The 53699-nt window shown below is 68.1% G+C and carries 62 protein-coding genes and 1 tRNA gene (2 of these 63 cut by a window edge); 27 read left to right on the top strand and 36 right to left on the bottom strand.

The features are described from left to right. From C447_RS04115 to C447_RS04105, 3 genes are all read left to right on the top strand, one after another. A protein-coding gene (locus C447_RS04115) for a hypothetical protein (RefSeq protein WP_007691207.1) crosses the window boundary here: on the top strand, window positions 1-197 show its end. Its footprint begins 1201 nt before the window's first position; 197 of the gene's 1398 nt are visible here — the last part of the coding sequence; its start codon lies beyond the left edge, outside the window; its stop codon occupies window positions 195-197. 73 nt (window positions 198-270) lie between these two features. Further along, window positions 271-1134, top strand: a complete 864-nt coding sequence (gene secF / locus C447_RS04110) for a protein translocase subunit SecF (RefSeq protein WP_007691205.1) — start codon at window positions 271-273, stop codon at window positions 1132-1134. Next, window positions 1131-2768 carry a preprotein translocase subunit SecD family protein gene (locus tag C447_RS04105; RefSeq protein WP_007691204.1) on the top strand — a complete coding sequence of 546 codons (1638 nt, stop codon included), beginning with the start codon at window positions 1131-1133 and terminating at the stop codon, window positions 2766-2768. The genes secF and C447_RS04105 overlap by 4 nt, the downstream gene beginning before the upstream one ends. 286 nt (window positions 2769-3054) lie before the next feature. Here C447_RS04105 and rnhB read toward each other — a convergent pair whose 3' ends face one another. Further along, on the bottom strand, window positions 3055-3693 hold the full coding sequence (rnhB, locus tag C447_RS04100) for a ribonuclease HII (protein ID WP_007691202.1): 639 nt from the start codon (window positions 3691-3693) through the stop codon (window positions 3055-3057). Window positions 3694-3830: 137 nt separating this feature from the next. Between rnhB and C447_RS04095 the strand changes: the two genes are divergently transcribed. Then, window positions 3831-4070 carry an antitoxin VapB family protein gene (locus C447_RS04095; RefSeq protein WP_007691200.1) on the top strand — a complete coding sequence of 80 codons (240 nt, stop codon included), beginning with the start codon at window positions 3831-3833 and terminating at the stop codon, window positions 4068-4070. Then, window positions 4067-4456: a PIN domain-containing protein gene (locus C447_RS04090; RefSeq protein ID WP_007691198.1), complete on the top strand. Its 390-nt coding sequence runs from the start codon at window positions 4067-4069 to the stop codon at window positions 4454-4456. The genes C447_RS04095 and C447_RS04090 overlap by 4 nt, the downstream gene beginning before the upstream one ends. Window positions 4457-4619: 163 nt before the next feature. Here the strand turns inward: C447_RS04090 and C447_RS04085 are convergent, their stop codons facing one another. The 5 genes from C447_RS04085 to C447_RS04065 form a co-directional block, all read right to left on the bottom strand. Then, window positions 4620-5936 carry a tRNA pseudouridine(54/55) synthase Pus10 gene (locus tag C447_RS04085; RefSeq protein ID WP_007691196.1) on the bottom strand — a complete coding sequence of 439 codons (1317 nt, stop codon included), beginning with the start codon at window positions 5934-5936 and terminating at the stop codon, window positions 4620-4622. Between the two features lie 107 nt (window positions 5937-6043). Then, a complete protein-coding gene (locus C447_RS04080) occupies window positions 6044-7558 on the bottom strand; it encodes a lipopolysaccharide biosynthesis protein (protein ID WP_029601961.1) in 1515 nt (504 codons plus the stop codon). Between the two features lie 222 nt (window positions 7559-7780). Beyond that, complete coding sequence (gene purQ, locus C447_RS04075) at window positions 7781-8458, bottom strand: phosphoribosylformylglycinamidine synthase I (protein ID WP_007691192.1); 678 nt, start codon at window positions 8456-8458, stop codon at window positions 7781-7783. Between the two features lie 31 nt (window positions 8459-8489). Next, a complete protein-coding gene (purS, locus tag C447_RS04070; RefSeq protein WP_007691191.1) occupies window positions 8490-8741 on the bottom strand; it encodes a phosphoribosylformylglycinamidine synthase subunit PurS in 252 nt (83 codons plus the stop codon). Window positions 8742-8804: 63 nt separating this feature from the next. Then, window positions 8805-9830 carry a phosphoribosylaminoimidazolesuccinocarboxamide synthase gene (locus tag C447_RS04065; protein ID WP_007691190.1) on the bottom strand — a complete coding sequence of 342 codons (1026 nt, stop codon included), beginning with the start codon at window positions 9828-9830 and terminating at the stop codon, window positions 8805-8807. A 102-nt stretch (window positions 9831-9932) separates the two neighbouring features. Between C447_RS04065 and C447_RS17875 the strand changes: the two genes are divergently transcribed. Genes C447_RS17875 through cofH form a run of 3 tightly spaced genes read left to right on the top strand, consistent with a single transcriptional unit; the run spans window position 9933 to window position 11743 of the window. Further along, window positions 9933-10094 carry a hypothetical protein gene (locus C447_RS17875; RefSeq protein ID WP_153300711.1) on the top strand — a complete coding sequence of 54 codons (162 nt, stop codon included), beginning with the start codon at window positions 9933-9935 and terminating at the stop codon, window positions 10092-10094. After that, window positions 10091-10315, top strand: coding sequence for a hypothetical protein (locus tag C447_RS04060; protein ID WP_007691189.1), 225 nt, complete (start codon window positions 10091-10093; stop codon window positions 10313-10315). The genes C447_RS17875 and C447_RS04060 overlap by 4 nt, the downstream gene beginning before the upstream one ends. 57 nt (window positions 10316-10372) lie before the next feature. Then, a complete protein-coding gene (gene cofH / locus C447_RS04055) occupies window positions 10373-11743 on the top strand; it encodes a 7,8-didemethyl-8-hydroxy-5-deazariboflavin synthase subunit CofH (protein WP_007691187.1) in 1371 nt (456 codons plus the stop codon). Here the strand turns inward: cofH and cofG are convergent, their stop codons facing one another. The 4 genes from cofG to C447_RS04035 form a co-directional block, all read right to left on the bottom strand. Further along, window positions 11744-12841, bottom strand: a complete 1098-nt coding sequence (gene cofG, locus C447_RS04050) for a 7,8-didemethyl-8-hydroxy-5-deazariboflavin synthase subunit CofG (protein ID WP_007691186.1) — start codon at window positions 12839-12841, stop codon at window positions 11744-11746. Window positions 12842-13007: 166 nt separating this feature from the next. Further along, window positions 13008-13625, bottom strand: coding sequence for a 2-phospho-L-lactate guanylyltransferase (cofC, locus tag C447_RS04045; protein ID WP_007691185.1), 618 nt, complete (start codon window positions 13623-13625; stop codon window positions 13008-13010). A 30-nt stretch (window positions 13626-13655) separates the two neighbouring features. Beyond that, a complete protein-coding gene (locus tag C447_RS04040) occupies window positions 13656-14420 on the bottom strand; it encodes a hypothetical protein (RefSeq protein ID WP_007691184.1) in 765 nt (254 codons plus the stop codon). 196 nt (window positions 14421-14616) lie between these two features. Further along, entirely contained in the window at window positions 14617-15501 is an 885-nt protein-coding gene (locus tag C447_RS04035) for a complex I NDUFA9 subunit family protein (RefSeq protein ID WP_007691183.1), read from the bottom strand. Between the two features lie 181 nt (window positions 15502-15682). Between C447_RS04035 and C447_RS04030 the strand changes: the two genes are divergently transcribed. Next, the gene (locus C447_RS04030; protein WP_007691182.1) at window positions 15683-17065 is read left to right on the top strand and encodes an APC family permease; all 1383 of its coding nucleotides are present in this window, start codon (window positions 15683-15685) and stop codon (window positions 17063-17065) included. Between the two features lie 25 nt (window positions 17066-17090). Beyond that, window positions 17091-17681 carry a dTMP kinase gene (gene tmk / locus C447_RS04025; RefSeq protein ID WP_007691179.1) on the top strand — a complete coding sequence of 197 codons (591 nt, stop codon included), beginning with the start codon at window positions 17091-17093 and terminating at the stop codon, window positions 17679-17681. A gap of 24 nt (window positions 17682-17705) precedes the next feature. Here the strand turns inward: tmk and C447_RS04020 are convergent, their stop codons facing one another. From C447_RS04020 to C447_RS03995, 6 genes are all read right to left on the bottom strand, one after another. After that, window positions 17706-17963, bottom strand: coding sequence for a hypothetical protein (locus C447_RS04020; RefSeq protein WP_007691177.1), 258 nt, complete (start codon window positions 17961-17963; stop codon window positions 17706-17708). A 54-nt stretch (window positions 17964-18017) separates the two neighbouring features. Beyond that, window positions 18018-18221: a hypothetical protein gene (locus tag C447_RS04015; RefSeq protein ID WP_007691176.1), complete on the bottom strand. Its 204-nt coding sequence runs from the start codon at window positions 18219-18221 to the stop codon at window positions 18018-18020. A 411-nt stretch (window positions 18222-18632) separates the two neighbouring features. After that, entirely contained in the window at window positions 18633-18884 is a 252-nt protein-coding gene (locus C447_RS04010; RefSeq protein WP_007691175.1) for a hypothetical protein, read from the bottom strand. Window positions 18885-19805: 921 nt separating this feature from the next. Continuing rightward, window positions 19806-20051 (bottom strand): hypothetical protein, encoded by a 246-nt coding sequence (locus C447_RS04005; RefSeq protein ID WP_007691173.1) that lies wholly within the window; start codon window positions 20049-20051, stop codon window positions 19806-19808. A gap of 155 nt (window positions 20052-20206) precedes the next feature. Continuing rightward, window positions 20207-20280 (bottom strand) — tRNA-Ile (locus C447_RS04000). Window positions 20281-20337: 57 nt separating this feature from the next. Then, a complete protein-coding gene (locus C447_RS03995) occupies window positions 20338-20832 on the bottom strand; it encodes an FxsA family protein (RefSeq protein WP_007691172.1) in 495 nt (164 codons plus the stop codon). 126 nt (window positions 20833-20958) lie between these two features. Between C447_RS03995 and C447_RS03990 the strand changes: the two genes are divergently transcribed. Then, complete coding sequence (locus C447_RS03990) at window positions 20959-21765, top strand: TrmB family transcriptional regulator (RefSeq protein WP_007691171.1); 807 nt, start codon at window positions 20959-20961, stop codon at window positions 21763-21765. 40 nt (window positions 21766-21805) lie between these two features. Next, window positions 21806-23008 (top strand): SLC13 family permease, encoded by a 1203-nt coding sequence (locus C447_RS03985; RefSeq protein WP_007691170.1) that lies wholly within the window; start codon window positions 21806-21808, stop codon window positions 23006-23008. Window positions 23009-23022: 14 nt separating this feature from the next. Here C447_RS03985 and mptA read toward each other — a convergent pair whose 3' ends face one another. The 5 genes from mptA to htpX all read right to left on the bottom strand — a co-directional run bounded on the left by mptA (window position 23023) and on the right by htpX (window position 28585). Continuing rightward, a complete protein-coding gene (mptA, locus tag C447_RS03980) occupies window positions 23023-23970 on the bottom strand; it encodes a GTP cyclohydrolase MptA (protein WP_007691169.1) in 948 nt (315 codons plus the stop codon). A gap of 62 nt (window positions 23971-24032) precedes the next feature. Next, the gene (locus C447_RS03975) at window positions 24033-24854 is read right to left on the bottom strand and encodes an NAD(+)/NADH kinase (RefSeq protein WP_007691168.1); all 822 of its coding nucleotides are present in this window, start codon (window positions 24852-24854) and stop codon (window positions 24033-24035) included. Window positions 24855-25484: 630 nt separating this feature from the next. Beyond that, window positions 25485-26519, bottom strand: coding sequence for a DNA repair and recombination protein RadA (gene radA, locus C447_RS03970; protein WP_029601960.1), 1035 nt, complete (start codon window positions 26517-26519; stop codon window positions 25485-25487). Between the two features lie 91 nt (window positions 26520-26610). After that, window positions 26611-27210, bottom strand: a complete 600-nt coding sequence (gene pspAB, locus C447_RS03965; RefSeq protein ID WP_007691166.1) for a PspA-associated protein PspAB — start codon at window positions 27208-27210, stop codon at window positions 26611-26613. 496 nt (window positions 27211-27706) lie between these two features. Next, window positions 27707-28585 carry a zinc metalloprotease HtpX gene (htpX, locus tag C447_RS03960; RefSeq protein WP_007691165.1) on the bottom strand — a complete coding sequence of 293 codons (879 nt, stop codon included), beginning with the start codon at window positions 28583-28585 and terminating at the stop codon, window positions 27707-27709. A gap of 142 nt (window positions 28586-28727) precedes the next feature. Between htpX and C447_RS03955 the strand changes: the two genes are divergently transcribed. Together C447_RS03955 and C447_RS03950 are read left to right on the top strand one after the other, a co-directional pair. Then, on the top strand, window positions 28728-29825 hold the full coding sequence (locus tag C447_RS03955; protein ID WP_007691164.1) for a 60S ribosomal export protein NMD3: 1098 nt from the start codon (window positions 28728-28730) through the stop codon (window positions 29823-29825). Window positions 29826-30001: 176 nt separating this feature from the next. Further along, window positions 30002-31675 (top strand): Na+/H+ antiporter NhaC family protein, encoded by a 1674-nt coding sequence (locus C447_RS03950; RefSeq protein WP_007691161.1) that lies wholly within the window; start codon window positions 30002-30004, stop codon window positions 31673-31675. Window positions 31676-31702: 27 nt separating this feature from the next. Here the strand turns inward: C447_RS03950 and C447_RS03945 are convergent, their stop codons facing one another. After that, a complete protein-coding gene (locus C447_RS03945; protein ID WP_007691158.1) occupies window positions 31703-33427 on the bottom strand; it encodes an ATP-dependent DNA helicase in 1725 nt (574 codons plus the stop codon). A 36-nt stretch (window positions 33428-33463) separates the two neighbouring features. Beyond that, window positions 33464-33670 carry a DUF7561 family protein gene (locus C447_RS03940; RefSeq protein WP_007691156.1) on the bottom strand — a complete coding sequence of 69 codons (207 nt, stop codon included), beginning with the start codon at window positions 33668-33670 and terminating at the stop codon, window positions 33464-33466. Between the two features lie 90 nt (window positions 33671-33760). Here C447_RS03940 and C447_RS03935 point away from each other — a divergent pair, with 90 nt between their 5' ends. Further along, on the top strand, window positions 33761-34525 hold the full coding sequence (locus C447_RS03935; protein WP_007691154.1) for a DUF7530 family protein: 765 nt from the start codon (window positions 33761-33763) through the stop codon (window positions 34523-34525). Here C447_RS03935 and C447_RS18055 read toward each other — a convergent pair. Next, window positions 34512-34691, bottom strand: coding sequence for a DUF5786 family protein (locus C447_RS18055; protein ID WP_029601885.1), 180 nt, complete (start codon window positions 34689-34691; stop codon window positions 34512-34514). The two genes, C447_RS03935 and C447_RS18055, sit on opposite strands and share 14 nt — an antisense overlap. A 134-nt stretch (window positions 34692-34825) precedes the next feature. On the opposite strand from C447_RS18055, the gene C447_RS03925 reads away from it, so the two are divergent. Both C447_RS03925 and C447_RS03920 read left to right on the top strand, forming a co-directional pair. Then, window positions 34826-35827 (top strand): DUF5784 family protein, encoded by a 1002-nt coding sequence (locus C447_RS03925; RefSeq protein ID WP_049904355.1) that lies wholly within the window; start codon window positions 34826-34828, stop codon window positions 35825-35827. A gap of 43 nt (window positions 35828-35870) precedes the next feature. Then, on the top strand, window positions 35871-36410 hold the full coding sequence (locus C447_RS03920; RefSeq protein ID WP_007691144.1) for a GNAT family N-acetyltransferase: 540 nt from the start codon (window positions 35871-35873) through the stop codon (window positions 36408-36410). Window positions 36411-36415: 5 nt separating this feature from the next. Here the strand turns inward: C447_RS03920 and C447_RS03915 are convergent, their stop codons facing one another. Beyond that, a complete protein-coding gene (locus C447_RS03915; RefSeq protein WP_007691143.1) occupies window positions 36416-36703 on the bottom strand; it encodes a DUF5789 family protein in 288 nt (95 codons plus the stop codon). A 144-nt stretch (window positions 36704-36847) separates the two neighbouring features. On the opposite strand from C447_RS03915, the gene C447_RS03910 reads away from it, so the two are divergent. The 5 genes from C447_RS03910 to C447_RS03895 all read left to right on the top strand — a co-directional run bounded on the left by C447_RS03910 (window position 36848) and on the right by C447_RS03895 (window position 39558). Further along, window positions 36848-37627 carry a PHP domain-containing protein gene (locus tag C447_RS03910; protein WP_007691142.1) on the top strand — a complete coding sequence of 260 codons (780 nt, stop codon included), beginning with the start codon at window positions 36848-36850 and terminating at the stop codon, window positions 37625-37627. A 126-nt stretch (window positions 37628-37753) separates the two neighbouring features. Next, complete coding sequence (locus C447_RS18050) at window positions 37754-37915, top strand: DUF6757 family protein (protein WP_007691141.1); 162 nt, start codon at window positions 37754-37756, stop codon at window positions 37913-37915. Window positions 37916-38182: 267 nt separating this feature from the next. Further along, window positions 38183-38671, top strand: coding sequence for a cupin domain-containing protein (locus tag C447_RS03905; protein ID WP_007691139.1), 489 nt, complete (start codon window positions 38183-38185; stop codon window positions 38669-38671). 42 nt (window positions 38672-38713) lie between these two features. Next, window positions 38714-39088 (top strand): DCC1-like thiol-disulfide oxidoreductase family protein, encoded by a 375-nt coding sequence (locus tag C447_RS03900; RefSeq protein ID WP_007691138.1) that lies wholly within the window; start codon window positions 38714-38716, stop codon window positions 39086-39088. Window positions 39089-39138: 50 nt separating this feature from the next. After that, window positions 39139-39558 carry a GAF domain-containing protein gene (locus tag C447_RS03895; RefSeq protein ID WP_007691136.1) on the top strand — a complete coding sequence of 140 codons (420 nt, stop codon included), beginning with the start codon at window positions 39139-39141 and terminating at the stop codon, window positions 39556-39558. 1 nt (window position 39559) lies between these two features. Here C447_RS03895 and C447_RS03890 read toward each other — a convergent pair whose 3' ends face one another. Continuing rightward, window positions 39560-40723 carry an acyl-CoA dehydrogenase family protein gene (locus tag C447_RS03890; protein WP_007691134.1) on the bottom strand — a complete coding sequence of 388 codons (1164 nt, stop codon included), beginning with the start codon at window positions 40721-40723 and terminating at the stop codon, window positions 39560-39562. Between the two features lie 66 nt (window positions 40724-40789). Here C447_RS03890 and C447_RS18725 point away from each other — a divergent pair, with 66 nt between their 5' ends. Continuing rightward, complete coding sequence (locus C447_RS18725; RefSeq protein WP_272942143.1) at window positions 40790-40924, top strand: hypothetical protein; 135 nt, start codon at window positions 40790-40792, stop codon at window positions 40922-40924. 57 nt (window positions 40925-40981) lie between these two features. Here C447_RS18725 and C447_RS03885 read toward each other — a convergent pair whose 3' ends face one another. The 6 genes from C447_RS03885 to C447_RS03860 all read right to left on the bottom strand — a co-directional run bounded on the left by C447_RS03885 (window position 40982) and on the right by C447_RS03860 (window position 45942). Continuing rightward, a complete protein-coding gene (locus tag C447_RS03885; protein WP_007691133.1) occupies window positions 40982-41692 on the bottom strand; it encodes a type 1 glutamine amidotransferase in 711 nt (236 codons plus the stop codon). 64 nt (window positions 41693-41756) lie between these two features. Then, a complete protein-coding gene (locus tag C447_RS03880) occupies window positions 41757-42836 on the bottom strand; it encodes a glutamate--cysteine ligase (protein WP_029601713.1) in 1080 nt (359 codons plus the stop codon). Between the two features lie 147 nt (window positions 42837-42983). Next, complete coding sequence (phaC, locus tag C447_RS03875; protein ID WP_007691129.1) at window positions 42984-44384, bottom strand: class III poly(R)-hydroxyalkanoic acid synthase subunit PhaC; 1401 nt, start codon at window positions 44382-44384, stop codon at window positions 42984-42986. Window positions 44385-44389: 5 nt separating this feature from the next. Continuing rightward, on the bottom strand, window positions 44390-44932 hold the full coding sequence (locus tag C447_RS03870) for a poly(R)-hydroxyalkanoic acid synthase subunit PhaE (RefSeq protein ID WP_007691127.1): 543 nt from the start codon (window positions 44930-44932) through the stop codon (window positions 44390-44392). A gap of 42 nt (window positions 44933-44974) precedes the next feature. Next, window positions 44975-45640: a hypothetical protein gene (locus C447_RS03865; RefSeq protein ID WP_007691126.1), complete on the bottom strand. Its 666-nt coding sequence runs from the start codon at window positions 45638-45640 to the stop codon at window positions 44975-44977. Next, window positions 45637-45942, bottom strand: coding sequence for an AbrB/MazE/SpoVT family DNA-binding domain-containing protein (locus tag C447_RS03860; protein WP_007691124.1), 306 nt, complete (start codon window positions 45940-45942; stop codon window positions 45637-45639). Before C447_RS03860 ends, C447_RS03865 begins: the two co-directional genes overlap by 4 nt. Window positions 45943-46164: 222 nt before the next feature. Between C447_RS03860 and C447_RS03855 the strand changes: the two genes are divergently transcribed. After that, window positions 46165-46749, top strand: a complete 585-nt coding sequence (locus C447_RS03855) for a MaoC family dehydratase (RefSeq protein ID WP_007691122.1) — start codon at window positions 46165-46167, stop codon at window positions 46747-46749. On the opposite strand, the gene C447_RS03850 is transcribed toward C447_RS03855, so the two are convergent. The 3 genes from C447_RS03850 to C447_RS03840 are packed head-to-tail and all read right to left on the bottom strand — an operon-like array spanning window position 46746 to window position 50406. Beyond that, complete coding sequence (locus tag C447_RS03850) at window positions 46746-47612, bottom strand: alpha/beta fold hydrolase (RefSeq protein WP_007691121.1); 867 nt, start codon at window positions 47610-47612, stop codon at window positions 46746-46748. The genes C447_RS03855 and C447_RS03850 overlap by 4 nt on opposite strands. 39 nt (window positions 47613-47651) lie before the next feature. Next, complete coding sequence (gene cgi121 / locus C447_RS03845; protein WP_007691119.1) at window positions 47652-48161, bottom strand: KEOPS complex subunit Cgi121; 510 nt, start codon at window positions 48159-48161, stop codon at window positions 47652-47654. A 19-nt stretch (window positions 48162-48180) separates the two neighbouring features. Further along, entirely contained in the window at window positions 48181-50406 is a 2226-nt protein-coding gene (locus C447_RS03840; protein WP_007691118.1) for an ATP-dependent DNA helicase, read from the bottom strand. Window positions 50407-50830: 424 nt separating this feature from the next. Here C447_RS03840 and C447_RS03835 point away from each other — a divergent pair, with 424 nt between their 5' ends. Together C447_RS03835 and C447_RS03830 are read left to right on the top strand one after the other, a co-directional pair. Next, window positions 50831-51073 carry a ferredoxin gene (locus tag C447_RS03835; protein ID WP_007691116.1) on the top strand — a complete coding sequence of 81 codons (243 nt, stop codon included), beginning with the start codon at window positions 50831-50833 and terminating at the stop codon, window positions 51071-51073. A 130-nt stretch (window positions 51074-51203) separates the two neighbouring features. After that, a complete protein-coding gene (locus tag C447_RS03830) occupies window positions 51204-51533 on the top strand; it encodes a nuclear transport factor 2 family protein (protein ID WP_007691114.1) in 330 nt (109 codons plus the stop codon). 458 nt (window positions 51534-51991) lie between these two features. Here C447_RS03830 and serS read toward each other — a convergent pair whose 3' ends face one another. Next, entirely contained in the window at window positions 51992-53350 is a 1359-nt protein-coding gene (gene serS, locus C447_RS03825; RefSeq protein ID WP_007691110.1) for a serine--tRNA ligase, read from the bottom strand. Between the two features lie 80 nt (window positions 53351-53430). Here serS and C447_RS03820 point away from each other — a divergent pair, with 80 nt between their 5' ends. Beyond that, on the top strand, window positions 53431-53699 hold the start of the coding sequence (locus tag C447_RS03820; RefSeq protein ID WP_007691109.1) for an MBL fold metallo-hydrolase. The gene runs 634 nt beyond the window's last position; 269 of the gene's 903 nt are visible here — the first part of the coding sequence; the start codon lies at window positions 53431-53433; its stop codon lies beyond the right edge, outside the window.

Genomic DNA, 53699 nt, shown 5'->3' with positions numbered 1-53699 from the left:
CCGCAACCGCTACCCCGTCACCGACCGCTACCGAGACGACCACGTCGGCGACCGGCGCGTCGACGGCGACGAACGGGAGCGACGGGGCGGTCGTCGGCGGAACCGAAACCACGACGGAGGATGGACCCGGGTTCGGCGCGTTGCCGGCGGCGATCGCGGTCGTCGCGGCCGGACTGGTGGCGCTTCGACGCCGCTGAACCGATCGAAGGCGCGCTCCTCGGCGAGCGCGACATAAGAAAGTTTATTCGAAGCCGTCGCACACCGCACGGCATGGTCGCGTTCGACGTACCGGACCTCGATTACACCCGGTACACCGACCGCCAGCTCGCCGCGATTCCGCTGGCGGTGCTCGTTCTCGCGCTCTGTGTTCTCGGCGGCTGGTTCCTCGCCACCGGCGCGCCGGTGACCCCCGGCATCGACTTCACCGGCGGGACCGAGGTCCAGGTCTCGACCGGTGCCTCACAGACCCAGATCGAGGAGGCCTTCCCGACCCAGCCGACCTCCGTCACGCCGACCGCGGGCGGCAACACCTACATCGTCACCTTCCAGTCGACGAACACCGGTGCGCTCACCAACGCCGCCCAGTCCGCTGGCTACCAGGTGGACTCCGTCCAGGCCACCTCCGCGAACTTCGGTGCGGGAGCCCAGCAGACGGGCGTCATCGGGCTGATCGCGGCGTTCGCCGGGATGGCGCTCCTCGTGTTCGCGCTCTTTCGGACCTTCATCCCCTCGATCGCGGTGATCGCCTCGGCGTTCTCGGACATCGTGATCCCGCTCGCGCTGATGAACCTCTTCGGGATCAAGCTCTCGCTCGGGACCGTCGCCGCACTCCTGATGCTGATCGGCTACAGCGTCGACTCGGACATCCTGCTCAACAACCACGTCCTCCGGCGGCGGGGTGACTTCTACGAGAGCACGTATCGTGCGCGCCGCACGGGGGTGACGATGACACTGAGCTCGATCGCCGCGATGGCGGTGATGGCGGTCGTCGCCTCCGACTTCGTGCTCGGGATCCCGCTCCTGCCGGAGGTCGGCACGATCCTCGTGATGGGACTCATCACCGACCTGATGAACACCTATCTCCTCAACGTCAGCCTGCTTCGCTGGTACATGTACGAGGGGGTCGCACGATGATACGCGATAACTGGCGGATCGTCCTGCTCGTGGTGTTCGTCGTCGTCGCCGGGCTGGCGCTGTTCGTGCCGGGCTTCGGCGTCGACGACGGCGGCAACGCCACCGCGACGAACGCCACGAGCGGTCCCACCAACCTCCAGTTCGGCCTCGAACTCTCCGGTGGCACTCGAATCCGCGCGCCTCTGGTGGGTCTCACCGCCGAGAACGTGAACGTGCCCCCGAACCAGCAGGCCAACCTCACCGGGTCGGTGGCGGAGGACCTCGGTGTCTCGCCGACCGACGTCCAGGTGAGGGTGGGCAACGAGTCGGCGACCGTCGAGGTGTTCTCGGAGAACGTCTCACAGGGGCAGTTCGCGAGCGCGCTCCAGCGGGCCGGTTACAACACCACCCGGGACGACATCCGGACCGGCGTGACCGAGGAGACCGACGAGAGCGCCGTCGAGGTACTCGAGAACAAGATCAGCGAGTCGGGGCTCACCGGCGGCACCGTTCAAACTGTGTCCTCGGGCGATCAGAGTTACATCCAGATCGAGGTCCCGAACCAGAACCGCTCGGAAGTCAGGGACCTGGTGGCCGACCAGGGCCAGGTCCAGACGGTGGCGTACTTCACCGTCGAGGGGAACCGGACCCCCTCGTACTGTGAGGGCCCGGTCGGTGGCAACGGGAGCGGCGGTGGGGGAGGCGAAGGTGGAGCGAACACCTGTAACGTCACCGTCCTCCAGAGTCAGGACGGCTTCCAGTCGGTTGGGACCGTCCAGCGGGACCAGCAGGGCCAACCCATCGTGCCGGTGACGCTCACCGAGCAGGCCGCCCGGCCGTTCACCCAGGCGATGCAGCGCTACGGCTTCGCCGACGCCGCGAACGCCTCCAGTCGACAGGGCCAGGTCAGGACCTGTAACTTCGAGACGGGCGGGGGCGGGCACTGTCTGCTGACGGTGCGCGACGGCGAAGTGGTCTACGCCGCGAGCGTGACCCAGGGGCTCGCCCGGCAGTTCGCCACCGGAAGCTTCGTCAACGACCCTGGCTATCAGACGTCGGCAGGGAACGCCTCGGAGGCACAGAACCTCCAGGTCGACCTCCAGGCGGGGGCGCTGCCCGCGCCGCTGAACTTCGACCAGGGCACGAGCCAGTACATCCTGCCGAGCGTCGCCCAGCGGTTCAAGGGGCTCTCGCTCGTCACGGGGCTGGTCGCGGTGCTCGCGGTCGCGGGGGTCGTGTTCGTCCGCTATCGCGAACTCCGGGTGGCGATCCCGATGGTGATCACCGCGCTCGCGGAGGTGTTCATCCTCCTCGGGTTCTCCTCGGCGGTCGGGCTGGCGCTCGACCTCTCGCACATCGCGGGATTCATCGCGGTGATAGGGACGGGTGTGGACGACCTCGTGATCATCGCCGACGAGATCCTCCAGAGCGAGGTCAAGACCGGGAGGGTGTTCCAGAGCCGCTTCCGGCGGGCCTTCTGGGTCATCGGCGCGGCCGCCGCCACGACGATCATCGCGATGAGCCCGCTCGCGGTGCTTTCGTTGGGTGACCTCCGCGGCTTCGCCATCGTCACCATCGTCGGCGTGCTCATCGGGGTCCTGATCACCCGCCCGGCCTACGGGAACGTGCTCCGGCGACTGCTGACGGACACCTGAATCCGCACTCTCGATCCGTTCATCACCGATTTTTCGGACTTTGTAGCGGTGTGAAGGCGGTTGGCGCGTGTGGAGGGCGTCGGAGACACCCGACTCGCGCGAGGGATGAGGGAACGGAACGAGCGAAAGCGAGTGAAGTGAGCGAATCGGCTGGGGAGGCTCGTGGCTGACGCGGGGCGGTGGTGGTCGCGGTGCGGTTTCCCATTTGCATCGGGATTCGCGGTTATCGGTCAGTAAAGGCGTACCCTCAGAAACCGGGGCGCACGAGTGCTATTCGAACTCTTATTCAGAAATTCGAAAGCGTCGACTGGGCAGCTGCATCCAACACATCCCGACTGGTTTTCCACGAGGCACGCGCGAACGGCGGAAGCTCACCGTGTTCACGGACGTACTCCCGGAGGAACTCCCGAGTGTTCGGATCGCTTGGATAGCCGCTCCCGAGCGGGCCGTGCTCGTCCGCCAGCCGTTCGATGTGCGAATCACGGGCGACCTTCGCGACGATGCTCGCCGCGCCGACGAGGTCGTGATTCTCGTCGGCCCCGTGTTCGGCCGTGACCTCGACGTCGGTTTCCGTTGCTACCACGACCCGCCGACCGAACCGCGCCGCGTCGGTGTCGCAGGCGTCGACGATCCCAGTCAATCCGTCCTCGGCCACGTCGTCGATCGCTTCGGCCGCCGCCGTGATCGTGAGCGCGTTGATGTCGGTCTCGGGGTCGTCGATCTCGGAGGCTGTGACCTCGACCACGGCGGTCGAAACCCGGTCGTCACCGTGGAGGTCGTCAACGAGCGCCTCGCGGCGCGCGGGCGAGAGGCGTTTCGAGTCGTCGATGCCGGCGGGAAGGTCGGCGGGGTCGGCGCGGACGCACGCCACGAACAACGACCCCAGGACGGGACCGCGGCCAGCCTCGTCGACGCCGAATCGCATGTCCGGAACTCACGCGGCGGGACCAAATCGGTTCCGAGTCGGTGGTGCCGAAACAGCACCGGGGATCCCCGAAATCGATTCGTTCGGGGTGGCAGAACCACCGCCAGCGCTACATGTATGCACGTACACGTACTTGTATGGCGAGCAAGAACATCACCATCAAGGAGGCGTCGTACGACCGGCTCAAGGCCATGAAACGGCCGGACGAGAGCTTCAGCGACCTCATCGACCGACTCACCCGAAACGAGGGGGACGTCCGGGCCGGATTCGGGGTGTTCGCCGGGGAATCCGAGCCGGCGTTCAGCGACGTCGTCGACGAGGAGCGCACGCGGATGGAGCGGGAGTCGGCCGAGCGAGAGGAGCGGGTGTTCGAGTGATCCACTTCGATACCAGTTTTCTCGCGGACTACCTCCAGGGCGAGACGTACACCATCGATTTCCTGGAAGCGCACGAGGACGAGCCGTACTCCACCACGAGCGTCGTGCGGTTCGAGCTGTTCAACGGTGCGCTGAAGCATCCGTCCCCGAAGATGACCGTCGAGGGGGTTCGGCTCGGGCTCCAGTGGGTGTCGGTCGAACCGTTCGACGACGGAATGGCCGAGGAAGCCGCCGAGATACAGGAGGCGCTCCGAGAGCGGGGTGCGATTCTCTCCGCGTTCGACGCGCTGATCGCCGGAGCGGCGCGGGAGGTCGGGGCGACGCTCGTGACGAGGGACGACGACTTCGAGCGCGTCGACGGATTAACGGTCTCGGTACTCGGGTGACCATCGCTCCGTGAGAACAGGGGCGAGGTCGGTTCCACGTCGGCACCGGATTCGTCCGTGATCACGCATCCGAAAATCGCTGGTTGTCGTCTTCGGCCCTATCGACGCGGTCGTTGGACAGTGATGCACGCTCGATCCCCGTGTGAACACACCAGCGGCCCGCTCAATCGGCCGATTCCTCGATGAGATAGTCGGGGTCGTCGAAGGCCTCCTCCTCGCCCTCGACGGCGATAACGTCGAGCGCCGTGACCTCGCTCTCGATCCCGAGCAGGCCGGCGAGGCTCGGCTCCGTTCGGCCGTCGTCGCCGCTCATCAACTCCTTGACGTAGAGCCCGCCCGCGCCCTTGACCTCGACGGTGGCGTGGTACGGGTCGTCGAGCGCCCCCTCGGTCTCGTAGACCTCGCGTTCGCGGGTCAGCGCCGCGCGACGGTGGTCGACGCGCTGGGGGGTGTACTGCTCGACCGTCGCGCCGCGGAGGTCGTCGAGTGCGGCTTCGAGGTCGCTTTCCTCGACGGGGTCGGCGAACTCGACGGTCATGGAATAGGTCTTGTTCGCGTCGAGCTCCTTCACGCGCTCGACCATCTCGTGGGTCGCACGCCGGAGGCCCTCGACCTCGGCCTTCCCGTCGGCGAACTCGTTGATCTCGGTTTCGAGCGCCTCGGTGTCGACCGCGCGGTGCTGGGGGTGTTTGACCTCGATCACGAACGGCCGGCCGGTGCCGAGCATGACGGCGTCGACGTCCTCGCGACCCGCACCGTGGAAGAGGCTCTCGGAGCCGTCCATCGCCTCGCGAACCACGGGCGCGGTGAGTTGTTCGACGCTCTCGTCGTAGAGGTAGCCCGACCCGCCACAGTGCTCGCAGGGTTCGGTGCCGCCGTCGGCGGCCATCTGGGTGCCGCCACCACCGCACTCCCGGCAGGGCCACTCGGTCTGGGGAATGTCGCGTTCGAGCTTGCGGTACCGACCGTAGACGAACGCCGGGTTGACCTGGACGTCCACGCCGCCGGCGTCGAGCCCGCGTTCGAGGTTCACGAGCGCGAGCACGTCGGGGCGCTCGAAGTCGACCTCCGTGCCGGTGCGCGCGCCGACCCGCTTGCCGACCTCGCGGTTGAGCTCGGATTTGAAGCGTTCGCCGGCGTCCTCGGGGAGCCCGCTGTCCTCGCGGAGCAGGCGGTCGTTCTCTTCGAGCAGGGGCGGGACGCGGGTGCCGACCTGGTAGGTCGAAAATTCGACGCCGGAGAGCGCCTCGCAGACCTCGTCGGCCCACGCGTCGAAGCGCTCACACTCGCCCTCACAGACCCAGCACTCCTCGGCCGGCTCGAAGGGTTCGTCGTCGTCGAGACAGGCCGCGATCCGGAGGGCGCGACCGCGTTCGTCGTTGGTGAGTCCGAAGCTCCGGTCGGCGAAGACGCGGCCGAGACACGCGTCACAGACCGGGCCGTTCGCGATGACGGCCCGGGCGTCGTCGAGGGTGGACATGGTCCGAGAAGAGGGCGCGTGCGTGTTTCGCTTTCGGATCCCCCTTAGATCCCCGTCCGCCGCTCAGGACCTCCGCAATTCGGTCGAGCGGAAGTCCGGAAGTAGTCTCACGACACCATCGTCTCGGCCATCCGTCGGCAGAGCCGGATGCTGTCGTAGCCCGAGAACGCCTCGAAGGCGACCACACAGACGGTGTAGACGGCGGCACCGACGACCACCAGCAAACAGAACTCGACCACGCCCGTGGCGATGCCGGCAGTGTGGACCCCGAACACCGCGAGCCCCATCACGGCGCTCGCGACGGCGGGATAGGCGACGAGGCCGAGGAGTTCGGCGTAGCTTCCGTCGACGATGCGCACCGCGAGATACGTCGAGACGGGTTCGGAGAACACCAGGGAGTTACCGACGATCACGAGCGCCGTGCCGACCGCGCCGTACCGCGCGGTGGCGGGGTAGATCAGGAGCGCGATGATCACCAGTTTGCCGAACTGGATCTTGGTGGCGATCTCGGGCCGGCCGATCGCCTGGAACAGCGGTCCCGTGGTGGCCCCGAGCGAGCGCAGCAGTCCCCAGGCCGCGAGGAGCTGGATGAGCGGGACCATCGGGCCCCACTCCTCGGTGAGGAAGGTGTTCACGAAGGTGGGGGCGACCGCGGCGATGCCGACCGCGACCGGGAACGAGACGAAGGTGGTGAGCTGCACCGTCTTGAAGAAGCCGTCGCGGAGCTGGCGCTCGTCGTTTTGCATCTTCGCGTAGGTCGGAAAGACCACCGAGGAGATGGTCTGGGTCACCTCGGTCGCGGGCGCGTTCGAGATCTGGTAGCCGAGCTGGTAGAGCCCGATCACCGCCGCGCCGAGATACCACCCGACGAACGCGTCGTCGCCCTCCATGATGAGGAAGAGCACGACCCCCGAGGCGAAGATCCACTTCCCGTAGCCGAAGAGTTCGCGAGCGTGGCCCAGGTCGAACCGTGGCCACGGCCGGTAGTCGTCGACGATGTAGGAGGCGATCAGGCGAACGAAGTCGCTCGCGACGAGCCCGAACACCAGCGCCCAGACCGACTGGGTGACGAACGCGACGCCGAGCGCGACGAGGACGTAGAAGACGGTACCGGAGATGGTGTAGAAGAACTGCTTGTCGAAGCGGAGGTCCTTCTTGAGGTACAGGAGTCCGGGGTTCTGGAGCCCCGAGAGCAGCGGCGAGAGCGCGAGCACCCGGAGGACCGGCGTGAGCTCGGGCTGGTCGAAGACCGCAGGCGAGGCCATGAACGGGGCGACGAGGAACAGGATCGCGGCGACCAGCACCCCGCGAGCGTTCTGCATCATCCAGGCGGTGTCGAGGTAGGCGTCGACGTTCGCCTCCTCGCGCTGGATCAGCGCGGCGTCGATGCCGAGCCGCGAGAGCTGGGTCAGCCCGCTCATCACCACGAGCGCGAGCGCCATCACGCCGTAGTCGTCGGGACCGATGATCCGCGCGACGAACAGCACGATGACGAGCTGGAGGAAGCGGTCGAGGACGTTGGTGATCGTCACCCAGACGCCGCTGGTGACCGCCCGCTCGGAGAGGCTCTCGCCGGGGGCGAGAACGCGTCGCAGGACGTCCACGATGGTTCGGAGCGACACTCGCGGGTGGTTTTCGGGCCGAGGGTAAAAGCGCGCCGTCCCGCGGTCGACCGGGTCGGACGACCCTCGGATCGAGTTCGAAACCGACGGCGGGAGTTCGTACGCCGGCCTCGGAATCGTGGTGCTCTGCGGTTCGCTCCACGTCCGCAACGCGCTGGCTCGGCTCTCGGGCTGGTGGACACGATTGCTGCTCTGGACGCGCGAAACGGCCTAACTGGCCGTCTACGCACCGAACCCGCGAAGGATCATCCGGCCGTCGGTGCCGCCGAGTTCGGGGAGCGTCGCGCGCTCGGGGTGGGGCATCAACACCGCGACCGTCGAGGCGTCGCCGAGCACGCCCGCCACCGCCCCCTTCGAGCCGTTGGGGTTCGAGCCCGAACCGATCTCGCCGTCGGCGTCACAGTACCGGAAGAGAACGCGGTCCTCGGCGTCGAGCCGGTCGAGTCGGTCGTCGGCGATCTCGAAGCGCCCCTCGCCGTGGGCGATCGGGAGCGAGATCACCTCGCCCACCTCGAAGCCGCGCGTCCACGGCGTGTCGGCGTTCTCGACACGGAGGTGGACGTGTTCACACTGGAAGCGCGCGCTCGCGTTGGTGGTGAACGCACCGGGCGTGAGCCCCGCCTCGCAGCCGACCTGTGCGCCGTTGCAGACCCCGAGCACCGGGATCCCGCGCTCGGCGGCCGCCCTGACCTCCGCCATGACCGGGTCGCGGCTCGCCATCGCCCCGGCGCGGAGGTAGTCGCCGTACGAGAAGCCACCGGGGAGGACGATCCCCGTGGGCTCCTCGGGGAGACCGTCCTCGTGCCAGACGAGCTCGGCGTCGACGCCCACGTCGCGGAGCGCACGGACGGCGTCGCGGTCGCAGTTCGAGCCGCCGAACCGGAGCACGGTGACCGTCACGCCGACCACTCCCGGGGACCGGCGAACGGGCTCACCGGGACTCGACCTCCACGGTGTAGTCGTGGATGGTTGGATTGGCGAGCAGGCGCTCGGCCATCGCGTCGGCGCGTTCGGCGGCCGCGGCCTCGTCGGGGGCCGCGAGGTCGACCTCGAAGCGGTCGGCGGCCCGGAGGTCCTCGAGTTCGAACCCGAGGCGTTCGAGCGCCCGGGCGGTGGTCTCGGCCTCGGGGTCGAGCACCCCCCGCTTCAGCCGGACCGTGACGACGGCGGTGTAGGCGGTCATTGGCGGGCGAAGGGTGGGGCGAGCGAAAACCGTTCTGGATCCGCCGAGAGCCGACCCCTCGGGCTAGTCGTTGAGTTCGCGCGCCGCCGCGACCGCGTCGTCGAGCGCCGGTGCATCGAAGAACTCGCGACCGGTGTAGGCGTTCGCGCCCGCGGCGTAGAGGTGGCTCACGGTCGAGATGACGCCCGGATCGAGCGGTTCGGGGTCGCGCTCGCAGCGCCCGCGCCAGTCGGGGTCGCCGGCCTCGTCGGCCTCGCGTTTGGCGGCCTCGACCGCCGCCACCCACTCGGGCTGGGCGTGTTTGTGGTACTGGCGGACGACCTCCTTCGAGACCTGCTGGCCGTCGTAGGCGAACCGGTTCTCGTCGAAGGTCCCCGCCACGTCGGCGACCCGGACCTCGCCGTCGGCGTAGAGACACTCGATCTTGCCGTCCTCGTGGGTGAACCCGGCCGACTCCGCCCGCTCGGTGACGACCCGGTTGACCTCGCGGGCGACCGCCGCACAGTCGTCGAGGGCCGCCCGCCCCGCGACCCGCTGGGCCTCCTCGCGCGTGAGATAGCGGTCGGTCTCCTCGAACTTCGTCGAGAACTCGACGACGGGTTCGGGGAGCGAGACGGGTTCGTCGGGCCACTCGTGGGTGTCGAGACTCACGTCCTCGGGGTCGCGCCGGCCCCGGAGGCTCGACCCGACCGGGACGGCGTTCCGGAAGACGATCTCGAGCGGGATGAGGTAGTTCTCGCCCGCCGCGGCGTGGAAGGCCTCGTAGTCGTACTCGCCCGCCTCGACCGGGAGGTCGGGCACCGTCGCGAGGTCGATCGCCATCTCGCGTGGCGCGTCGTGGCAGTCGTCGAGCGCGACGACCTCGCCGTCCGCGACGACGCCGCGGTAGTGGGTCGGGATCCCCGCGGCTTCGAGACGCGCGAAGTTGTGCGCACCCATCGTACAGAGGCTCGCGCCCTTCTCGGGGATCGTATCGGGCATCCGCCCCCAGTCGAACACCGAGTAGGCGTCGGTGAAGACGAACCGTCCCCGGCCGAGGGCCGCGTCGGTGGCCGGCTCGGCCACCCGGAACTCCTTGACGCTGGTCATGGTCAGGGGTCGCCGGGGGCGAACTAATCGGTTGCCATCCCGGCGAGCAAACATATATCACGGCTGGCTCACGAACGTGACCGTGATACCTCCTCTCAAACCATGACCGACCCACTCTGTGCCAAGTGCGGGGAACGCGCCGAGTCCCACTGGCGTATCCGGCTCGAACACGACTCACGAGGGACCAGCGAAGCGACCGACTACCGGCTGTGTCGGGGCTGCTGGGAGGCGCTCGGGGCGCGGCACGGGGGGGCCCAGTCATGACCGGCACGTCGGACGGGACCGACACCATCGGGACGCACTGTGCGCTGTGCGGCCGGGAGCTGTCGCCGAGCGAGTATCCCCAGTGTCGAACGGTCCTGATCGACGAGACCCCGACGGGCGGCGAGGAGGAGTCGGTGCGGATGGTCTGCGACGGCTGTTTCGAGGACCTGGAGACGGAGCTCACGAAACACGCGAACTCGGGGTCTGAAGGCTCGGCCTGAACCCCGCCCGATACGCCCCACCGCTGGGTTTTAACGCGTCGCCGACGCGGCTTAGGCATGGCCGACGCATCACGCGGGGAGTTCGACTTCGAACACGTCCCCGAAACCGACCAGTCCTTCGAGAACGCCCTCCGAAACGCCCGCGACGGCGACCGACTCACGGTGGCCGACGGCATCGAACTCATCACTACCGGCACCGAGAGCGAGGGGATCGACCCCGAACGAAAGGAGGCGGTGCTCGAAGCCGCCGACCGCCGCCGCGAGGAGGTGGTCGGCGACCGAGTGACGTTCGTCGCCAACCTCAACAACAACGTCACCACCGCGTGTAACACCGGATGCCTGTTCTGCAACTTCAAGGACAGCTCCCACAAGTTCCGCGCCGACTCGACCGCCGAGCACGCGGGCTTCACGAAGACGCCCGCGGAATCGCGCGAGGTCGTTCGCGCCGCGGCGAAACGCGGGATCTACGAGGTCACCTCCGTCTCGGGGCTCCACCCCGCGTTCGCGCTCGACGACGAACACCACGAGATCCTCGCCGGGCACGCCAACGCCGCGCGAACCGTGAACTACCGCCCGCCCGACGAGTACGATACGGATCCGGGGACCTACCTCGAACAGATGCGCGCGATGAGCACGGACGGGATCCACCTCCACTCGATGACCCCCGAGGAGGCCTATCACGCCAGACGCGGCACCGACTGGAGCTACGAGGAGGTCTACCGCCGGCTGAAGAACGCAGGGCTCTCCTCGGCCCCCGGTACCGCCGCCGAGATCCTCGTCGACGAGGTCCGCGACGTGATCTGCCCCGGGAAGATCGACACCCAGGGCTGGCTCGACGCGATGGAGGCGGCCGCCACCGTCGGCCTCGACATGACCGCGACGATCATGTACGGCCACGTCGAGAACGAAGCCCACCGGATCCTTCACCTCGAAAAGGTTCGCGACCTCCAGGACAGAACGGGAGCCATCACGGAGTTCGTGCCGCTGTCCTTCATCCACCCGAACACGCCGCTCCACGACCGCGGGATCGTCGAATCGGGTGCCACGGACGACGAGGACGAACTCCTGATCGCCGTTTCCAGATTGTTCCTCGACAACATCGAGAACATCCAGTCGAGCTGGGTGAAGTACGGCGACCAGCAGGGGCTCAAGATGCTCTCGTGCGGCGCGAACGACTTCATGGGGACCATCCTCTCGGAGGAGATCACCAAACGCGCGGGCGGGGAGTTCGGCGAGTACCGAAGTTTCGCCGAGTACGTCGAGATGATCACCGCCATCGGCCGCACGCCCGCCGAGCGCTCGACCGACTACCGCCGGATCCGCGACATCGATCCGGAGAGCGAATCGTTCGGCCCGCGACTCGGGCCGCAGAGCGACGGCACGCCGCTGTTCGATGCGGGAACGACGCCCGCGACCGCCGACGACTGATCAGTCCGCGTCGACGGCGGTGGCTCCGTTCAGGACCGCCCGATACCGCTCGCCGGCGGCGTCGTCGGCCTCGATCGCGCGCTGAACCGCGGGCGGGAGCCAGCCGTCCTCGACGTAGCGCGCGTGGGTCGGCAGGCGCTCCCCCAGGGGCACGCCGCCGAACTCGGCGATGTCCTCCAGTTCGCGGAGCGCGGGCCAGGCGTAGTCGGGATTGATGTGGTCGGCGGTGATGGGCGAGACACCCCCCAGGTCGTCGACCCCGCAGTCGAGCACCTCCCGAACCGGCGCGAGGTTCGGCGGAACCTGGACCGATATCTCCGCGGGGAGCGCGGCGCGCGCCATCGCCACCGCGCGCCGGAGGTCCTCGACGTCGGGCGTCGGCCCGCGCCAGCGCTCGTTCTCCGCCACCGGCTGGACGATGACCTCCTGGATGTGACCGTACTCCTCGTGGAGACCCCGGATCGCGAGCAGGGATTCGGCCCGGTCCGACCAGTCCTCGCCGATCCCGACGAGGATCCCGGTCGTAAACGGGATCCCCACTTCCCCCGCCGCCCGGATGGTGGCGAGGCGCTGTTCGGGGGTCTTCTTTCGAGGCCCGGCGTGGGCGTCGACGTCGGCAGTGGTTTCGAGCATCACGCCCATCGAGGCGTTGACGTCGGCGAGGGGGCGCAGCTGTTCGCACGTGAGGTCGCCGGGGTTGCTGTGCGGGAGGATCCCGACGTCGAGCGCGAGTTCGCACATCTCGTGGAGGTAGTCGTGGATCGAGTCGTGGCCCCAGTCGTCGAGTTGGTCGTGGATCTCGGTATAGCGGTCGTCGGGCGTGTCGCCGAAGGTGAACAGCGCCTCGGTACAGCCCGCGTCCACACCGGTTTCGAGCACGTCGCGGACGGCCTCGCGGGACATGAGGGAGGCCTCCCCGGGTGGGTCGAAGTAGGTGCAGTAGGTGCAGGTGTAGCGACAGGCGGTGGTCAGCGGGACGAAGACGTTGCGCGCGAAGGTGAGCGCCGGTGCGGGGTCGACGTCGGCGGGACCAGTGGTCAGGAGCCGGTCGCGCTCGTGCGCCGAGAACCCGAACTCGCTCGCGAGGGTCCCGGACATGGAGTCGGCTTCCGGCCGGACGAGCAAAAGCGCTGTCTTCGGCGCGACCCCGGTGTCGAGTGGAGGGCGATGACACCGGGCGGGCGTCAGGTGTCGCCGGGCGCGAACCATGGCGTTCGCGCGTCCACGAGTCGGGGAGCCAACGGAAAAACGATTGTCCCAAATCTCACCGGATTCGGTCGCGACGAACCGTGACGCGACCGGTCTCGTTCGTCGCGAGGTCGATGCCGGCGTCGACGAGCCAGTCGCGCGCCGCACCGGTCGTGTGGATCAACACCTCGGCGAGGTCCGCGGGTTCGTCGATGTCGGTCGCGAGTCGAAACGAGTCCACGGTCTCGACGCGCGCGCCGACCCGCTTGGCCGCCCGTCGGTGGTCGAGATACGACGTCCCGTGGAAGTCGGTCCGGAACTCGGGGTGGCGGGCGACGAGCGCGTTGGTCCCGCCGCCCCGACCGGGGGCGAGCACGACGTCGCCCGAGGCGTCGAACAGTTTCGAGAGCGCGGGGGGCGTCGCGAGCGGGAGGTCGGCCATCACCACCGCGGCCGGTCCGTCGTCGAGAACCGCATCGACCGCCGTACTCAGCGGGCGATCGTCGACGGTGGTCGGCGCGTCGACGTCGAGCGGCGCGGTGGCGAGAACGGTCGGGTCGTGGCCAGCCGCACCGAGCGCGTCGAGGACGTCGTGGAGCATCGCGCGCGCGAACCCGCGGCGCTCGGCGGGTGCGAGGAGCTCCCCGAGTCGGGTCTTCGGCTGGTCGACGGCGAACGGCACCACGACGCGCATACCGCCCGAAACACACCGGCCCTCAAATCCTCAGCGGTCGCGCCACGAGTCCTCCTCCGAGCGCTTGCGGTAGGTCCGCACGCCGGCCCCGCCGAGCACCGCCACGATGCCCCCGAGGAACAGCCCCGAGATCATGCCGATGGGGTAGCTCTCCCGACCCGCGTCCTGGCGAGCGTCGGCCGCGATCGACCCCGCGAGGTCGAACTCGCCGGCGCGGTAGGCGGTCACCGCGAAGCCGAACTGCTCTTCGAGCTCCGCGTCGCTGCCGTTGTCGCGGATGGCGGCCCGGCTGGTGTTGAGCGTCGTCCGCGCCGACTGGCTCGATCGGGTGTAGTGGGCCGCGCGCCAGTCGTCGATCGCCGCCGAGGAGTTCCCGCCCTCGCGAGCGAACGAAACCACCCGGTAGCGCTCGCGTTCGGGGTAGGTGAAGTTCGCGACCGACGGGGCGGTACCCGTGACCGAGACGGTGATCTCGCTCACGTTCCGGGCGGCGCGAACGGGAACGGTGACCGACGGGCCCCGACCCTGCCGGGTGGCGAGCACCCGGTGGTCGAGCCCGGCGGCCGTGACGGTCCAGGTCGCGTTGTCGAGCCCCGTGGTGGCGTTGAGCCGCCACGTCGTCGGCGCGTCGGTGTAGAGGTCCGTGAGGACGTAGGACGCCGTGACGTTCTCGCCGACCTGTGTCGCGTTCGGGGACTGGTCCGCGCTGGCCGAGACCGCCGCTCCCGGCGTGGCGAGCGCGGCGACCGCGACGAGGGCGGCCACGAGAAGGAGCGCGCGTGTCGGTCGGGTCATGGAGTGGTGATGGCGACGGCAACGCCGAGACGGCCATCGCAGCGGCCCGGTTGCGTTCCCGCCGCTCGATACTCAATTAACCTCGCTCGAAAGGATAACTCTTGCGCCAGAAGGCCTCTCGGGGCCGAAAACGGCGTCTGACGGGTGTCAGACGGAGAGCTGACGCGGGGTGCGGGGCCCGGTCATAGCCGGTCGGTCACCGCACGCTGAGGTACGACGCGAGCGTGGTGAGGTCCGATTCGCTGCGGCCGAACGCGTCGATGTCGTTGTGGGTGACGACGTTGTCCATCTCCAGCGACCGGGCCTGGTCGGGCCCGAAGGGGACGAACGGCACCGGGCCGATGGCGGCCATCCCGACCTTCGTGAGCCCCATCGGCACGGGGACGACCGAGACGGGTTTGCCCTCGGCGCGGTAGGCGAGTTTGGCGACGTCGGCCAGCGTCAGCGCGGCGGGCCCGCCGATCTCGTAGGTCTCGCCGACGTGGGAGTCGTCCTCGACGGCGTCGGCGAGCATCGGGACGAGGTCGCCGACCCAGATGGGCTGGAAGCGGGTGCGCCCGCCGCGGGGCAGCGGCGCGAGGTAGGGCGGCGTGACCTTCTTCGTGAAGGAGACGAACTCCCCGCCGTCGCCGAACACCACCGAGGGGCGGAATATCGTCCAGTCGAGATCCGAGTCGCGGACGACGCTCTCCGCGCGCCCCTTCGCCCGGATGTACGCTGTCGGGCCGTTCGGATCGGCACCCAGCGCGCTCTGCTGGACGAAGCGGGGGACGTCGTGGGCCTCGGTCGCCCGAATCGCGTTCTCGGTTCCCCGGAGGTGGACCCCCTCGTGGCTCTTGTCCCCCGGCGGCTGGAACAGCGGCGAGAGCGCGACGAGGTTCACGACGCAGTCGCGACCCTCGAACGCCCCCTCGATCGAGTCGTAGGCCGTCACGTCGCCGACCGCGGTCCCGACGTCCTCGTCGAAGATCGACGGGTCGGGGTCCCGCGAGAGCGCCGTCACCTCGTGGCCGCGTTCGACCAGCTCGTCGCAGAGATATCGCCCGATGAAACCGCCGCCGCCGGTCACGAGTACGTCCATGGGCCGACTACTCGGGGACCGCCCCTAAACTTACCGTCGATGGGGTCGGCCCGTCCGATCGCTGCCCGATACCGCTCGACCGCCGTTCGGTTCCATCGTCCACCCCACCCCCTTCATCACGTTTTCGTCATGCATCCCCAATTCGTCACACTGATGGGTCGTCGTCACGCGCGATCGGACGATGGCAGGACGAGCGGACGACGGGGCGGGCGGGTTCGCGCGGACGGTCGGGCTCCGCGACCTGCTGGTGATGAGCGTCGGCGGGATGGTCGGGCCCGCGGTGTTCTACTACCCCGCGGTGACCGCGGGCCGGACCGGGCCGGCGGCGGTGCTCGCGTGGCTCCTCGCCGGGGTCGGGATGATAGCGGTCGCGCTGTGTTACACCGAACTCTCGACGGCGTTTCCCGAACAGGGCGGCCCCGCGGTGTTCCCCGCCGAGACGGTCGGCAGGCGGCCGGTCGTCCGGCGCTTCTTCGCGTTCCTCGAAGGGGTCTGCTATGCGATCGGCTGGGTGTTCGGGGTCTCGGTCTCGGCGTGGTTCGTCGCGACCTACCTCGGGCAGGTCCCGGGGCTCGGCGGGGTCGCGAGCCATCCCGTGGCGCTCGCGGCGGTCGCGGTGGTGGCGAGTTTCGTCGTCACCGCGCTGGGGATCGACCTCACGAAACGAACGACGCTGGTGCTGACGGCGTTCATCCTCGCCGTGCTGGTGCTGGTGGTGGGGGCCGGGCTCGGAAGCGTGTTCGCGGGCGACGGCGGCGAGTTCACCCCCTTCCTGACCGGCGACGCGCTCGGCTTCCTCGGCTCGATGGGGGTGGCGCTGTCGGCCTACGGCGCGTGGACGGTGATCCCCGCGAGCGCCGAGGAGGTGAAACGACCCGCGTGGACGCTCCCGCGTGCGATCCTCGGCTCGCTGGTGGTCGTCACGCTGCTCTACACCGCCGTGATGGTCGTCTTCGTCGCGGTGGTCCCCACGGCCACCATCACCCCGGACGCGCCCGTGTTCTTCGCGCCGCTGAGCGTGCTCGCGGGCGCGGTGGGGCTCGGTGCCGTCGGGGACTACCTCGTGCCGCTCGCGGCGCTCGTCGCGGTCTTCACCACGATGCTCGTGGGGATCACGGGCACCGCACGGGTGCTGCTCGCGATGGGGCGGCGCGGGTTGCTTCCGGCCGTCTTCGCCCGGGTCGACGACCGGACGGGGACGCCCGTGGTCGGCGTGGCGGTCGTCGCGGCGGCGGCGCTCTGCCTCGTGTTCGTCCGCGGCTTCTACGGCCAGATCGTGCTCGCGGCCCTGGTCGGCACGGTCGTGCCCTACGTCATCAACGTGGTCGCACTCGTCGGGCTCCGACGGTACCGCCCCGACGTGACGCCGACGTTCGAGGCCCCCGGCGGGCTCGTCCTCCCGGCGGTCGCGCTCTGTTTTCTCGGCTCGATGGCAGTGGGGCTCGGTGTCGAGCGCCCGCTGACCGCCGGGCTCGTCGTCGGCGGCGTCGTGGTGGGGTTCGTCCTTCGGGAGGTCGCCGCGGGAGCCGAGGAGCGGGGGACCGCGGCGAGTTCCGATGATTGAAGACGCCCGTGGAGAGAGTCGGTGTATGCTGGTCACGCTCGAAGGCATCGACGGCAGCGGCAAGACCACCGTCTGGGAGGCGCTCCACGAGCGCTACCCCGAGGCGGTGTTCACCCGCGAGCCGACCACCGACTCGTGGTACGGGGAGGCCGTGGCGCGCTCGCTCGCCGACGACGACGCCGACCCGCTCGCCGAACTGTTCCTCTACACCGCCGACCACGCCGCCCACCTCTCTCGAACCGTGCGGCCCGCGCTCGATGCCGGTGAGCTGGTGGTCTCGGACCGGTACTCGGATTCGCGCTACGCCTATCAGGGCGCGGCGCTCGACGGGGTCGTGAAGCGGCCCATGGAGTATATCCGGGGCGTCCACCAGCCCTGGACCCGCCCGCCGGACCTGACGATCTACCTCGACGTCGACCCCGAGACCGGGGCGGCCCGGAGCGGCGCGACCAACAAGTTCGAACAGGCGGGCTACCTCGCCGCGGTCCACGCGAACTACGAACGACTCATCGACTACGAGCCCGAACGGTTCGTCCGGGTCGACGCCAGCGCCGCCCCCGAAGACGTTCTGGACGGTGTTGAGGCGGCGCTCGAACGGGTCCTCGACGGCGAGTAGGTCGGGGTGTGGACCTGGCGGGCGCTATCGCTTCGCGAGCGCGAACATGACCGGGGCGACCACGAGCAGCCCGAGACCGACGTAGAGGAAGTAGCCCGGGCCGTCGATGCTCGGCACCAGCGCGAACAGCAACCCGAAGGTCACGGTTTGGATCGCGAGCAGTTTGCCCGAGCGCTGGGTGAGGCCGACGAGAAACGCGATGGCGAAAACGAACACCAGGACCTGCCCGAGATTGTACTGGAGCAGGAAGTTGTCGAGCGCCTGGAGCGGTGGCGTGAACATCCTCGTCAATCGATCGTGAGTAGTCGGCTTCAAACTTACGACCCGCGCGACGGGTCACTCCTCGACCGGCCCGGTGAGATCCAGCGGTCGGATCCACCGATACCACACGCCGAGCACCATCCCGAAGTAGCCGACGATCCAGGCCACCATCCCCACGGTGTCGTAGCCCGCCATCGAGAGGGCGTAGTCCGCGGCACCCGGGATCACGACGCCGGCGGCGAGGACGACGCCGAACAGCACCCGTTCGTCGATGTTCACGACGGGGTCACCCGAGCCCGCAGCCGTCGAGCGGCGTTCATGGTTCGGATACGGGGCCCAACGGCCCTCAATCGTTCGGTTCGTCCCACGTCGTTTCGGTGTGACACGTGATCCCAGCCGGCCGCGGGTCCAGCGAACCGTGGTCGTCGAGCGGTGCGGATCCGGCCCCTCGACGGACGGACGGCCGCGAAATCGTGCGATGGTCCCGCACAAAGCTTATGCTCACGAAGCGCAAAGTATATGCTGGAGCGCGGGGCGCTCCGGGACAGCGAGGGGAGACCCGTTGCGTGGCATCACCTGTAACGAAACCCCCTGCTGTCTTCCTTCGGACCCGAGACCGTAGCCGACGGCGAGCCGTTCGGCCGCCGGGGAATCCCTCGAAAACGATGGGTCGAGCGAGGCCGCCGTCGTCTACATCCGTTTCAGACGGACCTCGGTGTCGTTGATCGTCTCGACGTCGTCGCCACGAAGCTCGTGGGTGTCGTTGCCGTCGTCCCATCCCAGCGCGGACTTGATCTCGTCGATGACCCCCGACTCGGACGCCGTATCGTCGGTCTTCACGTGAGCTCGTCCGTCGCGAACGTCGGTCACGCTCCCGAGCTCGGTCCCTTCGTGGTCGAGGACGGTGCTCCCTCGGTCGTCGTCGGTGAACTCCCGTGCCATGGTTCGGTCGAATCACGGGAGGGTAAACTGTGTTGTCCCCGCACCAGCAAGCTACGGGACGGTGGCGGACCGGGTGTAGAGGGGCTAGGCTCACGACACCGACATCGTGCGGTAGAAACCCCGTTCCCGGGGCCGATTTCCGTACGACGACTACCTCCCCGGGACTGAACTGACCACGGTGCTTCGGGATGTTTATTATGTACGAATATGAACGTTCTTGCGGGGAGTGAGACTGCCACTGATCCAGTCCGAATCCGTCGTCGTCCTCACTTCCCCTTTCGTGAGCGAGACCGACGAGAAACAGGGAAAACGGCGCGTCGTGGTTTCGATCCACCACAAAGCTCATTATTTTGGGCAACGAAATCGCCTCTACTCGAAAGTGAGCTCGCAAAAGGGACGACCCGTTGCGTGGCATCACTCACTTTCGAGCTTTTCGATTACCTGATCAGCGCCAGTGAACGGGCGAGCGCGTGCGAGGGTGTGGGACGACAGCGACGACCCAACTCACGGGGCGGTCCGGGTCGACGGGGACCGGCTCCGGACGACATCCAGGGCGGCGATGGCTCTCAACGAAGTTTTACTACCCCGTTATAACCTGCTTGATACTGCCCGCACAGTTGGTACATGGTCCGGTGGCAATGGAACATCCATGTCGAAGGTAAGCGGCGGTTCGTCACGGGGTGTCGTCGAATACTGTAAGCTGTGTGGGAAGTCGTCGCTGAACCTGGAGGACGACCTCTGTGAGGACTGCCGCGCCTGAGCGAGGGTTGTTCGAGGGCCCACCTATCCCTCACTGCGTCCGTCCTTCGAACGGCGGGGAAGTCCCAGGGGTAGTGTAGGCGACAAGCGACCCGAGACGTACGCGCGGGTGGTCGTGAGTGGCTATCCGCTGAAAAAATCGGTGTGGGTTGGGAAGGTGCGTTAGAGACGACGGAGGTGGACACCGTCGTCGTCGTACGAGTCCACGTCGTCGCCCCGGAGCTCGTGGGTGTCGTCGTCGTCGTTCCACCCGAGCGCGTCCTTGATGCTGTCGAGAACGCCGGAGTCGCTGTCGTTCGTGTTGACGCGTGCGTTCCCGTCCCGGACGTCGTCGACGGTCCCGACTCGGTTGCCAGCATGGTCGAACACGCCGCTTCCTCGGTCGTCGTTGGTGAAGTCTCGTGCCATCGCAATCGGAGAGTGGACGGCCGGAGGGAACGGTGTTGAGCAGGCACCAGCAAGGTTTGGGGATCCGGGGTACTACCGTATATCTCTGAGATGGCCAGCGAAAACCCGACAGGTGAGGAGATGCGTCAACGACCGCTGTCCGTATGAAAAACGAGTGGGCCAACGCGGATTTGAACCGCGGACCTCCCGGTTATCAGCCGAGCGCTCAACCTAACTGAGCTATTGGCCCGGGAACGACGATTGCTGCCTGCCGTTTGTAAGCGTTTCTTTTCGGTATCGGGACCCCTCAGCCGGATCCCTCGCTGACATCGTACTCCTCGGGGTCCACGTCGTAGGTATCGCCGGTTTCGGTCCCGCCGGGGAAACCACCGCCGTAGACCACGCCGCTCGCGATCCCGCCCGTCTTCCGGTCGAGATACGGCACGATGAGCCAGCGTTTGAGCGCGCCCCGGACCGGCCACCGCGTCACCGGGACCACCAGCAGGACACCCAGCAGGTCGGTCACGAGCCCCGGGGTGAGCAACGAGACGCCGGCGGCGATCAGGAGTCCGCCGTCGAGGAGTTCGTCGGCCGGCAGGCCGCCGCGCGCGACGTCGCGCTGGATCTTCCGGATGGTGTGGCGGCCCTCGGCCCGGACCAACAGCCCGCCCACGAGCGCGGTGAGGACCACGAGCGCCACGGTGCCGACCCAGCCGAGCGGCGTCAGCGTCGCCACCGCGACGAGCACCACCATATCGAACAGCGGGATCAGGAGAAGTAAGCCGAGTATCCGGAGCAGCATACCTCGGGTACTCGCCCCGGACGCAAAACCTTTTTTCATGCGTCGGCCTCCCGGTCGCGCCGCGGTCGAGGGCCGAGGGGATAAACTGACGATGGGTTTTTGTCCGTGGAAGGGGACACCGCATCAATGGCGAGCCTCAGGGATCTCGGGCTCTCGGAGTACGAGGCGCGGGTCTATCGGACGCTGCTCGACACCGGCCCCACGACCGCGAAGGAGCTCTCGCGCGAGAGCGAGGTGCCGATGGGACGGATCTACGACGTGCTGGCGAACATCGAGACCCACCGGCTCGCGCGCTCGCAGAACGCGAGCCGACCCAAGAAGTACGTCGCGGTCGAACCCGAGACCGCGCTCGACCGGCTGCTCGACGACCGACACCAAGAGCTCGAAGCCAAGGCCGACCAGTACGAGGCGGTGGTCGACGAACTCGGTCAGACCCTCGACGCGGCCGAGTCCACGGACGAGCGGTTCTGGACCGCGGCCGTGGGGCCCGAGGACACCATCGACCTCCTGGTCGAGCGGATCGCGTCGGCCGACGAGAGCGTGGTGATGGTGGCCTCGATGCTCTCGGCCCAGTTCGACGTCGACGCGGTGGGGGACAGGGTCGCCGAGGCGCTCGACGCCGCCCTCGACCGCGGGGTCGAGGTCTCGCTGTTGATGCGGCCCGAACTCGTCGACGCGTTGCCCGAGACCGTCGGCGAGCGCTACGCCCGCGTGCTCTCGCCGAGCGAACGGTTCAGAACCCGGACCAGCGACGCCGTCGAGCACACCTTCACCGTGGTCGACGGGGCCGAGACCTGCATCGAGGTCGGCCACCCGCTCGACCGCACGAAGGTGTTCGCGATGATCGACCTCGCGGACGCGGGGTTCGCGGGTGAGGTCATGACGGAGTTCGAACCCCGGTGGGAGAGGGCCGAGCCGCTCGACCTCGAATAGCGAGGGAAACACGGATGGTGCCCGGCGGGCCATCGGTGACGTGCTCCGCGCGACCACCCCCGACCTGCTCGTCGCGGCGGTCGTGGTCGCGACCTTCCTCGCGCTCGCGGTCCCACGGGTTCGAGGGGTTCCGCTCTCACGCGCGCTGACGGCTGGCCTCGGTGCGGTCGCCGTCGTCGCGCTCGGTGGGCTCTCCCCCGAGGCCGCGTTCGCGAGCGTCGACCCGACGACCCTCCTCCTAGTGTTCGGGATGTTGGTCCACGTCGAGGCGCTCTCGACCTCGGGGGTATACGGCTGGGCCGCGGCGGGGCTCGCGAACCGCGCGGCCACCACCCGCCGTCTCACACTGGGTGCGGCATGTCTCGCGGCGGGCCTGAGCGCGGTCGCACTCAACGATGCGACCGTGATCTTGCTGGCCCCGGTGGTGCTCGACGCCGCGGCGACCGCCGACGCCGACCCGACGCTCCCGGGCGTCGGACTCGTGGTCGGCGCGAACGTCGGGAGCCTCGCCACGCCGCTCGGCAACCCCCAGAACGCCTACATCCTCGCCCGGAGCGCCGTCTCCGCCGGGGAGTTCGTCCGTCGACTCGCGCCGGTGGCGGTCGTCTGTCTCGGGCTCGCCCTCCTCGTCCTCGTGCCGTTCACCGACCGCCGTCGGCTGCCGCCCGTCCCGGAGCCGTCGTTCGACCGGGGCTGGGCGGCGCTCGGCGGCGGCTTCCTCGTCGGCACGTTGCTCCTGCTCGTCGCGTTGCCCGACATCGACGCGGGTGCGCTCGCCGCCGGCACCGCACTGACCCATCTCGGAGCCGTCCAAGTCGGGCGGCGGGTTCCGGCGGACGAGGTCCTCGAACGGCTCGACTGGGGTGTTCTGGTACTGTTCGTCGGACTGTTCGTGTTGACGGGGGCGATCCGCGGCGACGCTGTGTTCGTGGCGCTCCTGAACACCGTCGAGGGTGCGGGCGTCGCCGGGCGGGCGGCCGCGGCGTTCGGGCTCTCGGCGGTCGTGAGCAACGTACCCGCCGTGCTGTTGCTCGCACCCGTCACCGTCGGCGAGACCGAGTGGCTCCGGCTCGCGGCGGTGAGCACGCTCGCGGGCAACGCCACCCCAGTGGCGAGCGCCGCGACCCTCATCGTGCTCGAACGCGCCCGTCGGTCGGGCCAGCGCCTCTCGGTGCCGCGGCTGGTCGCCATCGGACTCCCGATATCGGTGCTCACGACGCTGGTCGCGGTCGTGCTCGTCTGACGGAAACAGGGAGGTCAGTCGTCGCCGGGAACGTCCGCGCCGTTCAGTTCCGCACGGAGCTGGCCGACCTCGGCGACGCGCTCGGCGTGGGCGTTGTGCTGGTGGATCGACTCGTCGTTCGACTGTTTCATCGTCACCACCGCGTCGTCGGCGAGGTCGGGGAACTCGTTCACGACGCCGTCGGCCATGTCGCGCACGCAGTCCTCGACGAACTTCGCGTTGGCGTGGGAGGTCTCGGTCATGTGGTCCTCGTCGGGCCGCTTGGCGAGGTTGTAGATGTGGGCGCTCATCGAGTCGCGCGCGACCCGGATGACGTCGTGGAGGTCGACTCCGGGTGCGCCGTCGCATTCGATCCGGAGGGTGGCGTGACCGCGCTGGGAGTGACCCGCCTGAGGGACGCGGTCGATGAACTCCGCGACGGTTTCGTCGTCGACACCGAGGTCGGCGAGGGTCTCGCGGGCGCGGGCGTTCGACATCCCCTGTGAGCACGGACAGACCGTCATACCCGTGACCTGAGCCCCGATCTCCTCGGTCGTGCCCTCCTCGGTGGCGCAGGCGCTGGCGATGATGGTCGCGGTGGACTGGGTCCGCTTGTCGCTCGCGGGCGTTCGCTCGCGGGTGACGTACTCGGCCTCCATCTTCACGGTGGCCTCGGAGGTGTACTCGTGTTTCTCGAGGAGGCGTTCGGCGGCGTCGCCACAGACGTCCTCGACGCGGTAGGCGGGTTCGGCCACCGCGGCTTCGAGGGTCTCGTCGATGACCTCCATGTTGCGGCTCATGTCCGCCCCCTTGCGCCACGAGGGGAGGTCGACGAACACTTCGAACTCCGCCATCAGGACGATCGGACGGTCGTCGGCACGGCCGAGTTTGACGAGCTTCTCGACGCCAGTGACGCCGACGTGGTTGAGGCCCACGCTGACGTCGGGTTGGGTTGCCTGTACGTCCGGCAGCTGCTGGCTCATCCTTTAAGCCAACGGTTCGGTGCGGGTTACGTGTTGTGAAAGCCGCTAGCGTTTCCGCCGTATCAATCGAGCTTGTCGAGCGCGCCGAAGAAGTCCAGGGGCGGGCCGGCGATCCGCATCGGCTCGTCGGCCACATGGATGGTGAGATCGGCGGGCGGCTCGATGGGTTTTCGGGTCCGGCCGTCGCCGACCACGACGGCATCGGGTGCGTCGGTGACGCGAACGGTGACCTCGCTGCCGGCGTCGACCACCGCCGGCGGTCGCGGGTCGGTGGCGCACATGTCGGTGACGATCAGGCCGGGGACGTCCGAATGGACCAGCGGCCCGCCCTCGCTCAGGCTGTAGGCGGTGCTCCCGGCCGGGGTGGCGACCAGCACGCCGTCGGCGTGGCTCTCGAAGAAGGAGTCGCCGTCGACCTCGACCGCGAACTCGCCGCCCCGGCCCGGACCACGTCCGGTGGCCACGACGACCTCGTTGAGCGCGGGCGGGAGCGAGACGTTTTCACCGGTGGCCCGGAGCCGTGGGACCGTTCGGACCTCGGGGTTGCCCGTCTCGCGGACCTGCTCGACCGCGCGGTCGATCTCGGCGAGCGCGTTCTCGGGCGCGGTGACGTTGAGGAAGCCGACCTCGCCCAGATTGATGCCCATCACGGGGGTGGTGCCCGCGCCACGGGCGGCGAAGAGGAAGGTGCCGTCGCCACCGATCGAGACCACGAGGTCCGCGTCGTTCATTCGGGTGACGGCGTGGCCCGCGACCCCGAGCGCGTCGGCGGTGGCCTCGTCGACCAGCACCTCGATGCCCGACTCGTGGAGTCGGTCGCGGGTGTCGTCGGCGAGTGCGGCCGCCCGGTCGTTCCCCCGCCGGGCGACGATCCCGACCTTCATCGTCGCGAGTTACGGCCGCCCCGCAAAAAGCCGCGTGGTCCGCCGCGCGGCGGTCGCGGTGCGGCCGCCATGCGGGTGCGGTCGGTGGTGCGGTGGCGGTGTGGCTGCGGTTCCTGGCGTCTCGGCGAGCGTTAGCGAGCCGAGGCTCAGGAGAGCTGTGCTCTCCTGGCGGATGAAGGGCAGAGCGCTTGGTGTGAGCGAAGCGAACACCGCGAGCGGAGCGAGCGCGCGGAGGGCTTCGGCGGTGCGGAGGCGGTGCTGTGCGGAGTGGGGAGTGATTGTACCGCGAGCGAACGTTAGTGAGCGAGCGGGCGCGAGGGTGACCAACGGGAACCCGACGCGCTTTTGATCGACATTTTGCCAGGGAGCGAGCGGCGCGAGGTTCGACCGAAGGGAGAACCTCGGATGCGAACGGGGAACGCGTGGCCGACCACCGGGAGGTGGTTCGAAAATCTCCGATTTTCGTCACTGAGCGGAGCGAAGCTCCGCGAGGTNAAGAGTCGGAGACTCTTTTGACGATCACGAGAGAGCTTTGCTCTCTCGAACGACCACGACGCGAACGGCGACCGCAGGAAGCCGTGAGCCAAGTGACCCGTGAGCGAAGCGAGCGACCGCAGCAAAAGGTCGTTGTTACTCGGGCTTCAGCCCCTCCTCCTCGACGCGCATCACGGCCTCGCCGTCGGCGAGGTTCGGGGCGTCGACGAGGCGGACGATCCGCTTGGTGCCCTTCGATTTCCGGAGGTACATCCGGAAGGTGGACTTGTGGCCGAGGATGTTCCCCCCGATGGGCTGGGTCGGGTCGCCGAAGTAGGAGTCGGGGTTCGAGGAGACCTGGTTCGTGACGACGGTGGCGGCGTTGTAGAGGTTCCCCACCTTGTCGATGTCGTGGAGGTGTTTGTTGAGCTTCTGCTGGCGCTGGGCGAGTTCACCACGACCGACGTACTCCGCGCGGAAGTGTGCGGTCAGCGAGTCGATGCAGACGAGGCGGACGGGCCAGTCGGTGTCCTCCTGTTCGCTCGCGATCTCCTGGGCCTTCTGAGCCAGTAGGATCTGGTGGTTCGAGTTGAACGCCTTCGCGACGTGGATCTTGTCGAGGATCGAGTCGACGAGCTGCTCCATCGCTTCCTCGCTGTTGGGACCCCCTTCGATCTCGCGGGCCTCCATCGCACCGGCGATGGCGTCTTCGGGCAGGCCGCGCACCATCTGGTCGATCCGCTCGGGGCGGAAGGTGTCCTCGCTGTCGATGAAGATCGCGCTACCTTCGAGGCCCCCGTACTCGCTCGGCAGCTGGACGTTGACCGAGAGCTGGTGGGTGACCTGGGACTTCCCCGCGCCGAACTCGCCGTAGACCTCGGTGATCGACTGGGTCTCGACGCCGCCGCCGAGGAGGTCGTCGACCTCGTCGACCTGCCAGGAGAGCTTGCCGATCTGCTCGCGGCGTTCGAGGACGTTCGCGCCGGTCTCGAACCCGCCGATGTCGGCGGCGTCGCGTGCGGCGTTGATGATGTCGGCCGCCGTACTCTCGCCGATGTCGGCGGTGTTCGAGAGCTCGCCGGGGCTCGCGACCGCGATGCCCTGATAGGAATCGAAACCCGATTCGACGAGTTTGTCGGCGGTCGCGGGACCCACACCGGGGAGGCTCTCGAGATCCGCTGTTGCTGCCATACACTCGGGTTGGGCGGCTTGGGTCATAAAGCCTCGTTAACAGGCTAGTGAAAGTGAAAACGGCCCGGCGGAAGTCGCGTCTCTCGGTCGATCACTCCCAGGGATGACTGCCGGAGTCGGGCCAGAGGGGGTACCAGTACTCCTTCTCTGGCTCGACCGTGAGTTCGCCGTCGAGGACGGATTCGAGCTTGAACTCGACGGTCGAATCACGTTCGTTGCCCGAGCGCGGGGCGAACGGGTAGTACGCGCCGCGGCGGAAGGAGTAGACCCAGTAGACGGGCCCACCCTTCTCGAAGCCGAACAGCGCCGCGAGGAGGCGCGACCCGTAGCCGCGTTCGATCAGCGTGTCGGCGGCGAAGTGGACACTCGTCACGAGGTCCTCGAAGTCCGAATCGGAGAGCACGACCCACTGGTAGCCGTGTGAATCGTCGACGAAGCGGGCTTTCGTGCCGGTCTCGACCTCGCCGGCGTCGAGGATCGCCTCGACCTCCTCGACCGCGTCGGCGAAGTCGGTGCTGTCGACGCCCGAAAAGCAGAGCGCCGCCGCGTTCGCGGGCTCGAAGCCGAGGTCGGCCTCCATCGTGAGGTAGGCCGTGCTCATCCCGAAGAGGTCGTCGGGGTCGGCGTCGCGCGTCGCGCTCGTCTCCGCACTCATCCCGAGCGCCGACCGAAGTCCGTCGAGCAGTCCCATAGCCCGGTTTGTCGCGCCGGGAATAAAAACCCGAAGCGATACGACGCGACCCACATCGCGAGTGCCGTGTCGCGATCCGAATCAGACCTGGTGGCGCGCGCTCGTGGTCGTGCGCGAACGGACGTGAGCGCGCGACCGCGGACGCCGTGCGAGGGATGAGTGAGCGAAACGAGCGAACGCGAGTGGAGCGAACGAATCGGCTGGGGAGGCGTGTGGCTGTCGCGGGGCGGTGCTGTGCGGTCTCTCAGTTGGATCGGGATTAGTGCGGTACAGCGTGACGGCCGAAAACACCGACATGAGGGGCCGGTCTCTCAGTTGGATCGGGATTAGTGCGGTAGATAAGGAATGACCGCTCGGTTGGATCGGGATCGGTGCGGTACAGCGTGGCGGCCGGGAACACCGACACGAGGTGTGGCCTCTCAGTTAGGTCAGGATCAGCGCGGAAAACCGTACAACGAGGGCACAAGCAACGTGTGGTTCGGGTGGAGACGGGAGTTCAGGCGGTTTCGAGTTCCTTCTCCATCTCGCGGAGGCGCTCGATCCGGTTCTCGGTCGAGGGGTGCGTCGAGAGGAGCTTGCCGATCGCGCCGCTCTTGATCGGGATGATGAAGAACGCGTTCATGTCGGCCTGCGTGCGGAGGTCGTCGTCCGGAACGCGGGCCATCCCGTTGTCGATCTTCATCAGCGCCGAGGCCAGCGCCGACGGCCGGCCGGTGATCATCGCGCCGCCCCGGTCGGCGGCGTACTCGCGGTAGCGCGAGAGCACGCGGATGAGCAGGAACGACACCACACCGACCACGAGCGAGACCAGCACCGCGACGATGATCGGCGCGCCGCCCTGGTCGCGGTTGCCGCCACCGCCGAACAGGAAGCCCCAGCGCACGATCATGAACGCGAGCGTCGAGAGGAACGTCGCGATGGTCATCACCATCACGTCGCGGTTCTTGACGTGGGCGAGCTCGTGGGCCAGCACGCCCTCCAGCTCCTCACGGTCGAGGGTGTTCATGATCCCGGTGGTGGCACAGACCGTCGCGCTTCCCGGCGAGCGGCCCGTCGCGAACGCGTTCGGGACTCGCGAGTTCGCGACCGCGATCGTGGGTTTCGGGAGGTCGGCCTGCTGGGCGAGCCGGCCCACCGTGGCGTGGAGTTCGGGGTACTCCTCCTCGCTGACCTCGTGGGCCCCCATGCTCCGGAGGGCGAGTTTGTCGCTGAAGAAGAACTGCCCGCCCATGAACACCGCCATGATGAGGATCAACATGAACGTGCCAACGCCCATGTAGGCGAGAACGCCGATGAAGACGACGTACAACACGAGCAACAGGATCATCGTCAGCCCCATGCGGGCCTGGAGACCCCGGTCCGCTTTCCATTTCATATGCCGAATCATTCGGGCTCAAATCGTAAATCTCCATCGCTCCGGCGTCTCGTCCTCCGGAACCAAAAGAACGACAACGCCGGCGACCGGTCTTCGTGGGGCGAGTCAGACGGCTTAACCGCCGCCGCCTCCCAGGGGAGCCATGAGCGAATCACGCGTTTTCTGCCCCCGGTGTGGCGACCCCGTCGAGTCGCCGGGGGAGGCCAGCGGGCGCACGCCCCTCTGCCTCGACTGTTATTTCGACGAGTTCTCGCTGGTCGACGCACCCGACCGGATCGAGGTCGCGGTGTGTGCGACCTGCGGCGCGGTCAAACGCGGGAAACGCTGGGTCGACGTCGGCGCGCGCGACTACACCGACGTCGCCGTCGACGAGGTCACCGAGGCCCTCGAAGTCCACGTCGACGCCGAGGAGTTCTCGTGGGGCGTCGTCCCCGAACAGGTCGACCAGAACACCGTCCGGATGCACTGTACCCTCTCGGCGACCGTCCGCGACCAGCCGGTCGAGCGCGAGGTCACGGTGCCGGTGTTGATCTCGCGGGGTACCTGCACCCGCTGTGGCCGGATCGCGGGCGATTACTACGCCAGCACGATCCAGGTTCGGGGAGCGGGCCGGACCCCGACCGACGCCGAGCTCACGGGTGCACGGGAGATAATCAACGAGTACGTCGGCGAGCGCGAGGCCGCCGGCGACCGCAACGCGTTCGTCACCGAGATCAAGGAGACCGGCGACGGGCTCGACGCGCGGGTCTCGACCACCCAGATCGGCCGCGCGGTCGCCGACCGGGTCGTCCGACGGTTCGGGGGCACGGTCGACGAATCCGCGACGCTGGTCACGGAAGACGAGGACGGGGACGAGGTCTATCGGGTCACCTACGCCGTCCGCCTGCCGGAGTTCACACCGGGCGACGTCATCGACGTCGACGACGACGGTCCGGTACTGGTCGAGAGCGCTCACGGCAACCTCAAAGGAACCAGAGTCACGACTGGCGAGCACTACGAGGCCGACTTCGAGGACGGCATCGCGCCCGACGCGCGCCGGCTTGGGCGGGCGATGGAGGCGACCGAAACCACCCTCGTGACCGTCGAGGACGACAACGCGGTTCAGGTGCTCGACCCCGAGACCTACGCCGCGGAGACGGTCCCGCGGCCCGACTACCTCGACCCCGCAGCTGACACCGTCCGGGTGCTGAAGAGCCGCGCGGGGCTCCACGTCCTACCGGCGACCGCCGAAACCGACTAATCCCCCGGCCCGTAACCCCCATCCAATGGATCGACAACAGTGGATCGCGCTGACTCTCGTCGTGTTGATGGTCGGCTCCTCGGTCGCGTACGCCGCCGGGGCCGTCCTCTGAACCGCCACCCGAAAACGCAGGATGGCGCTACAGTTTTTTACGCCTCCCCTCGGTCGTAGTGGTCATGCCGCTCGAAAGCATCGCCGCCGGTCCCTGGTCGTTGCTGCCCGCGCTGCTCGCCATCTCGCTCGCGTGGTACACCCGCGATGCCCTCGTCGGGCTCTTCGTGGGGATCGCCGGCGGGGCCGTCGTCTACGGCGTCTTCCGGCCCGCGGCGGTCGGGCTTCCCGACGGCCTGACCGGCGGCGTCTCGGGCATCGTTCTGGGTGGTGTCCTCGGACTGACGACGATCCCCGACCTCGTCGCCACGTCGCCGCTGTTCGCCGACCCGTGGTACGTCAAGAACGTCCTGATCGCGCTGTTCGCCATCGGCGGGCTGATGGGCCTGATGATCCGATCGGGCGCGATCCGGGGCGTGCTGGAGGCGCTCGCCAGCCGGGTCGACTCGCCCGCCGACGCGGAGAAAGCCTCGTTCCTCGCGGGGGTCATCATCCACATCGACGACTACTTCAACTGTTTGGTGGTGGGGTCGATGATGCGCCCGCTGACCGACGAGTACGACGTCTCGCGGGCGAAACTCGCCTACTACGTCGACAGCGCGGGCAGCCCGGCAGCCCGCCTCGCCTTCTACTCGACCTGGGGCGTCGCGCTCGTCGGCTTCATCGGCGCGGGCATCACCGCCGCCGCCGAGCAGAACGTCCTCCCCTCGGGGATGTCGAACTACGTCACCCAGACCGGCGACGGCCTCGAAGCCGCCACGTCGGCGGTCTGGCCGCTCTACTTCAACAGCCTCGGCTTCGCCTTCTACTCGTGGACTGCCCTAGCCATCGCCGCGCTCGTCGCCTGGCAGGTCGTCCCGAACGTCCTCGGGATGGGCCGCGAGGAGACGCGCGCTCGCAACGGGGAGGGCGTCGTCGGCCCCGACGACGACCCGCTGGTCTCGGACGAGATGGCGAACTACGAGATGTACGACGGTGCGAGCCCCGACTGGCGGAACTTCGCGATCCCGGTCGTGACCATCGTCGCCGTGGGGTTGCTGGCGATGTTCTGGCGCGCCTCGCCGGTCGTGAACTCGCCCCAGACCTCGACCGCGCTCTCGCTGCTCGGCTACCAGCTGATCCTCCCCGCGGGCGGGCCGTGGTCGTTCGACATCGGCGGGATCCGGCTCGGCCTCGCCGCGCTCGCGGGACTGGTCGTCGGGTTCGTGCTCTTTCGGGTCCGCGGCGACATCCCCTCGAACGCCGACGCGACCGACGCGATGCTCAACGGCTTCAAGGGGATCTTCCTCGCGGCCGCGATCCTCACGCTCGCGATCACGATCCAGAACACCGTCTCCACCCTCGGCGTGTCGAGCTTCGTCACCGACTGGTTTCGGGGGGTCCCGGTCGGCCTGATCCCGGTACTCGTCTTCGCCGCGACGGGCTTCATCTCCTTTTCGGACGGCAGCTCGTGGGCGACCTACGGCATCATGTTCCCGATCGCGATCCCGGTGGCGTTCACGACCGGCGCGAACCTCCCGCTCGTGCTCGGGGCGGTGCTCTCGGGCGGCATCTTCGGCGACCACTGCTCGCCGATCTCGGACACCACGGTTCTCTCCTCCTCGACCAGCGGTGCCGACCACATGGTCCACGTCAGAACCCAGGTGCCCTACGCGCTGGCGTGTGCGGCGATCGCCGGGGCCCTCTTCCTCGTGCTCGGCTTCCTCGTGCCCGGCGGCTTCTCGCTCATCCCGTACTGAGGAGCGGAGAAGCGCTGCCGGTCGGGCTCAATCCGAGCCCCAGACGTCCGCGAGCGGGTGGTTCTCGGGGTCGTCCCTCGATCTTCGTCGTCGGTCTCGACGGCTCCCGGAGTCGCCGTCGCCGCCGGCCGCCGCCGGGTCGAACGCCGGGAGCTCCGGGGTCGTCATCCGGTCGACCTGGGCCGCGAACCAGTCGGGCATCGCCGACCGCGAGCGCTCGAAGAGGTCGAGCAGGCTCGAATCCGCGAGGTAGGTCGCCCCGTGGTCGTCGGGCGCGCGGACGACCCGCCCGCAGGCCTGGATCACGGTCTTGAGCGCCGTGCGGTAGTACCAGTTCCACTGGCCGTCCTCCAGCCGGCGCGCGACCCGCGAGTCGCGGGTGTTGGGGTAGGGGGCCTTGCAGAGCACCTGCCACCGCGCGAGGTCGCCCTCCAGGTCGAGCGCCTCCTCCATCTTCACGGAGATGAACAGGTCAGGGTCGTCGGTCGCGAGCCACGCCCCCAACTGGGCGTCGCGGTCCTCGCGGTCGTGGCTCCGGATCCGACCGTCGACCCCGAACTCGCGGAGCTTGGCTTCCAGCCCCTCCGCGATGGCGTAGGAGTGGGCGTGGACGATCCCCTTCTCGTCCGGGTGGTGGGCCATGAGTCGAACCACCAGCCGGGCGATCTTCGGGAGGGTCTCCTCGCGGTGGTCGTAGGTCATCTTGCCCTGGGTCGCGTCGAACAGGGGTCGGTTCTCGACCGGAAAGGTGTGCGAAACGTCGACCAGCGCCGTCTCGTCCGGGTCGAGCCCGACGCCGCGACAGAACCCCTCCTTGTCGAGGATGGTGGCCGAGAGCAGCGCGAAGCGGTTTCCACGGTCCCAGACCGTGTGCCGGAGATAGCGCTCGGGGTTGAGGGGTTTGATCGTCACCGGTTCGCCGTCGCCGCCGTCGACGACCCACGTGCTCGCGCTGGTCGAATCACGGTAGTCGGAGACGAACCAGTTGAGGTTCGAGATCAGTTCCTGAAGCCGGTCGCGCTCGGTGACTTCGGCGATCGAGAGCTCGTCGGCCCCCACGAGGGTGTCCTTCCGACGGGTGCAGACGGTGGTAACGTGGTCGGCGAAGCACGCGGCCGCCTCGACCCCGTCGAGCGCGGGTATCTCCAACTCGTCCCAGACCGGCACCGTCCGGGGTCGGAGGTCGATCGTGGCGTACATCTCGGCCCACTCGGCGAGGCCGTGGGCCTCGTCCACGACCACGACGTCGCGCCGGCCGAAGGCGTCCGAGCCAGCGGTCTGCATGAAGTAGGCCAGCGTCATCGCGGCGATCGAGCGGTTCGAGGCGATCGCCCGGTCGGAGAAGTACGGACAGCGGTGGCGGATCGAGCAGTCGAAGCCGGTCTGGCGCGCGCACGGCGCGCGGTCGACGGGCGTATCCGTCTCGCCGGGGAGGAGACACGAGTAGTTGCGTTTACCCCTGATCACCTGGAGGTCGGAGAGCAGCGGGTCGGCGGCGACGTCGTCGAGCTGGGAGACCTGCGGGGTGGTGTAGTAGGCGTCGGTGGCGTCGGCGGGGTCGGCCTCGTCGGGCCGGCGCGCACAGCCCGCGATGGCGCGCGCGAGCAGCGACTTCCCGGAGCCGGTGGGCGCGCGGACGAGCACTACCCGGTTGCCCGCCGCGAACGCCTCCCGGATGCGGCCGAGCGCGTCGCGCTGGGCGCCACGATAATCGGGAGCGGGAAACTCGTCCTCGATCCGCGCTGGGTTCACGAGTGAGAGACTGCCGCCCGGCAAGTAAGTCCTGCGCTACTCGGGTCCGAGTGCCGCGACATCCGCCGCCCGCGGGTCGTCGGGCAGTCGGTCGATGCAGTCGTAACAGAGGAGGTAGTCGGAGCCGTCGGCGAGTTCGAGCGCGAGCCCGCCGGCCGCGTCGCCGCCGAAGGTCCAGAGGTTGGCGATGCCGCCCGCGATCTTGACCGGGCGGCCACAGCCCGCACACGGGTCGGAAGCCATGCGCCCTCTCGGGGAAGCCGGGGGAAAGCCCTTCTCCCTCCCGGGTGCCGACGAGCGCGGACTTATGCCCCGGTGGCACGTGGACGCGCCATGAACGCGGCCGACGGCGCGAGCGGGGTCGATCGCGGGGAAGAATCGCCCGACTTCGGCGAGACGTGGACCTACGAGAGCATCGTGGGGGCGCTGCCGGGGATCGAGGTCTCGACCACGCTCGCGCTCGCGATCCAGCTCGGCGTCTTCGAGGTGGGCGTGGTGGTGCTGGCGTGGTTCTACGACCTCTGGAGCGTCGCGCTCGTGGGGAGCGCCGCGGTGTTCGTCGCGGGGATCGGGAGCATCGAGATGGTGCGGGTGTCGCGCCACCTCCGGTCGGTCGACCTCCCCGATTCCTATCGACGACTCGTGTTCGGCTCGAACATGGACGTCGTGCTCGCGGTGCTCGCGTTCTGTGCGATGTTGGTCTACCTGTTCGTGCCGAACGCCGCGACCGGCGAACCGCCGCTGCTCGACCGACTCATCGGAGGGGATCCGCCGGTTCTCGTCGTCTACTTCCTCCTGATGGTGCTCTGGGACGTCTGCTATCGGATCGGCACCGGGTGGTGGGCGACCGTCACCGCGCTCTGGCGGTCGTATCGCTACCGCTTCGACCCCGAGACGGCGCGGGCGTTCTTCTGGGCCGACGTGGAGACCGTGGCCTTCGGGCTGATCCAGCTCCTCCTGGTCCCGTTCGTCCTCGACTACCCCGTGTTGCTCGCGGTGTTGATCGCCCACGTCGCGGCGGTCATGGTGGTGACGGGGCTGTCGCTGGTGCTCCTCTATACCAAGCGCGAAGGAACCGAGCCAGTTACGACGACCTGAGCTCGCGGAACTGCGCGAGGAGGTCGTCGGCGTTCGCGTCACCGGTGTCGTACTCGACGGTGCCCTCGTAGCTGCTCCGCCGGTCGTCGTCCGGACTGGTGTCGACCGTACTGGTTTTCTCTTCGCGGCGTTCGTGTTCGGCCGCGTCATAGGCTCCCATTGACATGGTATACAGGATCACGATTGGGCGCTGGTTGATAAGAAAGTATCGGTGGTCCGGATTTCCGGCGAAATTACACCGCAGCCACCGCCGAACGGGCGTATCGACACCGATAAGCCCACGGAGTGCCCAGGGAGAGCGTGGCCGGACCCCTCCGTTTTCGCTGGTCGCACGAGACCTGGGATCGCTCCCGGGTTCGCCGCGACCTCCATGCATCCCTCGACGAGGCGCTCGGCGCGCGTCTCGACGGACCCTGGTATCGACCCCCGCCCGGATACGACGCCTGCCGCCTCGAGATGGACAACGGCGACCGCGCGCTGTTCGCCTGGGGCGAGGACGCCTTCTGGCTCGGCAACACCCAGACCCCCGAGGCCCTCTGGCGCACCGAGAAGTACACCTTCGAGGAGGTTCCCTACCCGGTCGCGCGGTGGGCCCAGCGCGAACTCCTCGCCGAACTCCAGGTCCAGGACCCCTGGCTCACGGCCTACGACCACGTCGCGTGGTTCTTCCTCCCCGTACTCCTCTCGAAGGACGGCCGGGGGAGTTCGCGCGCGTTCTTCGCCGACCACGCCGCGGGCTTTCCGGACGCGACCACCGACGACGCGCTCGACTTCTACGAACGGTTCCTCTCGACGGGCGTCTTCGACGACTACCGCTACACGATGGCGGCGAAGCTCGGGACGAGCCGACAGGTCGACCTCACGCGGATGAGCGCGACGATGGGCGAGTTCAACGCCGCGAAGGTCCTCACCGACGCCGGCCAGCCCATCGTCCCCGAGGTCCAGATGGACTCGGGCCACGCGCTCGACTACCGGGTCGAGCCGGTCGACGGCCCGTCGGCGCTCGTCGAGGTCACCCGCCCGAGTCGCCCGGTCGACCGCGCCGCGGGCACCCCGGCGGCCGCCGTCAGGGGAACCGCGGGCTCGAAGACCGACGGCCAGCTCGCCGCCCACCCCGACGCCGTGCTGTTCGTGGACTGTTCGTCCTTCCACGACGACGAGTGGGCCACGCTCGCGGCCGAACGCCCCGCCGTCGGCCACCGCCCGGCCGTCGTGTTCCGGGTCCGGCCCGACGGCTCGACCGCGGGGTACGCGACGGGAACGGTGCCGTTCGACCTCTCGGGGACCGGCCTCGGCGGGTAGAAAACCGACACCGGGAACACGGTCGACGGGGACGAATATCGGGATGGAGATACGTCGACTCCCCGCCGAGGAAGCCGCCGTCCGCCGCTACGCCGAGGAGCTGTGGGTTCCCTACAACCGTGAACTCGAAGCCGTCGTCGAGAGCCACACGCTCGCCGACGACGTGGACCTCGTCGACGAACAAGTCCCGTGGGCGCTCGAGAAACTCGAAGCCACCGACTATCGGATCGCGGTCGCTATCGACACCGACGAAGCCGGATCCATCGCCGGCACCGACGCGACCCTCGCGGGGTTCATCGCGACGGATCGCGACCCCTGCCCGTCGGTGTTCGACCGCCCGGATCGGGTGGTCGTCTGCGATATCTACGTTCGTGAGCCCTACCGCGGGACCGGGCTCGCACACCATCTCATGAGTCGTGCCGGGACCCGCGCCGACGAAGCGGGCTGTTCGGAAGCCGTACTGAGCGTCGACGTCGACAACGACCGCGCGCTCGCCTTCTACGGGAAGTCGGGTTTCGAGCCGCTCCGTCACCGAATGCGTGTCGATGTCGCCGACCTCGATGGGTGGGATGAAAAGCAGTGACCGGACTACAGCGAGACCGGTTCGGGGCCGTCCTCGTCGACCCGGGTGGGGTCGCGGTCGGAGTAGAACTTCCGGCCGATCGCGTCGTCGCCGAGCGCGCTGTAGAGCATCAGGCGGGCTTCTTCGGCCGTTTCGAACGTCGATTCGTCGACCCTGCCGAACACGTCGCCGAGCGTCTCGGTACCGTTCGGGACCTCGATCTCGAGGTCGCCGTGGGCCTCGATGATGTCGGCCGTCGTCGTGGGGTAGCTGTGTGCGCCGAGCCGTTCGTCCGCGCCGTTCATGAATCGCATACCCGAAGCCAGCCCCGAGACTATCATAAACGTTTTCTATAAATCCTCGGTAGGCTATGAAGGACCATCTAGGACTTGGGTAGAGGGGGTGTCGTTCCCCGGCCGTCCAGAACGAACTTATCCGAGGCCGGTGTCCGAGAGGACATGCCCGTCGCCGACCTCCACGTCCACACCACCAACTCGGACGGGACGATGCACCTGCGTGAGGTCCCCGAAGCCGCTCACAGAGCCAACGTCGGGACCGTCGCGATCACCGACCACGAACGCCTCAACCGGGAACTCGACACCCCGACCGACGAACTCGACGGGGTCGAGATGGTCCACGGGATCGAACTCCGCGTCGAAAGCGACGCGGGACAGGTCGACCTCCTGGGGTACGGCGTCCGGCCGACCGACGACCTCCGGGCGGAGCTCGACCGCCTCCAGACCGACCGGATCGAGCGTGGGCGGGCGATCATCGACTGCGTCGAGGACCGCTTCGACTACGACCTCGACGTCGAACCCGCCGAGGGGATCGGCCGGCCGCACATCGCGCGGGCGATCGCCGACTCCGGTGCGACCTACGACTACGAGGGCGCGTTCGAGGAGGTCATCGGCAAGGACTGTCCGTGTTTCGTCGCGCGGAACCTCCCCTCCTTCGAACGCGGCGCGTCGCTCCTGGCCGAAGCCTGTGGCGTGGTCTCGCTGGCTCACCCGCTCCGCTACGGCGACCCCGAGGCCGCGCTCGCGCTCACCGACTCGCCGCACGTCTCGGCCGTCGAACGCTACTACGACTACGGTCGGACGGTCGACACCGCGCCCGTCGAGCACGCGCTCGAACGCAACGACCTCCTCCCGACCGGCGGAAGCGATGCCCACGACGCCGTTCTCGGTCGTGCGGGACTCGACGACGCGGAGTTCGAGGCGTTCTGCGAGCGGCTGTAACCCGGTGGACTTCTCCTCGGTCGTTCCGAAAAACGGTCGGCGGTGAGAGCGGATCGGCGACCCTTCATAGCGGATCGCCGACACGACGCCGCAGGGTTCAATGCCCGTCGACCCGAACCACGGATGATGCAGTGTCACTACTGCGACGCAGACGCCGCGGTCGCCGTCGAAAAGGATGGCCTGAAGGTCGGCCTCTGCCGAACGCATCTCCGCGAACGCCTCCGCGAACTCGCCGACGACGACGCCCTCGCCGGGCTCCAGGACGAACTCGACATCGACCGGTCCTGATCTCCTCCTCGACTCACGTCCCGGTATCGCGGATCGTGAACAGGGTAATGTTGGCAACGTTGACGTCGTAGACATCGCTGACCCCGCCGTTGAGCCGCCCCCGCGCCCGGAACACGTAGACGCCCGGCCCGACGTTTCCAAGCCGGAGCAGCCCGTCCGCGGCGTCGCATGTCCCTCCCTGTCGGCCGGCCCGGATGACCCCTCGACCGGGAATGCGCGGGCGACCATACCCGAGGTCTATGTGGGGCGCATCCGTCGGTACGCCCGATGTTCGCGAACGAGAACGACGTCGAGTGGAACGACATCGGCCCCGTAGACACCGGGTTTCGCCGGAAACAGCTCGGCCGGGCGGCCGGCGGCGAGGGACTCGGCTGTAGCCTCTACGAACTCCCGGCGGGCGAGCGCGCGTGGCCGTATCACTACCACACGAGAAACGAGGAGGCGCTCTACGTTCTCGACGGGACCGGACGCCTTCGACTGCCCGACGAGGATCGGGAGCTCTCGGCCGGGACCTACGTCGCGCTCCCGACCGGCGAGGGGAGCGCGCATCGGGTCGTCAACGACTCCGACGACGTCCTCCGATACCTCGCGCTGTCGACGATGGAGGAACCGGACGTGGTGGGCTATCCCGACGCCGACGCGGTCGGGGTCTACGCCGGGTCGCCCCCCGGCGGTGACGAGGACGAACGGGTGTTGTCGGGCTTCTTCGAGACCGGGGACCGGGTCGACTTCTGGGAGACCATCGGCGGCGAGTGAACCGACCGGAGCGATTTTTCCGCCGGACCGCGTAGGAGCGGTATGGCGACCGAACGACCTCGACTCGTCTACGACGACGACTGTGGGTTCTGTACGTGGTGTGCCGACTGGGCCGTCCGCAACGGCGACTTCGATCCGGTGGGCTTTTCGGACCTCTCGGCCGACGAGCGCGACCGGCTGCCCGAGGACTGGGAGGAGTGCGTCCACCTGCTCGCCGACGGCCGGGTCTACTCGTGTGGGAAGGCGACCGAGGAGGTGCTCGCGCGCACGGGGCGCGTCCCGGCGGACTTCGTCCACTTCCTGGACGGGTTCGCCGACTACGAGCGCCTCCGGGAGCGGGCCTACCGCCTCGGGGCCGACAACCGCGACCTCCTCGGGAAGGTGGTGAGCGCGAGTCCGCCGGCGGGCCGCGAGTAGTCGGCGCGCCAGCGAGGTGTTTATCGGCGCGCTCGCCGAACCCCGAACCCATGAGCGAACCGGACGACCCCGACCGAATCCTCCGCGAGGCCATCGAGGCGTTCGACTGCGTCGCCGGCACCCTCCACCGCGCCGACGGCGACCGCCTCCACCTCGTCGCCAGCGAGGGGATGCCCGACTCCGTGCTCGACCCCATCCAGACGATACCGTTCGGCAAGGGGATGGCGGGAGCGGCGGCCGAGCGGCGCGAGCCGATCCAGCTCTCGAACCTCCAGACCGACGACTCCGGCGTGGCCGAACCGAGCGCGCGCGACACCGGGATGGAGGGTTCGCTCGTCGCACCGGTGATCGACGCCGACGGCGATCTCAAGGGTGCCGTCGGCGTCGCCAAACCCGAAGCCTACGAGTTCTCGGAGGAAGAGCAGGACGAACTCATGGCGATGGGCGAATCGTTCGCCGACCGGCTCTGAGTTACTCGAAGGCCGATATTCCCGTGAGGTCCTGGCCGAGGATCAGCGAGTGGATGTCGTGGGTGCCCTCGTAGGTGTAGACGGTCTCCATGTTGGCCATGTGGCGCATCGGCGAGTACTCCAGGGTGATGCCGTTGCCGCCGAGCATCTCGCGGGCGACCCGGGACTGGTCGCGGGCCATCCGGACGTTGTTGAACTTCGCCATCGAGACGTGCTGGGGGCGCATCTCGCCGCGTTCCTTGAGGTCGGCCAGCCGGTGAGCGAGGAGCTGTGCGGTGGTAATCGACGTCGCCATCTCTGCGAGCTTGTTCTGCTGGAGCTGGAAGCCCCCGATGGGTTTGCCGAACTGCTCGCGGTCGGTGGCGTACTCCTGTACCGTATCGAAACAGTCCATCGCCGCGCCGACCGCCCCCCAGACGATACCGTAGCGCGCCTGGGTGAGACACGACAGCGGGCCCTTCATGCCCGAGACGCCGGGCAGCACGTCCTCCTCTGACACCCGAACCCCGTCGAGGTCGAGTTCGCTCGACACCGACGCCCGGAGCGAGAGCTTCTCGTCGATCGAGCGGACGTCGAGCCCCTCGCTATCGGTCTCGACGAGGAAGCCGCGGACGGGATCCCCCTCCTCGCTGGTGTCGCGCGCCCAGACCAGGACCACGTCGGCGATCGAGGCGTTCGTCGACCAGCGCTTCTGCCCCGTGAGCACGTATTCACCGCCCTCTTTCTCGGCTGCAGTCTCCATCCCGGCGGGGTTCGAACCGTGCTCGGGTTCGGTGAGCGCGAACGCACCGACCGCCTCGCCCGTCCCCATGTCGGGGAGCCAGCGCTCCTTCTGAGCCTCGGAGCCGTAGGTGTGGATGGGATACATCACCAGCGCACCCTGCACGCTCGCCATCGACCGGACCCCGGAATCGCCCGCTTCGAGCTCCTGCATCAGGAGGCCGTAGGCTTTCTGCGAGCAGTCGGCGAGGCCGTAGCCGTCGAGGTTCGGTGCGAAGAAACCCCGCTCGCCCATCTCGGGGATCAGTTCGGTGGGGAAGGTGCCCGCCTCGAAGTGGTCGGCGATCTCGGGTCGCACCCGGTCGTCGACGAACTCGCGGGCGCTGTCGCGCATCGCACGCTCCTCCTCGCCGAGGTCGGCGTCGAGGCCGACGTAATCGAGCATAGTGGAACGAGGGGATCGACCCTGATAAACGTCCGTGTATGCGACACAGTATCGTTTATCGACTGCTTGCCGTCGGTCGATGGTCTGCCGCTCTACCCGACCGAACGGTGGCTCGAAGCCTACAGAGACGAACTCGACGCGAGCGAAGACCTCAGCGAGGAGGGCGCGGGCTGGGGCGTCGAGTTCAATGGAAGCATCTGAATACGGAGCGACTCCGCTCTCGAAGACGGGGCGACGAACGGAGCTGTCACCCGACCGTCAATCCGACTCCGCCGACGGTGCGGGCCGGGCGGCCGACGCGCTGGGGCCGTTCCCGCGGACGAACGCGGTGAACCGGCCGAACAGCGTCTTCGCCTCGCAGGCCTTCGTGTAGTTCTCCTCGGTGATGTCGTCGAGCACGCGCTCGATACGGTCGTCGGGGAGGTCCTTCCCGCCGGCGACGACGCGGGCGGTCTCCATGTCGTACTCGGGGTGGAACTGGACGCCGAAGGCGTTGTTCACCCGGAAGCCGTGGACGCCGTAGTCGTTCTCGGCGGTCTGGACGGCACCGGGCGGGAGTTCGGTGACGGCGTCCGAGTGGGTCGTGAAGACCGTCATCGGTTCGTCGTCGAGCAGGAGGCTTTCGTCCCGGCTTTCGACCTCTCGGTAGCCGATCTCGTACTCACCCATGTCCTCGACGCGACCGCCGAGTGCGTCGGCGAGGACCTGGTGGCCGAAGCAGACCCCGAGCACGGCCATCCCGCGCTCGACCGCCGTTCGGACCCACTCTTTCAGGGCGTCGATCCAGGCCTCGTCCCAGTAGACCGACGACCGCGACCCGGTCACGACCGCGGCGTCGAAGTCGTGGGTGTCGGGGACCGTCTCGTGGACGTCGAACTCGACGAGCTCCGCGTCGAGCTCGCGCCGGAAGTTCTTCGGGGTGTTCTCATCGCCGGACGCATTCAGCAGCGCGATCCGCAGGTCGTTCACTGTTCCTCAGTACGGTCTCCAGGTGCCTTTACTTTGCGATACCAGCAGGTATTGTGAACGGTTCTCACGATCCCACCCGGAGGCCGTGACACACCGCCTCCAGACCGCCCTCGCGGTGGAGCCGGCGCTGTCGGAGCGCGCCGCTCTCGTCGTCGAGGAGTCGCGCGATCCCGTCGATCCCGAGCCGGTCGCACTCGTGCTCGACGACTTCGGCGAGCGGGACCGTCCCCGCCTCCTCGCGGTCGATGAACGTCGCCTCGTGGCCGTTGCGCGTCGCGCGCCACTTGTTCTCGACCAGGGTGTGGTACCGATGGTTCCGGCCGGTCTCGCCGTCCTCGTAGCGTTCCGCGAGGTCGACCACGAGCGCCCGGACGTACTCGACGAACGCGAGGGTGCGCTCGACGTCCGACTGGGCGTCGGGCATCCGAACCTCGACGGTGCCACAGCCCGTGTGGAGCCGGACGTCGTACCAGAGGTCGCGCCGGTCGGCGATCGAGTTGGTCTCGATCAGCAGCCGCTCGAACCGTTCGAACGCCTCGAAGTCCTCGAAGACCGGCGGTATCCCCGTGTTCGGGATCGCCCCGAAGACGTTCGTCCGCGCCGACGCCAACCCCGTGTCGACCCCCCGCCAGTACGGCGAGTTCGCCGAGAGCGCGAGCATCACGGGCAGAAACCAGCGGATCTCGTTCGCGACCCACGTCGCCTTGTCGGGGTCGTCCACCCCGACGTGGACGTGGAGGCCCGCCGTCGTGTTCCGATTCTGTGGGAGCTGGATCCGATTACGCATGTCGTAGTAGCGCGGGGCTTCGGTACATTCGAGCCGGTCCCAGTGGGCCGCGGGGTGGAGCCCCGCCGCCGCGATACCGAACCCGTGGTCGGCGGCGTACTCGACCAGCGCCTCCCGGATCGCCACCACGCGGTCGTGAGCCGCCGCGAGGTCCTCGCAGACGGGGGTCTTGGTCTCGACGATACACTTGAACATCTCGCGGTCGAGGCGACCGTCGAGCACCGGCGGCGGGTCGCCGTCCGCGATGAGTTCGTCGACCGCGCCCGTCGGGTAGCCGTCGCCGTCGATAGCGAAGAATTCCTCTTCCACACCGAGAGTTCCGATATCCACGAACTCATCTGCCTGACTTTCGCTCATTCGTCCCGAGAAGTGTGCTGAGAGTGTAAAAGATTGCCTTCGATCGTTTCACTCGCGGTGTGGTCTCACGAAACACCCGTAGCTCGTATCGAAGTTCACACGAACCGCCGGAGGGGCGTCAGCGGGGAAAGTGCGGCCGGGTCGGGGTCAGTCGGCGGCCTGGTCGATCCAGTCTTCGACCGTGGCTTCGGCCGCGCCGGTGGCGTCGGCCACGGTCTCGGGGTCGGCGGTCGCGAGGTCGGCGAGGGAGTCGATGCCGGTCTCGCGGAGGCGGTCGGCGTAGGTCCCGCCGATGCCGTCGACGCTCACGAGTTCGTCGGCGTCGTCGGCCTCGATGCCGTCCTCGTCCTCGTCGGCCGTCGCGGGCGGCTGCTCCGCCTCGGCCGCGTCCGATCCCTCGCTCCCGTCCGCGCCGTCGACCTCGACCTCGACGTCCTCGGCTGGCTCGGAGCGCTCGGCGTACCACTCACAGACCTCGGGCCAGACGTTCTCGTGGGAGCTCCCCGAGACCGAGAGCCCGATGTGACCCGTGGGAGCCTCGATCACCGAGGTGTCGTCGCTCCCGATGACCTCGTTGAACGGTTTGCTGGTCTCCGACGGAATGAGGTGGTCGTACTCACCCGTTATCTGGAGGACCGGCATATCGATCTGTTCGATATCGACGTGTTTGTCGCCGACGTAGAGCTCGTTGTTGTAGAGCTTGTTGTCCTGGTAGATGTCGGTGACGAACTGGGCGAACGTCTCGCCCGCGACGTCGATACCCTCGGAGAGCCATCGCTCCATCCGCCCGAAGTTCTCGACGAAGTCGTCGTCGTCCAGATTGTCGTAGAGTCGGACGTACTTCGAGACGTAGTTCGCCACCGGGTCCATCAGCGCGAAGCCCACGTCGAGCATCTCCGCGGGCGCGTTGCCGTAGGTCTCGGTGAGCCCGTCGGGCGAGAAGTACTCGTCGTCGCCCCAGAGTTCGAGCACGCCCCCAGTATCGTCGAAGCAGAGGCCGGCGGCCATCAGTCCGAGATTTCGAACTTTCTCGGGGTGGAGTGCGGCGTACATCACCGACATCGTGCCGCCCATGCAGTACCCGAGGATGTTGATCGAGTCCTGGCCCGATCGCTCGCACACCTCGTCGACGCAGTTCTCGATGTACCGATCCACGTAGTCCTCGAGGGTGAGGTGCTGGTCGAGCCGCGAGGGCTCGTTCCAGTCGATCATGTAGACGTCGAAGCCCGCCTCCAGCAGCCGACGTATCACCGACCGGTCGGGCTGGAGGTCGAGGATGAACGGCTTGTTGATCAGCGCGTAGATGACGAGGATGGGGACGTCGTGCTGTTCGTCGGTCAGCGGCTCGTAGTGGAGGAGTTCGAGCTTGTTCTCCGTGTAGACCACGTCGCTCGGGGTCTGGCCCACGTCGACCGACGCCATCTCGGCGAGCTGTTCGGGCCCCATCTCGACCTTCTCGACCGTGTCGGCGGCGGCCTCGAAGCTCCGCCGTTGGGCGTCGAGCGTCGCGGTGAACGGGTTGAACGCGCGACCGGATCGTTCGGCCACGGGAATCAGTCCTCCAGGAGCTTGTCGAGTTTCTTCGAGATCTCGTGCTGGCTGCGTTCGAGTTCGAGGAGGCGTTCGGCCACCTCGTCGACGTCGTCGCGCGTGGCGAAGCCGAGACTCTCGAGGGTGTCCTGGCTCAGGTCATCGACTTCCTGCTGGAGGTCCATCAGGTCGCCGACCATCTCGCCCGTGCCCGCGGCGAAGGCGGTGGTGCCCATGACTTCGGAGTAGGCCTCGTTCGCGCTCTGGAGCCAGATGTCGCGGAACTCGCTGGGGTCGACGTCCTCACCACGCGCGGCGTCGGTGATCCGCGATTGCATCTGTTCGGCGGCCTCCATCCAGACCTCGTAGGCCCGGCCGTAGCCCTCCACGCCGTCCTCGATCGCCGCCTCGTCCGGGACGGAGCCCTCGAACGCGCCCATCCAGGACTCCATGAAGGCGGCCTGGGCCTCCATGTTCTGCTCGAACGAGTCGGCGACCGCCTCGTTCATCTCGTTCATCATCGTCGCCCAGTTCCGCTGGATCTCCTCGGGGTCGGTTCCGCTCATACGGCTCATTGGTGTGTAAGGGTGAAAAACTGTGGTGGTCGTTCAGGCGGAAACCTGGTCCTCGAACGCCTCGGCCTGGCTTTCGAGCTGGTCTTGGAACTCCTCGACCTGCGATTCGAGCTGGTCCTGGAACTCCTCGGCCTGTTCGAGCTGGCGCTCGGACTGGTCTTCGAGGCGGTCTTGGAACGCCTCGATGCGGTCCATCTGGCCTTCGAGCTGGTCCTGGAACTCCTCGACGTACTCCTCGTTCCGGCTCTCGGTCTCCTCGATGACCTCGACGGTCCGCTCCTGGAGCTCCTCGTGTGAGGCGGCGAGCTGGTCGAAGCCCTCGTCGAGGGCGTCGAGGTACTCGGCGGAGAACTCGTCGTAGTCGTCGAGCCCCTGTTCGAAGCCGTGCAGGAACTGGTCGAACGTCTCGGCGTGGACCTCCGTGAGCTGGGAAAAGCCCTCGTCGGTCGTCTCGCGAAGCGTCGCGACGGTCTCGTCGGGCATCGCCGGTTCGACCGCGTCGAGGTACTGTTCGGTCGCGGTCCGGGTGGCCTCGACGCCCTGTCGCTGGAGGCTCTCGCTCGTCTTCAGCCCCGAGAGCGCCATCCGGCCGGCGCTCTTCTGGAGGGTCACGCCCTGTTTCATCGCCTGGTGGCTGCCTTCGAGGGCTGTGCGCTGCATCTCGAACATCGTGCTGACTGGTGTGGTGTACTGACTCATGATTCGTCCCTGTTGCGTTTGACCGGTATCACGACGGTCTGAACGATGTCCCCTTCCTCGATGTCCAGCGCCTCGCGTTCGGCATCCGGAATCGAGATACGGCCGCCGCTCTGGACGCGCGTCTTGAACGTCGCGGTCCCCATCGTCGACGCCGCCATCTCGGGCAGGCTGTTCGGCCCCGCACCGTTGTTGAACAGCTGTTGGGCGAACTCCGTCTGTCGCTCGACGGCCTGCTCGCTCGCCTCCTGGAACTGTCGCGCCCAGACCGTTGGCGGCCACATCGTCTCGTCTTCGTCGGTCATCGCTCACATCCACGTAGTGCCCACGGACGGATAAGGATTGCTCTCAGAACCATTCGTTACCATAGGATGGTTCCAAGTGGATTCAGCGGAACCAACGAGTCGCCGCTCGGCAGCGAGAAACGCCGATATCTCCCAAGTACGGACGGTCTCACGCCGGAAAACGATCGGGCATGGAGGTCGAAACGGTTTATGGTGCTGGAGCCAGTACGTGAGGGGTAGTCCATGAGCTCCGAATCACAGCCCTCCGCGCTGGCCGAAGCGTGGGTCCGCAACTCCACGTACTTCCTCGACAGCGTCCTCGCGGCCAACCGCGCCACCCTCTCGGCGTTCGGCGTCCCGACCGACACCGAGGACGGCGTCGTCGGTGGCGAGGAGCGCCCCGAGTGGGACGTCGAACTCACCGAGAACCGCCGCGACGCGCTCACGGTCGGCGACCGGGTCCGGTTCTCGAAACGGCTCACCGACGACGACGTGCACGCCTTCGCCGCGGCCAGCGGCGACACCAACCCGCTCCACCTCGACGACGAGTACGCCGAGAGCACGCGGTTCGGCGGTCGGATCGCCCACGGCACGCTCGTCTCGGGGCTCATCAGCGCCGCGCTCGCGCGCCTGCCCGGCCTCGTCATCTACCTCTCCCAGGACCTCGAGTTCCAGCGGCCGGTCGGGGTCGACGACCGCGTGACCGCCGACTGTGAGATCGTCGAGGCGATCGGCGACGAGCGCTATCGCCTCCGCACCACGGTGACCACCGAGGAGGGCGAGGTCGCCATCGACGGCGAGGCGGTCGTCCTCCTCGACGAGGCCTAGAGAAATCGACCGACGACGCGGTTGAACTTTTCAGGGTACTCACGCGGCGGCCAGTGGCCACACGCCTCGAACGCGACGAACCGCGCGTCGGGTATCTCCTGGGTGGCGCGTTCCGACCAGTGAACGGGGAAGATCGGGTCCTCGCGACCGTGGACCAGCAGCGTCGGCAGCTCGACCTCCGCCAGTCGGTCGAGATAGCACGTCTTGAGCCCGGTCGCCCGGAACTCGTCGCGCTGCCACTCGCCGAGCGCGCGCGCCGCCGCCGGGCCGACGGCGCGCTGGACGTCGGCGACGAAGCCGGGCGAGGGGTCGACGGCGATACCGCCGAGGCTCGCCGCCACGGCCATCGGGTTCGAGAGGCCGGCCCCGAGCAGCCCGTCGAAGCCCGGCACGTTGAGCAACATCGAGCCGCCGGGTCGCCAGGGTGCGTCGCGACCGAGCCCGTAGCTGTCGACCAGCACGAGGCGTTCGACCCGCTCGGGGGCGTCGAGCGCGTAACCGAGCGCGACCCCACCACCCATCGAGATCCCGGCGAGCGCCGCCCGGTCGATATCGAGCGCCCCGAGGAAGCCATCGAGGGTCTCGAGGTAGCGCTGGTGGGTGTACGACCGGAGGTGGTCGCTCTCGCCGTGACCGGGGAAGTCGAACGCGAACACCCGTCGGTCGTCGGCGAGCGCGGGGAGCGCGTGCCGCCACGAGACGGTCGCCGCGTCGAGGCCGATGCCGTGGAGCAGGACCACCGGTGGCCCCTCGTGCTCCTCGCCCGCGGCGAAGTACCGAAGGCCGACCCGTTCGTCGCCGACCTCGACCGTCACCGTCCCCGACGTGACGTCGGAATTCGCGTCCAGCGCTTCGGTTGTCATACGTCACACAGGTCGAGGAGGGGTATGAGGGTTCGGACCCTACTTCTCGACGTCGAGGAGCGCGACGCGTTCGAGCACCAGGGCTTCGAGGCCCGCGTCGGTGGCATCGAGTTCGGGGTCCGCGATGTCGAAGTAGGCCCGAACCCGTTCGGGATCGTAGTCCCCGAGCGTTCCGCACTGGTCGAGTTCGGCCCCGACGGCGCTCGCAGCTGCCCGCTCGGCTTGGACCGGGTCGTCGGCCCCGTCGGCGGCGACGAGCACGACGACCGGCCCGCGGCCCTCGCGTACCCCGCATTCGAGCGCCCGGTCGATCTGGCGACGGCCCGCGGCGTAGAGCATGACCTCGACGCCGCGGTCGCGGGCGACGGCCTCGCCGCGCTCGCGCGCCCGGTCGGCGAGTTCGAGCGCTCGTGCGAGGTGGGCGCGCGAGACGACGTACCGCGCGTCGAACGCCTGAATCGTACAGTCGTGGTCGTCGCCGATCCCGTCGAGCCACGCCACGAACTCGCCGACGTCTTCGATCGTAGTCTCGCCTTCGACGAGTTCCATCAGATGCCCTCGACCGCCATCAGAACTCCCCGAGGTTCGACTGGTCGTTCTCCCCCTCGCCCACGACCGCCACCGACCCGTCGGCCTCGACGTCCGCCATCGAGGGGTCGGTCCGCCCCACGTTGTCGAGGACGTTCTCGGCGGTCTTGCGGCGGCCACGGAGCGCGCCCAGCACGACCGCCTTGTCGGCGTTCCGGAGGTCGGTCCGGGTCTCGATCCCGGCCTCGTAGAGCCGGCGGGCGCGCTTGCGACCCACGCCGCGTACACCCGCGAGGTCGATGAGTTCGGTGCGGATCCCGTTGGCGACCCTGGTCCGGGCCTCCCGCACGGCGGGGGCCCACTCCAGCCCGAGTTCGCCCGCGAGGCGTTCGGCGGCCGAGAGCAGCCACTCCGCGGTATCGACTTTGCCTCTGAGATCCCCCGGTCCCACGGAGTACCGGTCCGTGATCTCGCTCTCGTCGAGTTCGCTCGCCCAGTCTTCGAGGAGGCGGGCGGTCTTGAGCGCCGAGAGCCAGTCTTCCCAGCGGGCCTCGAACTCGCTGGGTTTCATGCCCAGGAGTTCGGTCTCGCGCTCGTTGGCGAGCATGGTGTACTCCTCGCGGTCGCCCGATCGGAGGTAGAGTTCGTACATGTCGGGCGTACGGCTCACGAGGTGGAAGAGGCCGAGCGCGCTCGGGCGGTCCTCGGCCGTTTGCAGCCCGTCGACGATCTCGGCGGCGCTCATCGGGTCGAGGTAGAGCCGCGAGACGGTGTGCCCCAGGGAGGTCGCGGTGAGGTCGTCGCCGTCGCGTTCGAGGAAGTCGTTGACTTCGAGGTAGTCGAGCATGTCGTCCGTGACGCGCTCCAACCGACCGCCTTCCGTCGTCTGCGTTGCGTAGAGCGTCTGGTCGAGGAATTCGAGCAGGCCCTCGCGCGAACTCGCAAAGCCCGAGGCCACGGTTGCGAGGAGATGCGTCCGCAGGGCGGGTTCGGCGGCGAGTTTCGAGCGCACGGCCTCGGGGTCGGTCCAGATGTACCGATCGAAGAGTTCGTCGAGTTCGTCGTGGCTCTTCGCGAGCAGGAGCGCCTCGCCGTAGGGGTCGAGTCCCGGCCGCCCCGCCCGGCCACACATCTGGTGGACTTCGAGCACGGAGAGCGGGGCCATCCCGCCGGCTTCACCCGAATACCGTCGCCAGTCGCGCACCACGACCCGGCGGCTCGGGGTGTTGACCCCCGCCGCGAGCGTCGGGGTAGCCGAGACCACCTTCAGGAGTCGATCCCGGAACGCGCCCTCGACGAGTTCGCGGTGCTCGCTCGCGAGGCCGGCGTGGTGGAACGCGCCGCCGCGCTCGACCGCGCTCGCGAGGTCTTCACTGGTCTCGGTGTCGCTCACGTCCCGGATCTCGGCCGCGACGCTCGCCAACTGGGTCCGTTCCTCGTTCGTGAGTTCGTTCTCGACCGTGCCGGCGAGCCGCCGGGCCGCGGCCTCGGCGTTGCGCCGGGAGTTCACGAACACCAGCGTCGAGCCGCCGTCGTTCAGGGTGTCACGGACGATGGCCTCGGTGGCCTTCTCGCCGTCCCTGACTTGGAGTTCGCGTTGGTTGCCGTCCTCTAAATGGACTGCCTGCCCGTAGTGGACGCCCTTCTTCAGGTCGATGGGTCGCCACGTCGAGTCGACGAGTTCGGCGTCGAGCCACTCGGCGAGGATCTCGGGGTTGCCGATGGTGGCCGAGAGCGCCACGACCTGGAGGCCGGGGTTGCGCTGGCGGAGCTTCGCGAGGGTGACTTCGAGCGTCGGCCCGCGATTCCCGTCGTCCACGAGGTGGACCTCGTCGGCCACCACACAGGACAGGTCGTCGATCCACGGCGCGCCGTTGCGCACGAGCGAATCCACCTTCTCGCTGGTGGCGACGATGATGTCACAGGTCGCGAGCCACTCGCCGTCGGAGTCGTAGTTCCCCGTGGAAACGCCGACCGTGAGGCCGTACTGTTCGAAGGCCTCGAACTCGGTGCGTTTCTCGCCCGCGAGCGCGCGGAGCGGCACGATGTAGAGGGCGGTCCCGCCGCGCGCGACGCTGGCCGTCATCGCGAGTTCGGCGATCAGTGTCTTCCCGGAGGCCGTCGGCACGCTCGCCACGAGGCTCTCGCCCTCCGTGGCCCCCGCCTCGACCGCCTCGGCCTGGGGCGGGTAGAGCTCCTCGACGCCCTCGTCACGCAGGTGGTCGGGTAACCAGTCAGGAACCCCCGACAGTTCGGTGACGTTCATTGTCTCCTCTCTGCCGGTTCCAGGGTTTAAACTGTCGTCCTCGCACGGTGGAGGTGAAAGAACCCGGTACACGGGGACGGTACTGAACTGAGGAGGGCGAAAGAGGAGAGAACGATGGTAGAGCCGTAACGTAACGACGTGGAACGGAGAGAGCGATAACCGAGCCGTAACGCACCAACACGAATCCCGACACAAATGAGAGCCGCACAGCACCGCTCCCGCCCCGCAACGGCCACGAACCTCCCCAGCCGATTCCTTCGCTCACTCCGTTCGCTCAGTCATCCCTCGCACGGGCGTCGCGGGCCGCCCGTGGGCGGCCCGCACACCGCGCGTCAACCGCCACGCGGTGGGTGGGAGTGTGACTCAGCTCCCGTTTTCCGGTTCGGCCCGTCACGCCTATGTCGCCACCGGCGAAAGCCTGGGTATGCGAATCGAGTACGACCGCGACACCTGTATCGGGATGTTCCAGTGCGTCGCGGAGTGGGAGGGGTTCGAGCGCGACGAGGACGCCGGCAAGGCCGTGCTCGTCGACGGCGAGGAACGCGAGGACGACACCGTGGTGCGCGAGATACCGCCCGAGGCGGAGCTCGACGCGAAGTTCGCGGCACGGGTCTGCCCCGTCGACGCGATCGCGGTCTACGACGACGGCGAGCAAGTGATCCCCTGAGACGGACACGATCGGTATGCCGCTCGCCGGGGATCGAGCGTGTGAGCGATGACCGAGCCACACATGCACCTCGCCGAGTAGCCGGAACCCGCCGGCAGGTTCTTGTCGGAAAGACCCGATAGCGCTGGGCATGGCCGAGCAACCCGTCGAAGCCTACTACAGCGCCATCGACGAGGGCCGATACGACGACCTCCGTGCGCTCCTCGCGTCCGGCTTCGTCCACGACCGCCCCGACCGCACCATCGACGGCCCCGACACGTTCGTCGGGTTCATGCGCGACGACCGCCCGCTGACCGACACCAGCCACGCGCTCGACGCAGTCTGTGCCAACGAGGACGACAGCGAGTTCGCGGTCCGCGGGACGCTGCTCGATGCCGACGGCGACCCGCTCTTCGGGTTCGTCGACGTCCACACCGTCGAGAACGGGGCCATTTCCCACATCGAGACCTTCACCAACTGAGTCGCGATGGCGCGTCGACTCCGACACAGACCAGCCGCGGTGGCGCGCGCTCGCGACCGGTCCGAACGGCGAGGTTCGAGCGAAGCGAGAACCTCGATGCGAACGGGGAGCGAGGCGTGGCCGACCACCGGGAGGTGGTTCGAAAATCTCCGATTTTCGTCACTGAGCGGAGCGAAGCTCCGCGAGGTCCAAAAGAGTCGGAGACTCTTTTGACGATCACGAGAGAGCTTTGCTCTGCCAGTGGATGAGCGAGTGAGGACGGAGTCCGAGCGAAGCGAATCGGCTGGGGAGGCACGTGGCCCGTGCGGGGCGGGAGCGGTGGCGGTGCTGTGCGGTTCTCGTTTGCACCGGGATTTGCCGTAGACGAACCAGCTGGATAGACAGATCAGGATACAGACTCGGAGGAGGAAACAGCGGGAAAGACAGTTCCGAAATCAGGGACCGACCGAAATCGTCGTCTACTCCTTTCGCCCAGCGCCGACCGCGCTCTCGCCGACGGGTTCGTGCCCCTCGATGACTTCTTGCCCGCCGAGATACGGCCGGAGCGCCTCGGGCACCTCGACGGTACCATCGGGATTCTGATAGTACTCCAAAATCGCGACCATCACGCGCGGCAGCGCGAGCCCCGAGGCGTTGAGGGTGTGGAGGTACGCCGCCGACTCGTGGCGCTCGGGCCGGTAGCGCAGGCCCGCCCGCCGGGCCTGGAACGCTTCGAAGTTCGAGACCGACGAGACCTCGAGCCACCGCCCGCCTTCCTCGGGCCCGTCGTCCATGTCGTCGCCGGGGGCCCAGAGTTCGAGGTCGACCTGCTTTGCGGCCTTGAAGCCGATGTCGCCCGCACAGATCTCGAGCACGCGGTAGGGGAGGTCGAGCCGTCGGAGGACCTCCTCGGCTTCGTCGAGCAGGCCCTCGAAGCGCTCGTAGCTCGACGCCGGCTCGACGAAGTTCACCATCTCGACCTTGTTGAACTGGTGGACTCGGACGATCCCACGGGTCTCGGTGCCGTGTTCGCCCGCCTCCTGGCGGAAGTTCGGGGTGTACGCCTGGTGTTTGAGCGGCAGGTCGTCCCGCAGGAGGATGTCGTCGGCGTACATGTTCGTCACCGGCACCTCCGCAGTCGGACAGAGCCAGAGGTCCTCGTCGTCGAGCTTGTAGGCGTCGTCGGCGAACTTCGGGAGCTGACCCGTGCCGGTCATCGACCGGCTGTTGATCGGGATCGGTGGGAAGATATCGACGTAGTCCTGCTCGCGGTGGACGTCGAGCATGAACTGGATCAGGGCGTGTTCGAGCCGCGCGCCGTCGCCCTTCAGGAAGTAAAAACCACCGCCCGAGACCTTCGCGCCGCGCTCGAAGTCGAGGACGTCCAGCTCCTCGCCGAGGTCGTAGTGCGGCGTGACGGTCTCGGGCAATTCGCGCAACGCCTCGAACCCCTCGCGCCGGAGTTCGACGTTGTCCGATTCGTCTTCACCGGCAGGAACGCTGTCGTGGAGGATATTTGGAATTCGAAGCAGCGCCTCGTCGAGGTCGGCTTCGAGGTCGTTGGCCCGGTCTTCGACCTCGTCGATCTCGCTTTTGAGTTCCGAGGAGCGCTCGATGGCTTCCTCGGCCTCCTCGTCCTCGCCGGCGGCTTTGAGCTCGCCGATGCGGCTCGATATCTCGTTGCGTTCGTGGCGGAGTTCGTCGCCGCGGTTCTTGGCTTCGCGCCACTCCTCGTCGAGGTCGAGCACCGCGTCGAGGTCGACGTCGTCGGTCCCGCGGGCGGCGAGCGCCTCGCGGACCGCCTCGGTGTGGTCGCGGAGGAACTGTCTGCTCAGCATTTGCCGACCCTTTCGGGCCGCCCGCCAAAGTCCTACTGTTTGACCGGAGGCTTTTCGTCCCGCTCGCGCGTGGGTCGTCCATGGCAATCGGTGACGTCTTCGCGGTCGATGGCTGTCCCGACCTCCACTACGTCGACACCGGTATGTACGACACCGAGGAGTACGGTGCCGTCTACATCGTCGACGCCGAGGAGCCAGCGCTCGTCGACACCGGCATCGGCACCCGATACGAGAACATCCTCGACGCCCTCGACGAGGTCGGGGTCGCGCGCGACGACCTGGCGTACGTCCTGCCGACCCACGTCCACCTCGACCACGCCGGCGGCGCGGGCTATCTCGCCGAAGCCTG

Source organism: Halococcus hamelinensis 100A6 (assembly GCF_000336675.1).
Lineage (GTDB): Archaea > Halobacteriota > Halobacteria > Halobacteriales > Halococcaceae > Halococcus > Halococcus hamelinensis.
The sequence above is the reverse complement of the archived record's forward strand: the minus strand, read 5'-3'. Positions and strand labels throughout refer to the sequence as shown.

What these genes read in the sequence shown, in the direction of transcription:
- C447_RS03950 (WP_007691161.1), top strand. Translation starts at nt 30,002, where the DNA reads ATGCCGCTCGAAAGCATCGCCGCCGGTCCCTGGTCGTTGCTGCCCGCG.
- C447_RS04020 (WP_007691177.1), bottom strand. Translation starts at nt 17,963, where the DNA reads ATGTTCACGCCACCGCTCCAGGCGCTCGACAACTTCCTGCTCCAGTAC.
- C447_RS03850 (WP_007691121.1), bottom strand. Translation starts at nt 47,612, where the DNA reads ATGACAACCGAAGCGCTGGACGCGAATTCCGACGTCACGTCGGGGACG.
- C447_RS18055 (WP_029601885.1), bottom strand. Translation starts at nt 34,691, where the DNA reads ATGTCAATGGGAGCCTATGACGCGGCCGAACACGAACGCCGCGAAGAG.
- rnhB (WP_007691202.1), bottom strand. Translation starts at nt 3,693, where the DNA reads ATGCGATTCGGCGTCGACGAGGCTGGCCGCGGTCCCGTCCTGGGGTCG.
- C447_RS03995 (WP_007691172.1), bottom strand. Translation starts at nt 20,832, where the DNA reads ATGCTGCTCCGGATACTCGGCTTACTTCTCCTGATCCCGCTGTTCGAT.
- cofG (WP_007691186.1), bottom strand. Translation starts at nt 12,841, where the DNA reads ATGTCCGGGACCCTCGCGAGCGAGTTCGGGTTCTCGGCGCACGAGCGC.
- C447_RS03860 (WP_007691124.1), bottom strand. Translation starts at nt 45,942, where the DNA reads ATGACCGACGAAGACGAGACGATGTGGCCGCCAACGGTCTGGGCGCGA.
- C447_RS03870 (WP_007691127.1), bottom strand. Translation starts at nt 44,932, where the DNA reads ATGAGCGGAACCGACCCCGAGGAGATCCAGCGGAACTGGGCGACGATG.
- C447_RS03990 (WP_007691171.1), top strand. Translation starts at nt 20,959, where the DNA reads ATGGCGAGCCTCAGGGATCTCGGGCTCTCGGAGTACGAGGCGCGGGTC.
- mptA (WP_007691169.1), bottom strand. Translation starts at nt 23,970, where the DNA reads ATGAGCCAGCAGCTGCCGGACGTACAGGCAACCCAACCCGACGTCAGC.
- C447_RS18050 (WP_007691141.1), top strand. Translation starts at nt 37,754, where the DNA reads ATGCAGTGTCACTACTGCGACGCAGACGCCGCGGTCGCCGTCGAAAAG.
- C447_RS03910 (WP_007691142.1), top strand. Translation starts at nt 36,848, where the DNA reads ATGCCCGTCGCCGACCTCCACGTCCACACCACCAACTCGGACGGGACG.
- C447_RS04060 (WP_007691189.1), top strand. Translation starts at nt 10,091, where the DNA reads ATGACCGGCACGTCGGACGGGACCGACACCATCGGGACGCACTGTGCG.
- C447_RS04030 (WP_007691182.1), top strand. Translation starts at nt 15,683, where the DNA reads ATGGCAGGACGAGCGGACGACGGGGCGGGCGGGTTCGCGCGGACGGTC.
- C447_RS04065 (WP_007691190.1), bottom strand. Translation starts at nt 9,830, where the DNA reads ATGACCAGCGTCAAGGAGTTCCGGGTGGCCGAGCCGGCCACCGACGCG.
- radA (WP_029601960.1), bottom strand. Translation starts at nt 26,519, where the DNA reads ATGGCAGCAACAGCGGATCTCGAGAGCCTCCCCGGTGTGGGTCCCGCG.
- tmk (WP_007691179.1), top strand. Translation starts at nt 17,091, where the DNA reads ATGCTGGTCACGCTCGAAGGCATCGACGGCAGCGGCAAGACCACCGTC.
- cofC (WP_007691185.1), bottom strand. Translation starts at nt 13,625, where the DNA reads ATGCGCGTCGTGGTGCCGTTCGCCGTCGACCAGCCGAAGACCCGACTC.
- C447_RS03905 (WP_007691139.1), top strand. Translation starts at nt 38,183, where the DNA reads ATGTTCGCGAACGAGAACGACGTCGAGTGGAACGACATCGGCCCCGTA.
- C447_RS03940 (WP_007691156.1), bottom strand. Translation starts at nt 33,670, where the DNA reads ATGGCTTCCGACCCGTGTGCGGGCTGTGGCCGCCCGGTCAAGATCGCG.
- C447_RS03855 (WP_007691122.1), top strand. Translation starts at nt 46,165, where the DNA reads ATGAGCTCCGAATCACAGCCCTCCGCGCTGGCCGAAGCGTGGGTCCGC.
- C447_RS03895 (WP_007691136.1), top strand. Translation starts at nt 39,139, where the DNA reads ATGAGCGAACCGGACGACCCCGACCGAATCCTCCGCGAGGCCATCGAG.
- purS (WP_007691191.1), bottom strand. Translation starts at nt 8,741, where the DNA reads ATGACCGCCTACACCGCCGTCGTCACGGTCCGGCTGAAGCGGGGGGTG.
- C447_RS03880 (WP_029601713.1), bottom strand. Translation starts at nt 42,836, where the DNA reads ATGAGCGAAAGTCAGGCAGATGAGTTCGTGGATATCGGAACTCTCGGT.
- C447_RS03890 (WP_007691134.1), bottom strand. Translation starts at nt 40,723, where the DNA reads ATGCTCGATTACGTCGGCCTCGACGCCGACCTCGGCGAGGAGGAGCGT.
- C447_RS04035 (WP_007691183.1), bottom strand. Translation starts at nt 15,501, where the DNA reads ATGGACGTACTCGTGACCGGCGGCGGCGGTTTCATCGGGCGATATCTC.
- serS (WP_007691110.1), bottom strand. Translation starts at nt 53,350, where the DNA reads ATGCTGAGCAGACAGTTCCTCCGCGACCACACCGAGGCGGTCCGCGAG.
- C447_RS04005 (WP_007691173.1), bottom strand. Translation starts at nt 20,051, where the DNA reads ATGGCACGAGACTTCACCAACGACGACCGAGGAAGCGGCGTGTTCGAC.
- C447_RS03840 (WP_007691118.1), bottom strand. Translation starts at nt 50,406, where the DNA reads ATGAACGTCACCGAACTGTCGGGGGTTCCTGACTGGTTACCCGACCAC.
- htpX (WP_007691165.1), bottom strand. Translation starts at nt 28,585, where the DNA reads ATGAAATGGAAAGCGGACCGGGGTCTCCAGGCCCGCATGGGGCTGACG.
- C447_RS04095 (WP_007691200.1), top strand. Translation starts at nt 3,831, where the DNA reads ATGGCGAGCAAGAACATCACCATCAAGGAGGCGTCGTACGACCGGCTC.
- C447_RS03975 (WP_007691168.1), bottom strand. Translation starts at nt 24,854, where the DNA reads ATGAAGGTCGGGATCGTCGCCCGGCGGGGGAACGACCGGGCGGCCGCA.
- C447_RS04105 (WP_007691204.1), top strand. Translation starts at nt 1,131, where the DNA reads ATGATACGCGATAACTGGCGGATCGTCCTGCTCGTGGTGTTCGTCGTC.
- C447_RS03920 (WP_007691144.1), top strand. Translation starts at nt 35,871, where the DNA reads ATGGAGATACGTCGACTCCCCGCCGAGGAAGCCGCCGTCCGCCGCTAC.
- C447_RS03900 (WP_007691138.1), top strand. Translation starts at nt 38,714, where the DNA reads ATGGCGACCGAACGACCTCGACTCGTCTACGACGACGACTGTGGGTTC.
- cofH (WP_007691187.1), top strand. Translation starts at nt 10,373, where the DNA reads ATGGCCGACGCATCACGCGGGGAGTTCGACTTCGAACACGTCCCCGAA.
- C447_RS04010 (WP_007691175.1), bottom strand. Translation starts at nt 18,884, where the DNA reads ATGGCACGGGAGTTCACCGACGACGACCGAGGGAGCACCGTCCTCGAC.
- C447_RS03865 (WP_007691126.1), bottom strand. Translation starts at nt 45,640, where the DNA reads ATGAGTCAGTACACCACACCAGTCAGCACGATGTTCGAGATGCAGCGC.
- C447_RS03955 (WP_007691164.1), top strand. Translation starts at nt 28,728, where the DNA reads ATGAGCGAATCACGCGTTTTCTGCCCCCGGTGTGGCGACCCCGTCGAG.
- C447_RS04040 (WP_007691184.1), bottom strand. Translation starts at nt 14,420, where the DNA reads ATGACCCGACCGACACGCGCGCTCCTTCTCGTGGCCGCCCTCGTCGCG.
- cgi121 (WP_007691119.1), bottom strand. Translation starts at nt 48,161, where the DNA reads ATGGAACTCGTCGAAGGCGAGACTACGATCGAAGACGTCGGCGAGTTC.
- C447_RS03835 (WP_007691116.1), top strand. Translation starts at nt 50,831, where the DNA reads ATGCGAATCGAGTACGACCGCGACACCTGTATCGGGATGTTCCAGTGC.
- C447_RS03935 (WP_007691154.1), top strand. Translation starts at nt 33,761, where the DNA reads ATGAACGCGGCCGACGGCGCGAGCGGGGTCGATCGCGGGGAAGAATCG.
- pspAB (WP_007691166.1), bottom strand. Translation starts at nt 27,210, where the DNA reads ATGGGACTGCTCGACGGACTTCGGTCGGCGCTCGGGATGAGTGCGGAG.
- C447_RS03915 (WP_007691143.1), bottom strand. Translation starts at nt 36,703, where the DNA reads ATGCGATTCATGAACGGCGCGGACGAACGGCTCGGCGCACACAGCTAC.
- secF (WP_007691205.1), top strand. Translation starts at nt 271, where the DNA reads ATGGTCGCGTTCGACGTACCGGACCTCGATTACACCCGGTACACCGAC.
- C447_RS03830 (WP_007691114.1), top strand. Translation starts at nt 51,204, where the DNA reads ATGGCCGAGCAACCCGTCGAAGCCTACTACAGCGCCATCGACGAGGGC.
- C447_RS17875 (WP_153300711.1), top strand. Translation starts at nt 9,933, where the DNA reads ATGACCGACCCACTCTGTGCCAAGTGCGGGGAACGCGCCGAGTCCCAC.
- C447_RS04085 (WP_007691196.1), bottom strand. Translation starts at nt 5,936, where the DNA reads ATGTCCACCCTCGACGACGCCCGGGCCGTCATCGCGAACGGCCCGGTC.